General features: G+C 59.9%; 33 protein-coding genes (2 of these 33 running past the window's edge). 14 read left to right on the top strand and 19 right to left on the bottom strand.

Annotated features, from left to right (window positions below):
* The 4 genes from Enr13x_RS05635 to Enr13x_RS05620 form a co-directional block, all read right to left on the bottom strand.
* A protein-coding gene (locus Enr13x_RS05635) for a PKD domain-containing protein (RefSeq protein WP_197455814.1) crosses the window boundary here: on the bottom strand, positions 1-10,376 show its 5' portion. It extends 1,726 nt beyond the left edge of the window; 10,376 of the gene's 12,102 nt are visible here — the first part of the coding sequence; the start codon lies at positions 10,374-10,376; its stop codon lies off the left edge, out of view.
* Between the two features lie 324 nt (positions 10,377-10,700).
* Positions 10,701-14,201, bottom strand: a complete 3,501-nt coding sequence (locus Enr13x_RS05630; protein WP_145385109.1) for a protein kinase domain-containing protein — start codon at positions 14,199-14,201, stop codon at positions 10,701-10,703.
* Complete coding sequence (locus tag Enr13x_RS05625; protein WP_145385108.1) at positions 14,198-14,845, bottom strand: sigma-70 family RNA polymerase sigma factor; 648 nt, start codon at positions 14,843-14,845, stop codon at positions 14,198-14,200. The genes Enr13x_RS05630 and Enr13x_RS05625 overlap by 4 nt, the downstream gene beginning before the upstream one ends.
* A 545-nt stretch (positions 14,846-15,390) precedes the next feature.
* Entirely contained in the window at positions 15,391-15,714 is a 324-nt protein-coding gene (locus tag Enr13x_RS05620; protein ID WP_145385107.1) for a hypothetical protein, read from the bottom strand.
* Positions 15,715-16,217: 503 nt separating this feature from the next.
* On the opposite strand from Enr13x_RS05620, the gene Enr13x_RS05615 reads away from it, so the two are divergent.
* Positions 16,218-17,765 (top strand): YifB family Mg chelatase-like AAA ATPase, encoded by a 1,548-nt coding sequence (locus tag Enr13x_RS05615; RefSeq protein WP_145385106.1) that lies wholly within the window; start codon positions 16,218-16,220, stop codon positions 17,763-17,765.
* Between the two features lie 243 nt (positions 17,766-18,008).
* Positions 18,009-18,476: a nucleotidyltransferase gene (locus tag Enr13x_RS05610; protein WP_145385105.1), complete on the top strand. Its 468-nt coding sequence runs from the start codon at positions 18,009-18,011 to the stop codon at positions 18,474-18,476.
* A 185-nt stretch (positions 18,477-18,661) separates the two neighbouring features.
* On the opposite strand, the gene Enr13x_RS05605 is transcribed toward Enr13x_RS05610, so the two are convergent.
* The 4 genes from Enr13x_RS05605 to Enr13x_RS05590 all read right to left on the bottom strand — a co-directional run bounded on the left by Enr13x_RS05605 (position 18,662) and on the right by Enr13x_RS05590 (position 24,259).
* Positions 18,662-20,596, bottom strand: a complete 1,935-nt coding sequence (locus Enr13x_RS05605; RefSeq protein ID WP_145385104.1) for an SHD1 domain-containing protein — start codon at positions 20,594-20,596, stop codon at positions 18,662-18,664.
* 319 nt (positions 20,597-20,915) lie between these two features.
* A complete protein-coding gene (locus Enr13x_RS05600; RefSeq protein ID WP_197455813.1) occupies positions 20,916-22,244 on the bottom strand; it encodes a hypothetical protein in 1,329 nt (442 codons plus the stop codon).
* Positions 22,219-23,511 carry an MFS transporter gene (locus Enr13x_RS05595; RefSeq protein WP_145385103.1) on the bottom strand — a complete coding sequence of 431 codons (1,293 nt, stop codon included), beginning with the start codon at positions 23,509-23,511 and terminating at the stop codon, positions 22,219-22,221. The genes Enr13x_RS05600 and Enr13x_RS05595 overlap by 26 nt, the downstream gene beginning before the upstream one ends.
* Complete coding sequence (locus Enr13x_RS05590) at positions 23,504-24,259, bottom strand: creatininase family protein (RefSeq protein WP_145385102.1); 756 nt, start codon at positions 24,257-24,259, stop codon at positions 23,504-23,506. Before Enr13x_RS05590 ends, Enr13x_RS05595 begins: the two co-directional genes overlap by 8 nt.
* 213 nt (positions 24,260-24,472) lie before the next feature.
* Between Enr13x_RS05590 and Enr13x_RS05585 the strand changes: the two genes are divergently transcribed.
* Together Enr13x_RS05585 and Enr13x_RS05580 are read left to right on the top strand one after the other, a co-directional pair.
* Positions 24,473-27,217, top strand: coding sequence for a hypothetical protein (locus Enr13x_RS05585; protein WP_145385101.1), 2,745 nt, complete (start codon positions 24,473-24,475; stop codon positions 27,215-27,217).
* A gap of 314 nt (positions 27,218-27,531) precedes the next feature.
* Positions 27,532-29,070 carry a sensor domain-containing diguanylate cyclase gene (locus Enr13x_RS05580; protein ID WP_197455812.1) on the top strand — a complete coding sequence of 513 codons (1,539 nt, stop codon included), beginning with the start codon at positions 27,532-27,534 and terminating at the stop codon, positions 29,068-29,070.
* 77 nt (positions 29,071-29,147) lie between these two features.
* Here Enr13x_RS05580 and Enr13x_RS05575 read toward each other — a convergent pair whose 3' ends face one another.
* Genes Enr13x_RS05575 through Enr13x_RS05560 form a run of 4 tightly spaced genes read right to left on the bottom strand, consistent with a single transcriptional unit; the run spans position 29,148 to position 35,357 of the window.
* Positions 29,148-33,110 carry a hydantoinase B/oxoprolinase family protein gene (locus Enr13x_RS05575; protein ID WP_197455811.1) on the bottom strand — a complete coding sequence of 1,321 codons (3,963 nt, stop codon included), beginning with the start codon at positions 33,108-33,110 and terminating at the stop codon, positions 29,148-29,150.
* A 53-nt stretch (positions 33,111-33,163) separates the two neighbouring features.
* Entirely contained in the window at positions 33,164-34,507 is a 1,344-nt protein-coding gene (trkA, locus tag Enr13x_RS05570; protein WP_145385097.1) for a Trk system potassium transporter TrkA, read from the bottom strand.
* On the bottom strand, positions 34,507-34,698 hold the full coding sequence (locus tag Enr13x_RS05565; protein WP_145385095.1) for a hypothetical protein: 192 nt from the start codon (positions 34,696-34,698) through the stop codon (positions 34,507-34,509). Before Enr13x_RS05565 ends, trkA begins: the two co-directional genes overlap by 1 nt.
* Positions 34,695-35,357 carry a DUF6677 family protein gene (locus tag Enr13x_RS05560; protein ID WP_231744114.1) on the bottom strand — a complete coding sequence of 221 codons (663 nt, stop codon included), beginning with the start codon at positions 35,355-35,357 and terminating at the stop codon, positions 34,695-34,697. Before Enr13x_RS05560 ends, Enr13x_RS05565 begins: the two co-directional genes overlap by 4 nt.
* 422 nt (positions 35,358-35,779) lie before the next feature.
* Here Enr13x_RS05560 and Enr13x_RS05555 point away from each other — a divergent pair, with 422 nt between their 5' ends.
* The gene (locus Enr13x_RS05555; RefSeq protein WP_145385091.1) at positions 35,780-36,349 is read left to right on the top strand and encodes a hypothetical protein; all 570 of its coding nucleotides are present in this window, start codon (positions 35,780-35,782) and stop codon (positions 36,347-36,349) included.
* Between the two features lie 1,241 nt (positions 36,350-37,590).
* Here Enr13x_RS05555 and Enr13x_RS05545 read toward each other — a convergent pair.
* The 3 genes from Enr13x_RS05545 to Enr13x_RS05535 all read right to left on the bottom strand — a co-directional run bounded on the left by Enr13x_RS05545 (position 37,591) and on the right by Enr13x_RS05535 (position 43,502).
* Complete coding sequence (locus Enr13x_RS05545; RefSeq protein WP_145385087.1) at positions 37,591-39,009, bottom strand: DUF1501 domain-containing protein; 1,419 nt, start codon at positions 39,007-39,009, stop codon at positions 37,591-37,593.
* Positions 39,006-42,113: a PSD1 and planctomycete cytochrome C domain-containing protein gene (locus Enr13x_RS05540; RefSeq protein WP_145385085.1), complete on the bottom strand. Its 3,108-nt coding sequence runs from the start codon at positions 42,111-42,113 to the stop codon at positions 39,006-39,008. The genes Enr13x_RS05545 and Enr13x_RS05540 overlap by 4 nt, the downstream gene beginning before the upstream one ends.
* A 213-nt stretch (positions 42,114-42,326) precedes the next feature.
* On the bottom strand, positions 42,327-43,502 hold the full coding sequence (locus Enr13x_RS05535) for a putative bifunctional lysylphosphatidylglycerol flippase/synthetase (RefSeq protein ID WP_231744113.1): 1,176 nt from the start codon (positions 43,500-43,502) through the stop codon (positions 42,327-42,329).
* A 162-nt stretch (positions 43,503-43,664) separates the two neighbouring features.
* On the opposite strand from Enr13x_RS05535, the gene lpdA reads away from it, so the two are divergent.
* Positions 43,665-45,056, top strand: coding sequence for a dihydrolipoyl dehydrogenase (gene lpdA, locus Enr13x_RS05530; protein ID WP_145385084.1), 1,392 nt, complete (start codon positions 43,665-43,667; stop codon positions 45,054-45,056).
* A 359-nt stretch (positions 45,057-45,415) separates the two neighbouring features.
* On the opposite strand, the gene Enr13x_RS05525 is transcribed toward lpdA, so the two are convergent.
* Both Enr13x_RS05525 and Enr13x_RS05520 read right to left on the bottom strand, forming a co-directional pair.
* On the bottom strand, positions 45,416-46,156 hold the full coding sequence (locus Enr13x_RS05525) for a PIG-L family deacetylase (RefSeq protein ID WP_145385082.1): 741 nt from the start codon (positions 46,154-46,156) through the stop codon (positions 45,416-45,418).
* A 2-nt stretch (positions 46,157-46,158) separates the two neighbouring features.
* Positions 46,159-47,334: an ATP-grasp domain-containing protein gene (locus Enr13x_RS05520; RefSeq protein WP_145385081.1), complete on the bottom strand. Its 1,176-nt coding sequence runs from the start codon at positions 47,332-47,334 to the stop codon at positions 46,159-46,161.
* Between the two features lie 137 nt (positions 47,335-47,471).
* On the opposite strand from Enr13x_RS05520, the gene fae reads away from it, so the two are divergent.
* The 4 genes from fae (at position 47,472) to Enr13x_RS05500 (ending at position 50,752) form a co-directional block, all read left to right on the top strand.
* The gene (gene fae / locus Enr13x_RS05515; protein WP_145385080.1) at positions 47,472-47,972 is read left to right on the top strand and encodes a formaldehyde-activating enzyme; all 501 of its coding nucleotides are present in this window, start codon (positions 47,472-47,474) and stop codon (positions 47,970-47,972) included.
* A gap of 298 nt (positions 47,973-48,270) precedes the next feature.
* Entirely contained in the window at positions 48,271-49,158 is an 888-nt protein-coding gene (locus tag Enr13x_RS05510) for an NADP-dependent methylenetetrahydromethanopterin/methylenetetrahydrofolate dehydrogenase (RefSeq protein WP_145385078.1), read from the top strand.
* A 145-nt stretch (positions 49,159-49,303) separates the two neighbouring features.
* Positions 49,304-49,909 (top strand): RdgB/HAM1 family non-canonical purine NTP pyrophosphatase, encoded by a 606-nt coding sequence (rdgB, locus tag Enr13x_RS05505; RefSeq protein ID WP_145385077.1) that lies wholly within the window; start codon positions 49,304-49,306, stop codon positions 49,907-49,909.
* A gap of 393 nt (positions 49,910-50,302) precedes the next feature.
* Positions 50,303-50,752: a hypothetical protein gene (locus tag Enr13x_RS05500; RefSeq protein WP_145385075.1), complete on the top strand. Its 450-nt coding sequence runs from the start codon at positions 50,303-50,305 to the stop codon at positions 50,750-50,752.
* Positions 50,753-50,957: 205 nt separating this feature from the next.
* Here Enr13x_RS05500 and Enr13x_RS05495 read toward each other — a convergent pair whose 3' ends face one another.
* Positions 50,958-53,006 carry a sigma-54-dependent Fis family transcriptional regulator gene (locus Enr13x_RS05495; RefSeq protein ID WP_145385073.1) on the bottom strand — a complete coding sequence of 683 codons (2,049 nt, stop codon included), beginning with the start codon at positions 53,004-53,006 and terminating at the stop codon, positions 50,958-50,960.
* A gap of 195 nt (positions 53,007-53,201) precedes the next feature.
* Here Enr13x_RS05495 and Enr13x_RS05490 point away from each other — a divergent pair, with 195 nt between their 5' ends.
* The 4 genes from Enr13x_RS05490 (at position 53,202) to Enr13x_RS05475 (ending at position 56,331) form a co-directional block, all read left to right on the top strand.
* Positions 53,202-54,017 carry an enoyl-ACP reductase FabI gene (locus Enr13x_RS05490; RefSeq protein WP_145385072.1) on the top strand — a complete coding sequence of 272 codons (816 nt, stop codon included), beginning with the start codon at positions 53,202-53,204 and terminating at the stop codon, positions 54,015-54,017.
* A 39-nt stretch (positions 54,018-54,056) separates the two neighbouring features.
* On the top strand, positions 54,057-54,650 hold the full coding sequence (locus Enr13x_RS05485; protein WP_145385071.1) for a thioredoxin family protein: 594 nt from the start codon (positions 54,057-54,059) through the stop codon (positions 54,648-54,650).
* On the top strand, positions 54,651-55,571 hold the full coding sequence (locus Enr13x_RS05480) for a prenyltransferase/squalene oxidase repeat-containing protein (RefSeq protein WP_145385070.1): 921 nt from the start codon (positions 54,651-54,653) through the stop codon (positions 55,569-55,571).
* Between the two features lie 91 nt (positions 55,572-55,662).
* Complete coding sequence (locus Enr13x_RS05475) at positions 55,663-56,331, top strand: ABC transporter ATP-binding protein (RefSeq protein WP_145392132.1); 669 nt, start codon at positions 55,663-55,665, stop codon at positions 56,329-56,331.
* A gap of 290 nt (positions 56,332-56,621) precedes the next feature.
* On the opposite strand, the gene Enr13x_RS05470 is transcribed toward Enr13x_RS05475, so the two are convergent.
* Positions 56,622-57,671, bottom strand: partial view of a DNA translocase FtsK gene (locus tag Enr13x_RS05470; RefSeq protein WP_145385069.1) — the 3' portion only. The gene runs 1,719 nt beyond the window's last position; 1,050 of the gene's 2,769 nt are visible here — the last part of the coding sequence; its start codon lies off the right edge, out of view; it ends in the stop codon at positions 56,622-56,624.

Raw genomic sequence — 57,671 nt, 5'->3', positions numbered from 1 at the left:
TCCCATTCAAATGTGAAGGTGTCTTCGAGGCTTTGATCCGTTGCGGTACCTGACAATTGGATCTGTGTCGCGGGGATCAAAATTTGATACGGGCCTCCGGCTTCAGCGATCGGGGGAATGTTGACGATGCGCACGGTCGTCGATCCTGCATTCTGGGTGAGCCCGTCTTCGTCGATCAGGTCGACGTTTATGACCGTGTCAACAACGCCGGGGAAGGGAGGGTCGTCGACGTAGGTGTGCGAGACGACACGTGAAAGGTCGGCGACCTGTTGTGCGGTCAATTCCGTCGACGTGCCGTCACCCCAGCGGATGATGTAGGTGGACACCGTATCGGTGATGGCGGGATCAATGACCGACCCCAATGTCAACGAGTATTCGGTGCTCTCCTCGATCGCTGGTGGGCCGTCGATTTCGATCGAAGGCGGCTGATTGATCACAGTGATGGTCAAGGAAGCGGGGTACTCCTGATTCGCGTCGTCGATGGCGAACGCTTCGACTGTCAATTCGCTTCCATCCCCGTCCCGGAACACATGCGGTACGGTCACGACGGTCGATGCTTGGTCGAGGACCACCGTTTCAGCCTCGCTACCGTCATTCCACTCGATCCGCCAGCGGACGATGCTGCTGTTGGTACCCTCGACACCCGGGTCGAGCGTGACAAAGAATGGAGTTCCTTCGATGGCCGTCTTCGTACCGCCGCTGATTCGTGGAGTCGGGGCGGTGTTGGTGACTTCACCGATCAACACATTGGTCGGATGCTCACCGTCTTCATCGATCATCACCGCGGTGATCTGCAAAGGAGCGATTTCCGCGTTGTAGACGAACCGAACATTGCGCAGTGGGTTTTCCGGATCGTTGGGATACGAGACGGGTGTCATCGGTCCGTTTCCATCCCAATCGATAATCCACTCGGTTGTGGTGTCTTCGCCCGGGTCGTGGTTGGTGAGAATCAGTTGCAACGGTTGACCTTCGGCGACCGAGAAAAGGTCTGAACCAGGCGAAACCAGTAACTCAGGCGGCACCGAAATCATCGGTGCGGCGACATTGCTCACTTCGACCGGGATGGATGCGGTGCCCGGATAGGTTCCGTCTTCATCGGTCGCACTGACGGTGACCTGGTAAAAGCCGCCCGGCTCGGTGGCGCTGTCATCGACATATTGGTGGGCCGCCGAACGGATGTCGCCGATGATCGTTTCCACGTTTCCGTCACCCCAGTCGATCGTCCACTCGGTGATGGTGTCGTCTCCGGGATCGTTGATCGCGTCGACACCGAGCGTATAAACTTGGCCCTCGTCGATCGGTGACGTTCCGGCTGTGGTGACGATGGTCGGGTCGACCGGATTGACGGTGACCGTCAACGTTTCGGTCGCGGGAAGACTGCTGCCGTCATCTTCCAAAACGATGGCGCTGAGGGTGTAGGTTCCGTCGTCTTTGTACGTGTGGGTGAACTGCGTTGATGTGATCTCCGCAATCGTTCCGTCGCCGAAATCAACCAGCCACGAAACCGGAGTGGTTGTTCCGCCGGACGCCACCAGCGTGTACTTCCCCGTCGCACCTTCATCTAAGATTGTGTTGCCTTCGATCTTTCTTTCACGTGGCGGAATCTCGTTGACGAGGACGTTGGTCGTCACCGCCGCATAGGGTCCGCCGTCCTCGTCGAAAGCGGTCGCCGTGATGGTCTTGGTGCCGAAGCTGTCATAGACATGCGTAACGACGCCGGCATCGATGAAGTAGATGTCATCGACGGTGCCGTCGCTTTCCCAATCGATTTCCCAACGCTCAATCGTATCGTCGCCGGGATCGGCTGATCCGAGCGTCAGGCTGACCGACTCGAATTGGTCGATCGTGCCGGGGCTGACGCTGGCCGACAGGACAGGATCCGCGTTAGTGACCACAATCGATTCAATCGCAATCGTGCGAAGTCCGGACGTGACCACTTCGACCGCGACCGGGTAGACGCCGTCGTCGTCGATTCCGAGTTCTTGCAATTCGGACCAGTCCAGTGCGAAAGAGCTTCCGATTCGATCGCCAAAGACCCCATCGCCGTCGAGGTCCCATTGATAATCGCTTTCGGCAAACGTCACGCCCTCAGCGGATGCGGTGGTGGACAAATCCACCGAGTTCCCTTCCGCGATGCTTTCGGGGGTCACCGTGATCGACGCGGACAAATCGGCAAGTTCCCCCAGGTCCTCGATCTCTTCCCACTTCACGAGTACTTGACCATCGACACTGATCTGCCCGCTCGGCGTGGTCAGATTCGTCGCGGGACTTGGATCGAAGCTGAGATCACCGACGACGTATGTCAACGTATCTCCGATCGGCGGTGCATCTTCAGACAATGGGCTCGCGCCGTTGATCGAGACGGTCGCATTGTCATTCGTGATTTGCAATCCTGGCAAATTGACGTCGATTGCGTCGTCGCCCTCACCGAGTTCGATGGACGTCGTTGCACCTGAAACCGAACGCAGGCTGACGAAGTCGTTCCCGTCACCGGTGTCGAGCGTCAATGAACTCGGTTGGCTGGCAATCGAGATTTCGTCATTTCCCCCGAAGGTCCGGATCGTCAACGGGATGTTGCCGGTCCCGGAAGATCTGACAATGTCGGTGAAATCGCCAGCTGGGGTCGATTCGTTCGAAGCAACTTCCAGGGAGCCAAAGTTTCCGTCAAACCCGACGCGGTAACTGGATGTGTTGGTGGCGAAACCAGGCAAAACTTGAATTGCCGTCCATCCGTTGGGACTGGTAACGTACAGCAAGTCAGCAATGTAGTCTTGTTCGGACAAGTCAAAGGTCAACGAGGTCATTTCCTCGATTCCCTTGGCATCGTCAAAGCTTCCGATGCCCTGGGTGATCCGCTGCGCGAATGCCAAGCGACCGCTGGAGGGATCACGTGAGTAGGCGATGATGGTTCCGTCAGAGGAACCGGCAAACACGAATCGGTCGCCTCTGCTGGAGACGATGTCGACGATGTCCGACAGCGAGCCGGCCCCGCCCGAGCCACCCGAAGCGGTTTGCAGGAGCGTCAATTTCCCCTCGGCATCGATGCTGTAGACGTTCAGCACACCGTCGCGTGTGCCTGCATACAATCGATTGCCAATCCGCTTGACGCTGGTCGCATTGGGTAGTGGTGCGAATTGAGCGGCGGAGCCGACGGCGCTTTGCAATCGCGTGGCGATTCCGCCGCTAGAACCATCGAGTGCCACGAAGAGAAAATCAGAGTTGGGATCGACGAAGATTTCCGTCGCCTGCGAAAGTGATGCGGATCCCGAATTGGCCGTCAGAAAACCTGTCGTGGTGTCCCGGCTCCACGATTTGACGGTATCGTGCGAACCGGCCCAGAGCGTTGTGCCGTCGGGGCTCAGTTGGAGTGTACGAGCGCCGCTGAAGTCAGCAAACGCTTCGAATGTCGTCTGAAAGTCGAGGTCGCCCGTGTTTCGGTCACGCTGGAAAAGTTGGATTCCGCTATCCACTGCGACATACAAGTGCTTGTCGTCTGCGAGCACGAGGTCCACCGCGGAGTCGAGCTGCTTGTCACGCAAAAGGTTGGATTCCCAATCGTCGGGAGTCAGAATGCTTCGCGGATTGAATTCTCCCGCGGTCTTCTTCGACCTTGTAAATTCGACCAGGTAGCCCCCTTGGGGACCCGTGGCAATGCCGTAGGCGCTGCCCCGTCCGGGACGTGACGTGGTGAATACCAATTTCTTCAGCGAGTTGGCTTCAAAGGTCGGCGGCTCACCATCAGTGATAACCTGAATGGCTTCTAACGCGGATGAAAAGACGGTGATCTCATTGTCGGCCGTCGGCGCGATGAATCGGCGGGTTTGAGGGTCTCGGGCAAGCGAGTCGGTGTCGATGGAGTTCAAAACATTGACGTTTGAAGTCGCGATCGGCAGAGGGGAGTCCGTTAAGTCTCCATTTGCATCCACAAATCGCCCATCTTTGTCTCCGCCTGCGACCAGTTGATAAGTCTTAATTGTCGCATTGTCGTTGATGTAAATCTCCGACCCGTCGGCGTTGAACTCCACATCCTTGGACTCGAATTGGGTGTCGGTGCGGGGCAAACTCACCTTTTGGATCAATTGCAAATCGCCGCCTCCGCCCACTCGCTGAGTGACGTAGATGGTCTCAGGTTCGACGAGATAAACTTTTCGAGGTTGGTTATTTCGAACGGGCTGGATCTCGATTTTAGCGTCTGACCCGCTGCTGCGTGTTTCAAAGCTTTTAAAGGGGCCATCGACGATCGAATCGTCTCCCCCGGCCCTGATCGAATACCGATAGACCTCCAGATGAGGTCCGACGAGGGTGAGGACAAACAGGTCGTCACTGTCGTCCGTATCCATAACAGAATCGATCGGTGTCCCTTGAATCCGACCTCCCACATATCGGCCCTTGGTTAATTTGCCGGGTTCCGAGCCATGGGGGTCCCGGTCGAAACGATACACACGCGTGTCACCACCGGATAGTACGTCGATATCTTCAATGGTGAGGAAGACCCATTCTTCGGCGACTTGAATGTCTACAATCTCGATCCTTCCAGCTGGTGCCGCTTGAGTTCCTGCTGGAAACGAGTCGATTGTCTCGACGAGGCTTAGTACCCCTGTCGACACGTTTCGTTCAAAGATCGCAATCTGGTTGATGCTTGACTTGCTGTCGCTGGGGTCTAATGAATTTCCGGTGACGTACAGAAAACGTCCGCTAGGATCGAATACCGCATCGGCGTTCACATTGAAAGGTACGTTCGTCGAACCTGACGGGAGCAATAGATTGGGGCTGCTAACGACGTCAAAGGTTGTGATTTGACTCCCCTCGACGACATAGGCGTGTCTGTCCGGATTGCCGGTAGCGATTGGAGCTCGCGGGAACAAGACATGGAATGGTCCATCGAGTGTCGGCGTGACCGGATACTCCAGGGTGATGACGGGATCTTCCTGGCTGATGTCCGAGGACGCCGCTTCGAATACGAGAACATCGCTTCCCTGTAAAACTTCGACCAGATCGTCTTCGATCCGAAACGTCTTCGTCGACTCGGAGGTGTCAATCACCTTGAGCGTATCTTGGGACTCGGCTGCGGTGGAGCCCAGGAACTCGACTCGACCGATACCGGATATGTTTTCAATCAACGAACCGTCAAGCCCCGAGATCGTGACATCTCGATCCTTGACGGAAAAGTCCAAGGCGTTCTCATTGTCTCGGTTATCAATCCACAGACTATCGGCGGTGACTCGAAGCAAACCGACCTCGCCAAATTCGGTTCGGATTGCAGCCGCGGCACTGTCGATGTCCATGAACACCTGCTCGGCAGTGATCGTTGACGTGGCCTTCAGTCTGTCAACAATGATGGTGTCATCGTCTCCGTTGCCGCCAATGATTCTTGTTTCTGGTGACGGGGCGTCGACACGCAATCGATCGTCGCCATCGCCTAAAGTTATCGTGATTGTTTCCAGGCTGTTGCCGAACAGCGTCACATCAGCGGCGCCGAAGCCGCTGAGCCGGTTTGCCCGGAGCAAGGCGTCCATTGGGGCGATCCGACCGCTGCGGTCGATCACCAACTCGTCGTCGTCACCCCCCGCATTCAGCTCCACCTCGGCCGCATTGGCAATCAAGTGGAAGATGTCTTCTCCGGCACCTGCGGAGATCGAAACGGGAACGTTGACACCGTCGATGATGATCGAGTCGTCACCCTCGCCCAGGCGGTAGTCAGCGATCGTCTCGATACCGGCAAAGGTGGTACTCTCAGTTGGAAATTCGCTCGATTCGATCAGTGACGCGGCGGAGTAGTTGCCCAAGCCGAGGGTTGTTGTGATACCGTCGATTCCCAGTCCGAAAATCTCAACGCCCAAATCGACCGTTAACTCATCGTCTCCGTCCCCACCGCTGACCAGAGTGTCTCCATAGCCGGAGATCAATTTGTCGTCGTCGTCACCACCGAGCAGGGAATCGGCACCGCCACCGCCGATGAGGGTGTCTTCGCCGGGGCCGCCGACGAGTGTTTCATCGCCGTCGCCGCCGGTGATTTCGTCGTCATCTTCGCCACCGTCGAGTGTCCCTCCGTCGCCGGCTCCAGTGATGGTGTCATCGCCATCGCCGCCGTCCACGTTGGTGCCGACCAGGAAATCATCCCAGACCGATCCGATCACGGTATCGCCTTCGTTACGATCGGGTTGCGGGATGAGATCGCCCTGGTCGGTAACTTGGGGGCGGCCCACGTCGTCAAGTTCATAGCCGTAAATGAACCCTCCGGAGTCGGTGTTTGCACCTGCGTCGATCGTATCGGCCCCGGGGCTTGAGATGACCAGATTGGAACCCGTGCCCGTGACAACGAGGTCTTCGCCGGCGCCGGGGTCAATGAAGTCGCTGCCATCGCCCCCGTAAATCTCATCGCCCTTGTCGCCGCCGAACAGCGTGTCGCCGCCGCCTGCCCCCTCGATCCGGGCCGGCAGCGAATCGACACCCGAGAGGTCAAGGACGTCGGCGTTGGGGCCACCGGTAACGACGATTCGTGAGGCATTGCCGATCGGCAGAGAGGTTTCCGCTCCAAATCCGGTCACAACAATCCAATCCCCGTCTTCTTCGACGCTGATTACCGCCGGGCCATCTTCATCGCTGACATCACCATCGCGACGATCGGAGGCATAGGGCCCGGTGTGAATCCGAATCACATGCTCGCCATTCTCGAATCGCGGACTCGCCAGGATCGGGTTGAGATCGTCCAGGCAATCGAGATCGAATCCGACGCCTTCCAACAGATCTTTGAAAAGCCCCTTTTTGATGTTCAGGTTGATGTCGGCAACGTCGCTGATCCTCAGATCGACGTCGGTTTTGAGGCCGAAGAACTCCACCTCGACCTTGATCCCGGCATCCAGGCTGGCCGACGCGTCGACCAGGCAGAAGACCTTCGATGCATCTCCATCGGTTTGGCTTTGTATTTCATCCAGTCGCAGCGCGCCGTCTTCGTTCGGATCGAGCAAATCCAATTGAACGCCTCCGCTCAGATTGGCCTTCACGCTGCCGGACGCCAGCTCGACATCGATCTTTGCCGTGGCACTGGCATCGATATCGATTTCGACTTCGTTCCCGTCTCGATTTCGAATGTAGATTCCGTCGAGGAGGTCATCCCACACGGGATCATCACCACGGCGAATGGCGTCCACCATTTTGCTTAATCCGACTGTGTCGTAGACCAGTCCCAGTTGCGTGAAGACACTGGCATCGACGTCGCCATTCAGGTCAGCGACCCCGACGTCGATATTAATGTCCTTACCAAAGGTGACGTCGAGGGTCGGGACATTCAAGCTGACCAGATCCGCGGGATCATCGGCGGTGACACCGCTGAGCAGTTTCACAAAGTTGGTGGGTCGAATGAAATCAAACCTTAACCCACCGGACGTCTCCGTGATTGCTTCGTAAGTGTTGATGAATTGGCTCGCCTCGGTGGCGGTGGCCGAGTCGATGGCGGAAGCAACGGAGCAGGGCGCGAGGGTACGAGAGGAGGCGCCCTGCGGCTGGAAATATTCAAAGCATCCCAGTGCAAGCACGGGTTTTTCGCCCAAATCGGCCAGGATGCGTCCAAGGGGCGAATTCGGGTCCAACAAATCGACCACGTTGCCCAACGCTCTTCGGAAATGGCGGATGAGGTCCTCGTTCGCGCCACCGGCCAAGTCAAAAATCGTCTCGGGAAAGGATGCTCCGCGAATGTTATTCAGGTCGCTGAGAATTGGCAACGAAGTGCCCAGTAAGTTACTACCACCGAGTCCACCGACAAACACAGAAATCGGGCCCAAGGCGGTCTCGGCGAATTGCGCGATCGGTTTGATGAACGTTTCGATCAGTCCCCCCGAGTCGATCGTGACGTTTTCAAAACGCAGGTTCTCGAGTTCGTTGGTGAAGCGTTTTTCCCCCGCTTCGTCATCGTTCGGATCGGGATTGGTCGGGTTTTGGAACTTTGCCGAAGCGGTTGCGTCGAGCACAAAGTCGAATTCGATTTTGGGGAGCAAGAACCCTTCGCCGATCAATGGAATACTGGGAATCGAGCCGCCGGCCTGGTCAATCAACCCATTCAGGTCAGCCGTCGTATGCAGTTTCAAGGCTACCGATGCTTCCGCTTCGGGCTGGAAACGGTCCGTGATCTTTTTTTTGGCAGCTTGGATTTCCGCCCTCGTCACACGGTCGAGTGCGCGTTGGTCGGTTGGATTGGCCCTCTGGTTGGGCAACGTCCAGTTCGGGTCGTCGATGTCGACGGTGAATGCGATGGAAATTTTGGACTGGTCGGTTGACGCATAGTCGATATCCAATGTTGGTCCCGGGTTGTTCGCGTCTCCGCGCGAGGTCAAAACGAAAAACCCGTCATCATCGATTTCGACGTCGATCGTACCGTAGGTTCCCTGTTGGCTGATCGCTTGGTTGACGGAGTCCCGGAACAGGGTTTCCAAGCTGTTCTGGTTCAGCTGATCACGCAGGGTGTCGAGGTTTCGATTTTGTTCTTCGCCGATCGAAATCAGGATCCGTTCTTCGGGCATTCCGTCCGGACTGCCGTTGTTGAGTACCAACACGAACTCGGTGTCTTGCCTCAACACGCCGCTCGCCGGTGCAGCCGCTCCGGCTCTCAACTGGTAGCGACCGGGTGTGGTTTCGCTGCTGGCGGTCGTGAATCCTTCCTCATCAAATGACGAAGCGTCAAACCCGAGCGCCGCGCTTCGCCCGTCGTCGAACTGTCCGAACGGGCCGGGGCTGGACAGGCTGCCGAGGTTGCTTTCGGAAAAGCCAAGTTCACCACCGCCGATGATCGTCATGGAGGAGATCTGCGGAAGCTCGGCGCTCAGTACGATCGATGGCGTCGTGGGCTGATCCGGATTCGTAAAGCCATTGATCCGTCCGAAGTCAAGTGAGACCGTAACGGGCGCGAACGCGTTCTGCCCGTCACCGCCTGTGGTTTCCGCGTTGAATTTCCCGGCCAATTGACTGATCAGCTCGGATTGCAGTTCGGCGAGCAAAGTGGCCGGATTACTGAAAGTCTTGCTGATGACTGCCTCGATCGGCTCGGTCCCGCCCGCGTCGATGACCAGCGTAAAGTCCACCTCCGTCTCCACGCCGGTGAATTCAAATCCTTCCTCAGCAGTGATGTCGACGGCGAAGGGGATTCCGTCTTCGACCTGCGCCGCAAGCAAACCGATCGTCGCGTCAGCTTTCAGACCGGCGTCAGTACTGAGCACATCATTACCATCACCATCTTTTGCCGGGGCCGATTTGATGTCGATCGATGCGCGAAACTCTTCGACCGGTGAGCCCGTCACGTCGACGGCGCCTGAGTTGACGTAGAAGTAGTCCAGGTCAAAAGCTTGATCGGTTCCGTAGAGCTGGCTCAGACCGAAGCCGTAACGCAAGTCCCAACGTAGATCGAAACGCAATCCGTCCGACGCGTCGACGCTTAGCCCCAGTGCCTCCAAACCGGGCAACGCAGCCGCGGAACCGAGATCGAGTTCGAAGGGCAGATCCTGGATCGTGCGTTGGCCGAGTTGAAAATCGAACTGCACCCAACTGGTGCCCGAGTCGGGAATGCCATCGCCATTGCCGTCCGGACCATCAAGGTCATCGGCGCCATAACTGAGCAGGATGTCACTGGCCGAAATATCGGTCCCCGCGTCCGGACTGTCGATCAAGATTGGTTCCAGAATGGTGAACATCGCGTTCTGAAAGTCTGCGACCAAATTCACGCTGGTCGATGTAAAAACCGTTTCGACCAAATCGGAAAGCTCGGTTCGAATTTCCTCGATTTCGCTCAGCAACGGCTCGACAGCGTCGCTCAGTTGTCCTCCCACGATCGGTACGCCCGAGATCTCATCAACGGCGGTCTGAATGCCGGTGATGATTTCGCTGAAGGTGTCGTCAAATCCGTCTTTGATTTGGCCGACTAAACCATCCCGCTCTTCATTGTCGATGTTTTGCAAGAACTCCAACAGCTCATTCGGCGGATCGTCGTTGACGATCGTCCCGGTCGCCCGGGTATCTTCCTCGCTGGCAAAGGTCACCTCACCAATCACCGAGGTGAATCGGACCTCCAATCGCTCGTCGCCTTCGATTTCAACATCGTTGTTGACCGTGATCGTCAACGTTTCATTCAGCGAACCGGAGGGAATCGTGATGGTACTGAACGCAGGAACGACGAAATCTTCCCCAGCGGTGGCCAGTCCCCGCTGTCCCGCCGAAAGCTCGTCCTCGCCGGCCGCAAAAATCTCGAAGCCGATGATCAGCTCTTCGCTGGTGTCGCCTCCCCGGATAATCTCAAACTGAAGTTCGGCCGGTGCCCCACCCGGATTGCCCTCGTCGACCATCGCGTTACCGATCGACAGCGAGGCGGCGAGCAGGTTTCGGGCCTCCAAACGTTCGGATTGTGGACGAAACCGTCGGGATTTCCTGGCAGAACGTGCCTTCGGAGGCGAAGGGCGACGGCGAAGTTTGCGTGAACGCATGTTACAGGACCGGCGGTTTTTCGGTGTTGATCTAAAGTCGCTATTAACCCACACGCGAACGGATGCTCCCCATTCACCCCCTGACTAGGTGGCACGCGTCATTTTTTAGAAACAATAGAAAACGGTGAAAAGCAGTTGCTCATGCGCTGGTACTCAAGCGCTGGTACTCAAGCGCTGGTACTCAAGCGCTGAGCTTGTCGTTTTCTTCAGGTCCAGAGACCGGCCGAGGTGGCGTCACTTTGTCAAGCGAGACGCTTCGGTCGCATAGCCCTTGCTCGCATCCCAGATCACGACGCGTTTGCCAGAGCTGGCAATGATTTTCGAACCGTCTTCGCTCCATTGGGCTGCCCGGACGTTTCCCCGTCCGGCACTCATTCTGAGCGTGGGATGCCGGCTGATCGGATCCCAAAGGAGGAAGGTTCCGCGGGCATCAATGGTCAACAAACGACGGTCGCTCGGTCCCCAGTTGACCGTGGTGACGGCCTCTAATTGTGCCGGTAATTCGAAGATCGGTTGAAGTGTCGTCGCGTCGATCACCATGACGAGGTTGCTACTGGTTGAGACGGCGATCTGCTCTCCCGAACGGCTCCAAGCGATCGTGTAGATCAACTCCGTGGTACCCGGCCAATATCGCAGCTGTCCGGTCTTTGAATCCCACACACCGAGTCCGCCTCCGAGACCCGCGATGGCGAGCCGTCCTCCGTCGGCCGACCAACTCAGCGATTGGATCGATGTGAAACGCGTCGCGGTCGGACCCTCGATGGGGTTCAACTCGTGATCGAACAGATCGATTGACCCATCGGATCCTCCCGCCGCAATGCTGTGCCCTTCAGGATGAAACGCCACGTCGTTGATTTTGGATTCGGTCGTCTGCTCGAAAAGCAAGTCACCACTCGGCGTGTCCCACAAACACAATCTGCCAGGTTCATCGGGGCGCCCGATTCCGCCTGCAGCGACCAACCGTGTTCCGCAGGGCGAGTAATCGACGCCATTCCACAGCGTGTTTGCCTTTCGGAATCGGTGGACCACCTTACCGTCGACGGCGTCGACCAAGAAGACGCGTCGATTTCCCGCCGCACAGGCAATCAGTCCACCATCCGGACTGACCGCGAGATCGTTCAACCAATTCGCGTTGAGGGTGAACTCGCGGCGGCAGTGTGAACCCTCTGGTTGCCAACACTTGATCGCGCCATCCATCCCCGCCGAAAAGATCCGGTCTCTGCGGTGGTCCCATACGACCTTAAACACATGTCGGGAGTGACCGTGAACCGTGCGTCGCAACGATCCTGTCTCAGTATCCCAGATTCGAATCGTTCCGTCCCATGATGCCGTCGCCAAACGATTTCCATTTGCATCGGCGGTCAGCGAGGCGATCGCATGCGTGTGCTCGGCTAACTCCATGTTGATTTCTTCGGACTTCAAATCCAAAATCCGCGCCGTGCCGCCGCGACCGCAGGCAATGATTTGATCGGGACTGGTCGGATGGAATCGCACGCTCCTTAAATCGCTGAACGCCGCGGGACTTTGGAACTGTTTGGAATCGGTCGCAAGGTCCCAGACCATTGCGGCTTTCCCAGACGGATAGGCAACGCGACGACTATCCGCCGACCAGCCCATCTCCATCGCGAACTGGTCAGCATATCCCGGCCAGCCGTGTAGCGTTGACGCGACTTGAAAGCGGTCCGTTTCAAGCAGGCAGAAGTCGCCCGATTCTTCGGCGTTGGAAACGGCGGACCATCGACCGCGTCTTGCGATGTAGCGACCGTCGGGACTCCACTGCAGCGCGCGGACAGTCAGCGGCTTCTCCGTTTGATAAACAACCTCCCACGTCTCGGTATCGAAAACCGCCATCCCTTTTTGACCGCCGACCGCCAGACGTGCCGGCCCGGCCGGCTCCCACGTGACGCAGTTGAGTGGACCAACCGGTGAAACAATGCGTTTGACGATCGTTCGGCTGTCGATCTCCCAAATGTTGATCCATCCATCGGTGCCGGCAGACGCCAAGTAGGATTGATCCCCATTCAGAGCCAATCCGTGGAGTGCACCCCGATGACTTTCCAGTGAGTATTCTTGCTGATTGCAAAATGCTTGGGCGTAGTACCATTCCCAGTCGCGTCGGTCGATGTCGGATTCGCTCGCGGGACGCCACTGGTCCAGCAGGTTTTGCGCCCGGGCATATCCGCGATGTTCGTCCATCGAGTCGATCGCGTTGAGCATGCTGGCCGAATAAAGGCTCCGCCGAGTGAGTTCGGATTGCTGTTCGGCTCGACGCCGCGCCCGTTCCGCAGATGCGGTTGCCGCAGTCGATTGCTCGAGCGCCGATTGGAGTTCTCCCAACAGTTGCTCGTTGGCCGTCGCCATCGACTGAGTTTGCTGATTGAGCTTTCGCTGAACGTCTTGTTGTTCGAAAAAATAGTAGGCCGACGAGAATCCGATGATGGTCAAGACAACCAGCATCATGATGGTTGCGGCAATCGAAGCGGCGAAACCGCGGTTCTGTCTCGCCCAACGTCCGCAGCGTTCGGCGAGCGAGGCACGCCGGGCCAAAATGGGTTCGTCGGCCAGAAACCGCCGCAGGTCTTCGTGCATCGCCTCGGCCGTCTGGTACCGATCCTTCGCTGCGCGCTCGATCGCCTTTTCAACGATGGTCGCCAGATCCCGGGGGACTCCGGTCGAGTTTCGATCCAACAGGACGGGGCGTGGTGAGACGACGCGCTGAATCAATTCGCGGCGATCGCTTTCGTCGAACGCCGGCTTCAGCGTCACTAATTCGTACAGCGTGATGCCCAACGAGTAGACATCGCCGCGAGCGTCCGTTTCGCTCGTAAACGCCTCCGGAGGCATATAGCGGATCGTCCCGAGGATGTCGCCTGAGCGAGTGATATTTGCGTCGTCTTCCGACTTGGCGAGCCCGAAGTCGGCAACCCACACATCGTTATGAACGTCCAGCAGCAGATTGCTCGGTTTGATATCGCGATGTGTGATGCCTTGTGCATGGGCATAGGCCAGCGCGTCACTGACTTGCAGTCCGATCTGAGCGACGTTGATCCAATAGGGATGGATCGACGCGCTGGAAACCGACGAATCCACGGTCGAACGCGTGACGCGATCGGATCGATCGCTTCGGTACATCGCCCCCGATTGCGCCGAAGCACTCGGGTGGTCGGGGAGCGATTCGAGTTCCCGCAAGACTTCGTCAAGGCCCTGGCCTCGGATGAACTGCATCACGTAGTAGCTGATCCCGTCGTCTTCTCCGACGCCAAAGACCGGCACGATGTTGGTATGGTGCAACTTGGCAGCCGCTTTGGCTTCGCGTTCAAATCGCAGTTTCTGATGCGCGCTGAAGCCCGCATTGGGCGGCAAGACCTTGATCGCGACCCGACGTCCGAGCGAGATCTGCTCCGCTTCGTAAACGATCCCCATGCCTCCTTGACCGAGTTCGCGAACCAGCTGGTAATCGCCCAGCGTCTTTCCGCTCAAGGACGGCGCGGCCGATCGGGACGAAATCGTCGCATCATCCTGCTCGGGCAGTTTGACCTGTTCGACCAACGCCAGCGTTGGCAACAGTTCGCGCAGTTCGTCGGCCCATTCCGGGTAGCGTTGGACGAATGGTTCGATCGGACAAGCATTGCCGGCGCGACAGTCCGCCAGATAGGAATCGGCAATCTTTCCGATGATCTCGTCTTGCCGATCGGCACTCTGCTGGTCGGCACCCTGCTGGAAGGTGCCGCTCACGACACGAGCGCCTCGACACCACCGGGCAGGTCTTCCAGAATATTGCGGAGGCGGCGGACGGCTCGCAAATAGCGACCATAAGTGGCTGTCGGGCTGATGCCCAACACCTGTGCCGCCTCGCTGTTGGTGAGTTCCTCGAAATGCCGCAACACCAGCAACTCGCGTGCGGCGGGATCCATCTCATTGATCGCGTCGTTGACTCGCTGCCTCTGTTCGGATCGCATCGCCGCGTGGCTGGCTGACGTCAATCGACCGAGTAACCGCTCGGCAAGTGCGATCGATTCCGCCGACGAAAACGGATGAGGTTCGATCGAAATCTCGCGACCGATGTCTCTCGCCTGAACGCCCAGGTGATACCGGTGGGTGTCGGCCAGCTTCTGCATCGTCTCCAATCGCAGCCAGAGAAAGAAGGGGAGTGCGGGGTTCGCACAGTAGGCCGGGAATTTCCTCTGAATCGTCAGGTAGGTTTCTTGCAGGACATCATTCGGGTCGACTCGCCGTTTCAGTCTCGGATCGAGGCGGACTCGGACCAACGCCATCAATCGGTCGCGATGCTCGTCGAACAAGTCCGCCAACACCTTTTGATCACCCCGGGCAGCGGCCGCGAGCCGTGTCTGGTCCACCCCGTTTTCAAGTTCGGTCATGACAATCTCAATGGAATTGGAAACCTCGTAGGAAAACATGGCGGCTGCGGAGAATCCCATGGTAACCAATCTCACTTGCCATGCCAGCAAAATGTCCCCACGCTCCACTTGCCGATCCGGCCCCGCAAGGGACCGAAATCGATGCAGTCACGCAATCGAATAGCGGGCGAATAACTGGGGGACAAATAACTGGGGGACATGGCATGAATGGCTTGAAAGCATTTGAAAGTGCCGTGTCCCCGTCATTCTATTTTCTTGTCACCCATTTTCCTGTCTCCCATCTCCGAGCACCATTTTGCTGCCCGCTATTTTTCTGCCACTCGTTCGACAAGGGCACGGCTCGGGGACACACCACGGCTCGGGGACACGGCACCCTGAGGGGATTTGATTGCAAGCCGAGCAATCGTGCCATGTCCCCGGGAATCCTGTCCCCGGGAATTTTTTGTGCCATGTCCCCGGGAACTCTTTTGCGGAAGCAGAAAACATAACGGCCGCCGTGCAACGTGTGCACGGCAACCGATTTCCTGAATCTGACCGATGACGCGTCATGGACGCCCGGTCGGATTGATTCCCGATAGGTAGACAAAGTGCATCCTGATGGGGATGTAATAGGAGGGAACCCCCAACGGATTGAGGACGTCCGTTCGAAATTTCTGGGGATAGACTTTCATCAGCAGCTCGTACCACGCGTACGCGGACGCAGCATCCGACTTGTTGGTCGACGAGTAGAGCGTCGGGTAGTAAGTGTGCCCATTGAAGACACTTTCCATTTGCACGCGGACAACCCAATCTCCCGCGTCGGCTTCCGTGTCCAGCCCGCTGAAAAGACTGATCGCCAAGGCGGCCAAGCAGATTCGTAGACCTTTCATTGTCGTTTCCTGTTCTCAATGGAGGAGTGTGTCGTTGATACACACCCAAGCGTTTCGGGCGACGTTTTGTTACACCTATGGTGGATGAAAGGTGAATGAAAGGTGCCAACCACTCATTCAGCAGCCAGCTGCTGGTTTGCTAGCACCCCGTTTGCTGATCGCAATCGCTGGACGGCGCAATCGGTGGATGGCACCAATTGGAAGAGGCGATAGGACAGATGGGACCTATAAGTCACATGAGTCCTATTGGTCCCATTGCACGGTTGTTGCCCCATCAATCGAAGCAACGGCAAAACAATGGGGGCAAAACAATTTTAGGCGGTGATCGTTTTGCCCCCATCGTCTTGCCCATCATTCTGCCCCGAATGATTCTGCCCACCCTCTGGCGACGTCCGCTGATCGACTGCCGGGCTCCGTGGGGCGTTTCCACGCCACCCGTTGCGTGAACCCGTGTTGATCGTCGATACTTCGGCGATCATGACGAGCTAATCGGGGGGGACGTAATGCTGGCACGACTGAAGACGTTTACTTTGTTGGGCATTGAGGCGATGCCGGTCGATGTGGAGGTGGACATCTCTCCGGCGGCGATGCCGAAAACGATCTTGGTCGGATTGCCGGACACGGCGGTGAAGGAATCCACGCACCGCGTCGAACGGGCGATCGTCAACAGTGGCTTTACCCGGCCCCACGACCGTGTCGTGATCAATCTGGCCCCCGGTGACTTGCCCAAGCAAGCCGCCTCGTTCGACTTGCCGGTCGCGCTCGGCGTGCTGGCCGGCAGCGGGCAGTTGATCCCGGACCGGCTGGAGCATTACGCGATCATCGGCGAATTGGCTCTCGAAGGGCACACGCGTCCGGTCAAGGGCGGACTGTCGATCGCGATCGAAACGGCCAAGAACGAGGGGCTGCGCGGGATCGTGTTGCCGGCCGAAAACGCCGGTGAAGCGGCGGTCGTGGAAGGGCTGGAAGTCATCCCGGTGGAGAGCCTGTCGCAAGCCGTCGCCTTTTTCGCCGGGGAGATCGACATCGCACCGGCGCCGAGCCGTCTGGAACAGTTGTTTGAAGAGTACAGTGCCTACGACGTCGACTTCGGAGACGTCCGCGGCCAGGAAGCAGCCAAACGCGCCGTAACGCTCGCCGCCGCAGGCCGGCATAATTTGATCATGATCGGTCCGCCAGGATCGGGAAAGACGATGCTGGCCAAACGGGTGCCGACGGTGTTGCCGCAACTGAGCGCCCCCGAGTCGATCGAGACGACTCGGATCTACAGTGCACTCGGTCAACTGCCCGCTGGACAACCGTTGCTCGCCCGGCGGCCGTTCCGTTCACCCCATCACACGATCAGCGATGCGGGATTGGTCGGCGGCGGCAGTCCCCCGTCGCCCGGCGAAATCAGCAAAGCGCACAACGGGATCCTGTTCCTGGACGAATTGCCCGAGTTCAACCGCAAGACACTCGAAGTGATGCGTCAACCGCTCGAAGACGGCATCGTCACCATCTCACGCGCCCTCCGCAGCACCACGTTTCCGTCGGATTTCATGTTGATCGCGGCGGCCAACCCCTGTCCCTGTGGCTACCGCAGCGACCCGCGCCGCAATTGCAACTGCACGCCGCCACAAGTCGAAAAATACATGTCAAAAATTTCGGGGCCGCTCATGGACCGTATTGACATTCATATCGAAGTCCCCTCGGTGCCCTTTGAAGAACTCTCCTCATCGTCGGTGACCGGAACGTCCAGCGAAGCGATGCGCGCGGATGTCGAACGTGCTCGTTGTGTTCAAGCGAAACGATTTGCCGATGGTCCCTCGGACGTCCGCTACAACGCACAAATGACCAGCCGCCAAGTCCGGGAGCACTGCAAACTGGATACGTCCTGTCAACAGATGCTGCGTCATAGCGTCGAAGAGAACGGGCTCTCCGCACGCGCCCACGACAAAATCTTACGCGTCTGCCGAACGATCGCCGACATTGCCGGTGACAAAGACATCAACGAGAACCATCTCGCCGAAGCGATCAACTACCGCAACCTGGATCGGGACTTGTGGATTTGAAACGCTTTGGGGGGAAAGGTTGGCAGAATGATTCGGGGCAGAATAATGAAGCCAGTTCATGCAGTCCCCTAGGCAATGTGTTTTGTCTTGTTCGCTACCCCATGTACTCGCCTCTCATGATCGATCGCACGCTTCGAATTTTCGATGGACATCAGGAATCGGAGCAGGCTGCGAGGGCAGACGACAACCAGTTGACCGTCCAGCAACGCTTCGATGCATTCATGAAACTGATGGATCCGTACTATGCAGCTGCCGGAAGACTTCAAAGAGTTTATCGAGTTGATGAATTCCCACGGCGTACGGTACGTGATGATTGGGGGCTATGCATACAACATGTACCGGAACCCGAGGGCGACCGGTGACATCGATTTTTTCGTCGCATGCGAGGACGAAAACGAACGCCGTCTCCGCGCCGTTCTGGAGCAATTCGGTTTTGGGAAAACGCTCGGCGAGGCAAACATCCTGCAACTGGGAAAGGTCATCATGCTCGGCCGATCGCCATTTCGAATCGATCTGTTGACACAGATTTCCGGTGTTTCGTTCGAAGAAGTCGAGGCGACTGCTATCCCAACACAAGTTGCGGACGTGACAATTCCGGTGATCTCCGCGGAACTCCTTCTGAAAAACAAAATCGCCACGGGCCGCGTCAAAGACCGCGCGGACGCCGAAGAGCTAAAGGCTTGGCTGAATCGCGACGAAAGCGATCCATGAATGGAATCGGGAGAGGCGGAAAGGTTGGCAGAATGATTCGGGGCAGAATGATGTCGTGTGGACGGACCACAATCAGCCTGCCCGGGTGCCCCCATCATTCTGCCATTCCCATCATTCTGCCATTCCCATCATTCTGCCATTCCCATCATTCTGCCACACCATCATTCTGCCGCTCGATTCTGGTCTTATTCCGAGTCAACCAACCCTCGCAGTGTGAACTTGGAAACCAGCAGCGCGTTTTGATGGTTGCCCCCGGATGACTTTGTAGGCGCTTGCAGCAATTTGGGCAACGCGACGGCTGCGAAGAACGACGTGTTGGGACGCTTCCCCAGTTCGTCCAACTTCTCTTGAATCGACTGCCCGCGTTTGGTTTGCAGCATCATCGGAATGTTGCCGGCGGACCGCGACCAAGCCTTGGTGCCTCCGCTTTCGATCGTGATCGTCGAGTTGTACACATTCGCGACGTAGGCGCCTCGGGCGATGTACGAGACCGCTTCTTGCTTGGGTCCCGTGATCGCAGCCTTGATCTTGATCGCGGCGGAGCTGCCGAGTTTGTATCCGGCTTTCGAAATGGCGTTCTTCAAATTTTGTTCAACTTCTGCGCGATAGTTTCCCGGGACGCCGCTGACATCCAGTGCAACGCTGACGCCGGGATGGATCAGAAACACGCTGGGGTCATCCACGGCTTGCTTCAGGATTTCGGTCGCCCTGGGGTGGGGGATCGAAGTCGGCACGATCAGCCCCCCTTTGTCGGACAACAACCCGACAAACTCCGTTCCGCCGACCGAGGTGATCACCGCCGCATCCTTGTAGTCACAAACGGTGATCCGTGACGGGATGTGGAATAGCAAATGGTTGTTCAGCAACGCGTAATCGGGGGCGGGGTAACTGAGGCCGTTGGGTGAGAGCGGCGCTCCACCCTCCCTGGAATATTCATCGATGGTTTCCCCTGTCTTCAAGTCCATGATCCGCAAGTTGTTGACGTACGAAATCAGCATGCGGTCACCGCTTTCGCTCAGTCGCATTTTGGTCCACCCCAGACGCGGTTTCCCCTCGAGCTGCAGGCTGCCCTTGGACTGCCCGGTCTGCGGATCGACCAACATCAGCGTTTGTTCGTCCAGCACAAACATCTGTTTTCGATCGGTCGTCCAAGTCACCTCGAAATTTCGTGACAACTTTGCGTGCCAGATCGGATTCAGCGTTGCCAATTCGAAGCAGGCGAGGTGTCCGTTGTCGCTGAGAAGTATCAGGAGATCGTTTGCGATCGGCACGGCTTTGATCGGACGCGCATTGGTCGTTTTCCCAAACGCTTTCTTGTCGTCTTTGAAAGGCACCCAGATGCCGGAACGCGTGACCTTGGTGCCCGTCAACGTCCAAAGTTGGAGCTGGTCACCGGTTTCAAAACCGTCCCGCTCTTTCCCGGTCCCCTGCATCAATACCGTTTTGCCGTCGTTGAAGATCGTCAGCGGACACATGTTGCACTCGACCGGGTCGGAGTTGATCGCCTTGCCCGACGGCAAATCTACCAACGAGATACGGCTGAGCGGTTTCGGAGTGCTGAAGGTCCACGTGTAACCCGCGACACACCGCGCAGCCAGCGGGTTGATTTTTAAACGCCGCATGCCTTCAAAGAAGTTTGCTTTGCCCGGCAGCGAGGCGGCCTTGGGTTCAAAGGGTAGCGCGTTGTTGGCCGGCGGCGTGTAGTTCCACTGCGTCTCACCGAACCCTTTGTCCATCGTCGGCACGCTGCCCCAATTGACTGCGGGCGGATTGGTCCATGCCGACGACGACGGGCTGTCGGTGTTCGCCGGAGCGGCAGGAACACTCACCCGTGGACTCGGTTCGGCGTCGACCATTTCAAACGGGTTTTCGCCGGCATCCAAAAAATCCTGGTCGGCCTGACTGAGTCGGGCAACAGGAATCTTCAGCGTCTTCCCCGCGTCGGTCTTCAAAAACACCACGTCGTCTTGAACCTGGATCAAGATTGCCGTGACGCGAAATTTGCCGGTCGAATCCGTCCAAGTCCGTGGTTCATCGCCGCCGGCCGGTGACACAAGCAATGCAAAAGAGACGAGGAGCGCGGCGGTACAAACGCGGTGTCTGAGGTGGCGTGTTCGCATCGAGCGGACTCCTGGCAAAGGACAACGGGGGGACGTCGTTCCTAGGATACACCAAAATAAAAATAGCGGTGTTCTGCCGAACGTGGATCGACAGACCTCGTGCGGGAGCCTTGACGTTGTTGGCTTTGCGGCGCCCGTTGGGGAGGGATTGGGTCAAAAGATTGGGTGGTCAAACAATGAAAGCCTTGCTTGGTGCAGGAGGTCCGCCCGTTTTATGACCGAGCCATTTTTTGACCGAGCCGCTTCGCCGCGGAGCGGCGAAACGCAAGCTGGAAGCTTACGCCACGGTTTGACGTACGTAAGCTGGAAGCTTACGGGACTAGTTGTGCCAGAAGGTGGAGGCTTGGGGGGCGGTGTAGGCAATGTCCAGGTGCGGGGTGTGAAGCGGTTTTTCGCCAGCATGCAGACTATCGACGCCGCCGATCACCATCCCGGAGGTGAGTAGGGTGCGTTCGATCGGATACGGCGCCTTGCCTTGGATCATCATCGTTTCGATATGACGCGCCAATGGATTGAAGAAGTCGGCGGTGGTCGATCCGTGACCGGGCATGGGCAAGTACATTTGGCAGGAAACGAGCGTGTCGTCGGCGAGCATGCCGGCATAGTTGAAGTCGCGAATCCCGGTCAGCAACATCGTCGTCCTCAGCCCGTCGAGGTGCTCGATCAGATAGCCCGTCGTCTGCGGCATCGTTCGACGCAGCCAATCGATCGAGGGGACGTCGGTCGGAGACCCGCCTTCGACCGGTAGATTGTGACTGCGGTTCAGCGCGGCGACGACCAGTTTTCGGGTCCGGTGACAATCATCCGATTCCAATCGATTCCAAAGGTTGTCGCCCCGCAATGCGTGGATTTCTTTGACCCCCGTTTCGCCTCCGCCGCGTCGCTCGGACATGCACTGGGCGGTTTCCAGGGCATGGATGTCGTAGCTGTCGATGCCGCCATACGCCACGCAAACACTTTCTTTCAGCGCTGCGCCGTAGGGCATATCGATCGCGGGGAATCGCCGTGTCACGGGCAGCGAGGAACCGGCGAGAAACGGAAACCCCAGACGTCGCGAATCGTCCACCATTTCGACACATTCGTCCCAGTCCGTCGAGAGGTGTTTGTCATTGAAGACCGGCACGCTCCGTCCGCTTTGCTGAAAGACGTTGACGATGCGTTTAAACCAATCGTAGCGTGGATAGAGATGCTGGCCTTTTTCATTGCGTGGGTAATCGCCGTGTTCGCCGATCACGACCACACCGTCGACGGCCAGTGTTTCGCCGCCCAGCGTCAGGGCTTCTTCGATCGTCGGGAACAGTCGCAAACCGTGGCGTTTGACCCGCCCGCGGGCGAGATCGTCGTCGGGAAACTGGTCGATGAATACCGAAGCGACCTGGACGCGCGGTCGTTGCCAGCCGCCGTTCCAACTGTACCCGAGCGTGTGGCGATCGAGAAAGTGTTGGGCGTGCGAGTGTCGTCGAACGACGGTGCCCAAGAATGCGATTTTGGGACGCCCGCCGGTGGCCGTCGGCGAATCAGCCGCGACCGTCGGGTCTGGTCCGGCCAATCCATGTGCGAAACCGAAGGCGCCAAAACCGAACAGCGTTTTTGTACCGGACCGAGCCAGGAAATCACGGCGGTCAAGCTTCGAGGGGTGTCGATTCATCAGGAACGTCTCTCCAAAAAATCCAAAGGATGATCGCTGCGATAGCGGGCAAGCAGGAGGCCGCCGCCAGCCCCATGTCGTAGGACCCGGTCACATCGACGAGTCGGCCGAACAATTTCTGGGTCGGCGGAACCAGGAACCAAGCCGTCACCCCGGCGATCCCGGTGATCTTGCCTTGGTGTTTCCCCGAAATGTCTTGCGTGAAGGCGTGATAGAGCGGAAACATGCCGAGGGCTCCGGCGCCGCCGAACAGCAGCACCGCCAACAGGACCCAGCCTTTGGGCAGCAGCGGCAGCGACAGCATCGTCAGGCAAAGCACGGCACAGGCGGTGAAAACGATTTGCCGTGAGCGTGTCGCCGTGAAACCTTTCGCGCACAACCACAACACGACCGCACCGACGCCGAGGCAGCCAACATCGGTCGCCGCGAACCAGGCGGAATTGAACAGCAAGGTGTGGGTTTCGCTATAGCCTCGTCCCTCTTGCAGGAACAGGTGCAGCCAGGCGCGAAACAACTGCCACGTCGTATTGATCAGGCAGACGATGATCAGCACCACGACCATCCGTCGCTGCAGCAACACGCGCCAGGGAGTCGCTTGTTTGCGTTGCACGGCGTCGGCCGCCAGATCGGTCGAGCGAACAATCGAAAACCAGACGGATACCCACAGGATGCCGATTCCGCCAACGATCGCAAACGCCGGACGCCAGCTGCCGACGTCATCGGTCAACAACGCCAGCATGATCAGCGGCGCAAGCACCGCTCCGATCGACGTCCCACTTTGCAGCAAGCCGTTGCCCATCGTTCGACCGCCGGCCCGCGTCAAACTGCGGACGACGCGCACCCCACACGGCCAGTGCCCCGCTTCGAACACACCGAGCAACAGACGCAACCACAACAGATCTTGATACCCGGTTGCCAACGCCGTGGCCGCGGTCACCGTGGACCATGAAATCACCACGACGGGATACAACCAGCGCACCGGGACCAAATCGGCCAGCACCCCAAAGATGATCGAGCCGATCACAAACCCGTATCCGAAGACGGCTTCGATGTCACCGTATTGCTCGTTGACCAGACCAAACTCGCCCTTGATCCGAGCCGACGCACTGGCCAACGTCTGGCGATCGAGATAATTGAGCGCCGAGGCGAGCAGCAACAGGCCGCAGATCAGTGCGATGCGGATTCGGCTGACCGAGGAAGCCGCCTCGTCCGCGGAGGCTGAGTTACCTGCGGGGGCTGCGTCGAGCGTTTGTTTGGATTCATCCATCCCAAGATTGGCCGTCCCATCCAGCGACGCGTTCGATAAAGCCGACCACGGCGTCGGCGAAGAGTTGTAGTAGCTGTTCTCCCTTTTCCGCGGTCGCGGCGTCCGGGGTGCCGACATGCCCGGGCGGCGAGCGGTCGGGCATCGTCCAGGCCCGTGATGCGGGCAGGAAGGGATTGCCGAACGGGATCTCCGCGACTTGCCCGTGATCGTGAACCAGCTCCGGTGCCAGCCGCAGGATCATCGACGTTTCCCATTCACACGCGTGCCCCATCTCGCTCTGTCGCAACTCGGTCAGCCGGGACGACGGATCGGCCAGGTGCCAATAGGTAGCCGCCAAAAGCAACAAATCTTGGCGGTCTCGATAGCGTTGACGCAGTTCAAAAGTCGCTTGTCGCGCCGGCACGTCGTTTCCACCGTGCCCGTTGAGGATCACGATGCGGCGAAATCCGTGGCGGATGAAGTTGTCCACCAGCCCGCTCAGCAAATCCAGGTAGACGCGTGGATCCGCCGACAGCGTGCCGGGAAAATCCATGTGGTGGTGCGAGTTGCCCAGCCACATCAACGGGGCAATCAACGTCTCCCCGGCGTACGCTCGATGCGCACGCGCCAGGATTTCTCCCAGCAGCATGCTGTCGGTAAACAGGGGCATGTGCCGACCATGCTGTTCCAACGCCGCGACGGGAATGATCACCGGCGTGTCGCGATCGAGCGCATCGACAGCCGGCCAAGTCAGGTTAGCAAGTTCCATGGTGGGCGATCAAAGGAGGGAAGGAGGGCGTGGTCGCACGGTGGGCAGGGCGAAATTGCGACGCAGGCTGAAGATTCTACCCGGCATCGTGCCCTCGCGTGTTCTCGATGGCCGAAAAGTCTGATTGCCGATAGAATTGGTTCCCAGACAGTAGGATTGATGCCGAGACAGGGATTCGCCCCGAGACAACAAACGGACCGAGCCGGTGATCCAGTGAATGTCCCATCCAACGAAAACGACGGCTTTGAGGGACTGCCTTGGGTCAAGGCACTGCGTGACGGATTAACCCAAAGCGATCAACGGATTCGTTTGTCCGGGCTGACCGACGGTTGGCCCATCGTCAATCATCGCGGGCGTGTGATTCGCGATGCGATGAAATGTTTCTACGAGCGGGTGATCGCCGAAGCGCCGCCGCGTGGCGCGATCGTGATTTACGCCTTGGGAGGAACCGGACGCGGAGAAATCTGTCCGGGGTCGGATGTCGACATCGGCATCATCGTCGAGAACATCGAAGAGAACCAACACTTTCTGCGGCATCTTTCCAGTCGGCTGAGGCTGTTTGCGCCGCGCGTCCCGGGGCTGCGAAACGTCGTCAAGGCGAACGCCTTTCCCGATCTGAAGGACCGCGAACATTTTGATTTGAAGTCACTCGTCGCGCTGCTGGACAGCGATCTGCTGGTCGGCGATTCGGAATTGGACCATCGGATCCGACGCGTCTGCCGCGGGCGTGCGGCCGAGTTGGGACTTGATTTTATTTTTGCGGTCAACCAAGACCTGAGGCGGTTCGACCAGTTGCATCCGCAGCCGCCCGGTGACATCGGAGGGTTTCACGTCAAGAACGGAAAGGGCGGGCTGCGCGGGTTCCAGTTGGCGATGTGGTTGTACTCGTTCGAACGCTGGATCCCGTCGGTTCAGGTGTACCAGCAAGTGCGGAGCACCAGACGCTTTGATCGCGAGGGTGCGCCGTCGGCGAACGTGTTGGAAGCCGTCGGCGTGATCTTTTCGACGCGCTGTTGGATCGAACAGCGGCGTGCCGTCCAGGCAGCCGACCGGTCGAGGGACTCGGGCGAAAAACTGGCCTCGTCGCTGTTGCTCGACGCCGCCGATATGGAGGCGTTCTTGTATCGCTTCGGCGCCGGAGGGTTGACCAAACTGCGGAACGCGCGGGACGTCATCGATTCGTATCGTCACGAGACCATGGATCGGCTGCTCGAACGCGGCGTCGTGGTGCCGGACACCGATGGATTGGTGGTCTGGGGGGCGGACGGGTTGCGGATCGGAACAGATGCCTTGTTCAAGGACGCGACGGAGATGTTTTACAGTTTGTACTGCGCCCAGCAGCGATTCTTATTGCCCATCGATCGCGCCGTCAAACGGGCCGCACGGAAGAACATCTCCGAATCGTTGCGCGGCGATCCGGCGCTGATCAAGTTGATGGTGTCGCCGGGGCCGGTGTATCCGGCGATCAAAGATTGGTTCGACTTCGGGGTCTTGGAAAAGATGTTGCCCGGATTCGAAGAGCTTTCCAATCAGCTTTATCAGCCGGGGCATCGGGCGGCGACGCTGACGCGAGCGGCTCGGGCGGTCCAACGTCTGGAGGGGTTGGAGTACCTCGATACGTTGAAGCGGTCCGCGGTGACCTCGATCGACGAGGCCTATTTTTTGCGTCAGTACCAAGACATCGGTGATTCCGGACGGGGTGCGTTACGGTTGGCGTTGCTGACCGACGAGATTCCCCAGACGTTGTACACGTCAACCGCTCCGTCCGGCCCCACCGCCTATGACCCGCAGACCTATCGTGAATCGGTTCGGCGTTACGTGAACGAGCATCTCAGTAACCTGCCGGGACTTTCCGGACCGACACTCCGCACGATCGAGTTTCTGCTGTTGAAAAAACGTGAGTTGCTCAAGTGGGCCGAAGCGGGAAGCCATCCGCAGGTCTTGGAAAGTTGGCGACGGGAAATCGATCGCTTGCACTCGCGCGATGCCGCCGACACGATCCGAGCGCTCGCGCTGTTTGCCTATGCCGCGTTTGATTTTCGTAATCCACAGGGGGTGCCTCGGATTCGCTTGGAACCGGAGCAATGGCAAAAGATTCAAAACCTGACGCAAAACTTATTGCATGGCGAATTGGGCGTCGGCGGCCGATCGTTTGAAGATCATTACTTTGACCCGACCGGCCAGCGGATCGGTGCGTTGTTGCCCCATCGATTGCTGGCCAGCCCACACGTCGACAACTCGCTTCGGCAAACCTATGAAGGCACCGAGACGCTCGATCCGCAACGCGCCCACCGCATCATCTTTGCCTTGACAGCGGTCGTGCAAACCGGGCGTCCGAAGGTGGAACTCAAACGCGACGGCGACTACTACCGATTGACGCTCTATTCCTGGGACTTTCCGGGACTGTTCTGGCGGGTCGCCGGCGCGCTCCATGAAATGGGATGCGGCATCCGCTCGACCGATCTCTACGAAATCCCCGACCCCGCCGGTCAAGCCACCGACGGCGAAACATTGCCGCCCGACGAGCGACATCTGATCGTCGACGTGCTCACCTTTGATGCCACGGCCGCATCGAATGAGCACTGGGAGGATGAACTCAAACGGCGGATTTGCAGTCGGCTTGAAAACCCGGACGAACGGTTGAGCGACAATACGGCAGAGATTCTCAAGCCGGTCCTGGAAACGCTGTATCCGCAGTTGACCGATCTCGGGGACGGACGAATCAAGTTTTCTTGCAATTCGCCGCCATCGGATCAAGGCACCCGCTACGCGATCAGCCGACTGCTCTCCGATCGTGCAGGTGCCAGCATCGAATCGATCGTCCGAGACGGGACCCGCGATTGGCCGGTACCGCGAATGAATTTCTATGTGCGCGTGGACCGCAGCATTGAATCGGTCGCCGAAACCCTGCGCGACGATTTAGGGGATGTGGCAATGGATGCCGAGGTCATGGTTTAGCGTTCCCACACCGCCCGGCCCATCGCCTCGCGCCCCCCGACGGCAGACGCGCCTCGCCGCAATCAAAACCCGAACGCCTCGCCCCCCCAATCCGAGGTCGGGTCGTGCACAATTGGCACCCTGCCCAGCCACTCGGATTGTCGGATTTCCCTCATTCGGCGTTTCGACACGAGCCCCCTATCCCGATTGCGTCCCACAGTTTCCCACGGAACCAAACGTGGTGCGTTCAACCACAAGGGAAGGCGGGAAAGCAAAATTGCACAACACGAGAAGCCGAAACCTAGATGGATCGCGAACCGAGTAACAGAATCACGATGAATTCAGAGATCGCGAAAATCGTCGATGGCGAAAACATGCCATCGCCCCCTACCATCGCCGCCAAACTCTTAGACTTGGTCAACCAGCCGGACGCGCGGATTGCAGACATCACCAAAGTGATCAGCGCCGATCCCAAGTTGTCGGCCAAGTTGATCGACTATTGCAATTCTCCGATCGTTGCGTCGGCGCGGACCGTCGGCAGCTTGCAGCAGGCGATCCCGCTGTTGGGGATGCGAACGCTTCGCCTGCTGTCGTTGTCTTTCTCGCTCATGGACACCCAGGGTCAATCCGGTTTTCCCTACGAAGAGTTTTGGCGTCGTTCGTTGGGGACGGCCATCGCAGCCAAACTGATCGCCAAACAAGCCGAACAGAATGCCGACGAGTCCTTCTTGCTGGGATTGGTGTTCAACATCGGTGCGATGGGGATCGGTAGCGCCTATTCCGATGAATTGGCACTGCGATTCGAGCCGGATGAGCTTCTGGACAAACTCAGCACGGAAGTCGAACGCGACATCTGCGGCGCCGACCGCTACGAAGTGGGCGGCTGCCTGCTGGAAAAGTGGAACTTTCCCGCCCCCATGATCGAGGTCCTGAAAACCTACGACGCCGAATCTCCCGACCTGCCCTCCAAACTCTTCTCTGTCAGCCAACAAGTTGGAAAGCTATTGCTGTCGGCCGAACCCGAGGACCGTGAAATCGTTGGTGTCCGAAAAGCCGCCGGCGAGATGCTGGGCGTCCAAGACGAGCAGTTCGACACCCTCTTCGACGCGATGATCGCCGAATGGAAGGGCTATGAAACGCTCTTCAATTTCGAATCCATCGCGTTTGATTCGATCAAGGATCTGGAGGCGCGGGCCAAAGAATCGATGGTCCAGATCTCGCTGGGCATGGAGCGCACGATTCGCGAAATGTCGGAACAGCAACACGAGCTTCGGCAAATGGCGCTGCTGGACAGTTTGACACAATTGAAGAATCGATCCGCCTTTGACGCCGAAGTCTTTCAGCTGTCCAATCAGTTTCGCCGACAGTCCCAGTCGTTCGGTTTGATCATCGCGGACATCGATCACTTCAAAATCTTTAACGACACGTACGGACACGCGGCCGGCGACGACGTGTTGCGTGAAGTCGCTGCCTGTTTGAAACGAAACTGCAGACAGTACGACACGGTGTATCGATTCGGCGGAGAAGAATTCGTCGTGCTGGTCGGCAATTGCGACTACGAGTCCACCCTGAAGGTTGCCGAACGGTTGAGAAACGCCATCGAGACGCTGCAGGTCGATTTTGGTGGCAACAAGTTGTGTGTGACGACCAGTCTGGGCGTCTGCTGGGTCGACCGCGGACGCCACGACAACTTCAACTCTCTGTTCGAAAAAGCGGACGCGAGTTTGTACGAAGCGAAACGCAAGGGACGCAACAACTGCGTCGCCATCACCGCCTCCTCGACACACCACTCGGTGATCGACGCGGCCGGGAGCCATCCGACCGCGCAGGCTCCGATCGGGGCGACCGCCACGGTTGTCAGTCCGGGCCAGTAGGTTGGGGGACTTGCTGACGCTTCGCCGGGCGTTGAGGACAACGCCGGGGTCGCAAGCTGGAAGCTTACGCCACTGGTTTAGGTCGCGGGTGTTCCCCAGCCGCCTCCGCCGGGCGTTTCGATGCGGAGCCGATCGCCCGCTTCGACTTCGATGGTGGTCGCGGCGGGCAAATCAATCGGCGACGTTCCGGATCGGATCAACCGGTTGCGCCCCGACAACCCGGCCCCTCCTCCTGACGCACCGTAGGGCGCGGTCGTCCGCCGGCTGGTGATCAGCGAAACCGTCAGGGGACGCAAAAATTCAAACTCGCGAACCAATCCATCTCCGCCGCGATGTTTGCCGACGCCACCGCTGCCACGGCGGATCGAAAATTCCACCAGCCGAATCGGTAAACGTGATTCCAGCACTTCCGGATCGGTGATCCGCGTGTTGGTCATGTGCGTGTGAACTCCGTCAGCCCCCGGACCGAAGACCGTCGCCCCGCTGCCACCTCCGATCGTTTCGTAGTATCCGAACGATGCGTCACCGATCAGCACGTTGTTCATCGTGCCTTGGCTGGCGGCGACGGAACGGAAAACGGGACCGGAGGCCATCGTCGATCCGATCGCGCCGAGCAACACGTCGACGACTCGTTGGCTGGTTTCGACGTTTCCCGCGACCACCGCGGCGCAGCGGGCCGGGTCATCATCCCGCGGCGGCGACAACAACCCGGTCGGCAATCTCAATTCGATCGGACGCAAGACCCCGTCACACAGCGGCAGATTCGAATCGCAGAAACAACGCATCACGTACAACACCGCCGAACAGACGATCGACGGCGTCGCGTTGTAACCGTTGGGGTGCACACCGCTGGTGCCATCGAAATCGACCACCAAACGGTCACCGTCGCGCTGCAACCGGACCGCGATCACGGTGCCGTCATCGAGCGAATCGTTGAATCGCATTTCCGATTCCGGCAAGCTGCGAATCCAACGGACCACAGAATCCGACGCGACGTCCAACAAGCGCCCCATCATGTTTTCGACGTGCCGCAGCGATAGCTCGCTGCTCATCTGTTGGAGCGCCCGGGCGCCTTCCTGTCCCGCGGCGATTTGAGCGTGCAGATCGGCCAGATTTTCTGCGACGTTGCGCGAGGGATAGGGACCGCTGGAAAGCAACTCGCCCAGTTCGTCTTCGTGCGACACCCCGTCACGAACGAGCGCGAATCCGCGTATCAAAACGCCTTCTTCGGCAAGCGAGTTGGCCATCGGTGGCATCGAACCGGGAGTCTTGCCGCCGATCTCGGCATGGTGGGCTCGGCTGGCGACAAAAAACGACGGCTGGGGATCGGACGCGGTGGTTGGGCCGTTGTCGCCGTCGTTGCAAAAGACCGGCGTCACGACGGTGACGTCGGGCAGATGCGACCCTCCCGCATACGGGTCGTTGGAAACATAACAATCTCCCGCGGACATGTGGGGAAACAACCCGGCCAAGGCACGGACGGTGTGCCCCATCGCACCTAAATGAACGGGAACATGCGGCGCGTTGGCGATCAGCGTTCCGTCGCCCCGGAACACCGCGCAGCTGAAATCAAGTCGTTCCTTGACGTTCACGCTGACCGCCGTGCGACGCAGCACTTCTCCCATCGCATCGGCAATACTCTGCAACCGCCGGGCGACGATTTCCATCTGCACCGCTTCGCCGGCACCGTGACGGGAATCGCTGTGGGTCGCCTCGTCGGCCGCTGCCGTCGCGTGGGGCACCAGCGTGATCGCTCCGTCGTCACAAACGACGCCCTCCCAGTTCGGCTCGACGATCAGCGTCGACTGGTCGCTGACCACGATGCTGCCCGGACCGATCGTCTGCCCACTGGAAAGCTGGTCGCGATCGAGCAGTTTGAATTGGCACCAGCGGCCTCGATGAAACACGGCCGTTGTTTCCGGATCGTCGCGGCGAGACGATCCACCGGCATCCTGTCTGCGGGACGGGTTTGAATCGCCGGCCAACCATTGCTCGGCATGCGGCGACAGACCGCCGGTCGCTTCGCAGCGCAGACTGACCAGTTCGATCGGGTGGCCGTCGCGCCGGTATCCGAATCGGTTTTGATGTTCGTGGTGAAACCGATCGGACAGGGACTGAAGGACCCGCTCGGGTGAATCGTCGACCGTCAGCGGAATCGAGGCATCGGTGCCGACGTAGCGACAGTCGCATTCCAGACGCGTCTGCACCGATTTCGGTTGGTCGTGTCGCAGCGACGCGATCGTCTGGCCGATCAGCTCGTCGGCCGACGCCCGAAACTCGGCCGCGGCGACCTGATCGAGTCGGCGATAGATCCCCACGGTTTCGATACGCCCGCTGGTCGCGACGCCCATGCCGACGGCGCTCAACACGCTCGCGCGGGGATGATCCACAATCCGGCGGATGCCCAGCGCATCGGCGACGCGACAAATCAGTTGCGCCGCGGCACCGCCGAATCCGACCAGGGCGTGGTCGCGGACGTCGACACCGCGCGCCGTGGTGATCGCCCGAACCGCTTCGGCCATGTGGGTGACGGCGATGTCCAAGAACCCTTCGGCGAGCGATTCGATGCTCTTTGGAGCCGCGGGCATGCGTGACGCGACGTGCTCGATCCGTTCTCGCGAAGCGGCAGGCAACAGGGGAAATGGAAATCGATCGACACGCAACCGCCCCAGCAAGACGTTGGCGTCGGTCACCGTCAGCGGTCCGCCGCTGCCGTAACATGCCGGTCCCGGTGCCGCACCGGCGCTGGACGGACCGACCACCAGTCGCCCGCCTTGGAAGTCACAGATCGATCCTCCGCCGGCGGCCACCGTGTGAATGTCCATCATCGGCGTCATCACCCGCAGGTCGGCGATGCGTGTTTCATAGCGGCGTCCGACCTGGCCATCGAAGCGGCTGACGTCGGTGCTGGTTCCGCCCATGTCCAATCCGATCGCCAACGGGCATTGATGGCTCAGGGCGACGTGGCGGAGTCCGACGACGCCGCCGGCCGGTCCCGATAGCACACTGTCTCGGCCCCGAAACTCTTCGTCGCCGACCAGATTCCCGCCGCTGGTCATCAATTGCAACCGGCACGTCGCACCGCCGAATTGACGGCGGACGCGCGCGACATAGGCCGACAGGATCGGATTGAGATAGGCATCCAGTGTGGTGGTTTCGGCACGCGCGACCAACTTGATCAACGGCGCCACTTCGCTGGACCGACTGATTTCTGCAAACCCGACACCCCGCGCGATTTGTTCCACCGCGATCTCGTGCGCAGGGTTCCGATGAGCGTGCATCAAACAGATCGACAGGGTTTCCATCCCCGCATCGAACAACGCCTGCAATCCCGCTGCGATTTCGTCTTCATCGATCGCGATCCGCTCCCGGCCGTCGGCGTCCATCCGGGCCCGGATCTCGAGCGTGCTTTCGGCCAGCGGGGGAGCTTTGACGAAGGCGAGATCGAACAGCTCGGGGCGATCTTGTTCGCCGATCCGCAACACGTCACCGAACCCTTCGGTGACGACCAATCCGGCCGCCGCGCCGCTGCGTGTCAGCAGCGCGTTGGTGCCTCGTGTCGTGCCGATGCGGGCCGTCATCGGAGGCATCGAACCATCGATGGGAACACCGGTCAGCAAATGGGCGGCCAGCACCGGGGCTTCACGCCGACAATCGATCTCGACGATCGCACCGGGTGCAAGCTGCCCGGCGATTTCCCCATCCACGTCGGACAACGTGACCGTCGAGGTGGCCGAGTCGTAGCCGCGGATGTCACCGACAAAATGATGAATCCCCTCGGCAAGCCATTCGAGTTTCGCCGACCGGAAGAAGTCGTCGGGCAACCGGCCGGCGGCCAGACCACCGAGTAATTCGTCGGGGATCTGGATCCGCACCGTCGTCTCATCCGGCACGTCGGTGACACGACAGCGGATCAACCCGGTCGACAGCACCTTGATGCAACCCGTGTGGACCGATCCGGCCGAATCGGTCCAAACCGCCAGACAATCCGTAAACGTTCCTCCGACATCGGCGCAAACAGAAAGGGTGTGCAGCGACATAAACAACAACGTGCATTGCGAGTTGGAAAGGTGGAAGCCTATCCCACAGTGGATCAGCGATTGAACAGGGCCAGACAGTCGCTGATGTGTTGCTGGTCCATCAGCGCGACGACGATGTCACCGGGTTTCAGTTGATCGCTGGCGGTGGGCATGCGGATAAAACTGTCACGTTGGATGGCAGTGATCAGGCAGCGGCCGGCCAAGGGCAGATCGGCGAGCGTGGCTTCGGTCACGCGCGCCCCTTCGACGACCTCTAACTCATACACCGCAATTTTTCCGTTGGGCAATCGGCTTTGGCTGATCACGGCACCTTGGTTGAGAAACCCGAGGATCTGGCGGGCCCCGACATCGCGTTCACTGACGACGTGATCGATCCCTAGTTTTCCAACCACGTTGGCGTAATCGGGGCGTCCGACCACGGCCATCACGCGCCGCGATCCCAACTCACGAGCTTCGACACAGGCCATGATGTTGCTTTCGTCGCTGCCGGTGCAGGCGACGAAATAGTCGGCCGAGCCCCCGCCCTCGTCCTCGAGCACGCTGCGTCGATTGGCATTGGCGTGCACGACGGTGCACTTGGGAAGCAGTTTGGCCAACTGTTCACAACGGTCCTCGTCGTACTCCAGCAACGTGATGCGATAATCACTGGTCGGCAGCGCGCGGGCGATGTGAAAACCGATTTCCCCTCCACCGGCGATCAGCACACTGCGGCGTTTGCTGCGTTTGGTCGACGACGCGAACAGCGGCCGACTTCGATTCACATCCGACGGCATGCCGATCAAACTGACCCGGTCACCGACGTGCAGTTCGTCTTCGCCGCTGGCCAACCACAAGTCGCCGTCGCGTTCGATCGAACCGATCCGCACCGATCCCGGCATTTTTAAATCACGCAACCGCTGATCGGTCGCCTGTGATTTCGCTTCCACTTCCGTCTCGTAGACTTCCAAATGCCCACGGGCAAAGTGTTCCAAGGGGATCGCGTCCGGGTTCCGGATGGCGCGTGCCAGTTCAAACGCGCTGAGCTGTTCCAAGCTCAACAGCGCGTCGATGCCGAAATGATTCTGGTAGTCAAACGTGCTGGAATCGCGGAACGCCGGTGCGTAGACCCGGGCCAGACTGCGTCGGGCGCCGAGGGCTTTGGCCATGCTGGCGGCCACCACGTTGGCTTCGTCGTCTCCGGTCACCGCCAAACAGATGTCCGCGCTGCAGACATCGGCCTGGAACAACACCGTGCTTTGGGCCGCACTGCCTTGGATCGCACGGACATCCAATTCGCTGTTGATCTGACGAACCCGTTCCGGATCGATGTCGATCACGGTCACGTCATGCCGACGCCGACACAACATGTCGGCGATCCAATGTCCGACGGTTCCCGCACCCAACGTCAATACACGCACTAAACCATCCAGTTGATCAGTAAGAGGATGACAAAAATGATCGCCATGAAACCGGTGATCCAACGAGCGGTATAGAACGCGTGTCTAAGGATCGTCTGGGTGTCCTCGTGACGCGTCGCGCCGAACACCAAGGAGATCGAAATGATCAACGGGACATAATACATCAGGTAGGTCGGGGAAATCGAAATCATCTCTTGGCCTCACTTCTCGGTTCGCCGGTTGCCTTGGAGTCGCCGCCCTCTGACTGCCCCGTAGTTTCTTGTTCGGAATCCGCGTCTTGTTCGGAATCCGCCTCGCCGTCTTTCTTCTTGCGACCGCTGATCGGCACCGCCAACGGCCCGGCGTAGGCGTCGTAGATCACCAGGATGTTCAACAGGCCCGCGATCATCGTGTACCAGGTGCCCATTTCATAGCCCGCCCCGTACGTCGCGTACCACGCGGAAACCTCATCGGTGCGATCTTCGATGACCGGTCGATGGGGCGGCGCCATGAACCCGCCCCACTTCGGTTCGTAGGACCGCGACGTGGTGCCCTTGTCGGTCATCTTTCGCATGTGATTGCCCTGGATCAGGGCCGGCAACGCCGCCGCACCCACACCGGCTTGCAAAATGTAGTGCCAGCGACGGTCGCCGGGTTGCCAGGACGCATAGACCACATGGCCACCGCCGAGTGCAAATCCCAACATCCAGGTGGTCAGGATGCAGACCAGGTACAGACTGCCCTTGGTGTGTCGGCCTTGATAGAAATGCCCCGCACCGGGTACCAGCCAGGCTAAGAATGCTGCAAGAGACCTGTTCTTCAGATCAATGCGTTCGGTATCGACTTGGATAACGTTTGCGCTAGAGGCCATGTTTGATCGCGTTGACGTGGGATGGATCGCCAAACGAATGCGTCTGACGGCCGTGTGGGGTGTGGAGCGACTCGGGGGGGAGGCTTCGGCCGGGCGAACCGGTTCTGATGATGCCCGATGCTGCATTTTGCGGGAAAGTCTTGCCCAGCGATAGCCGAGTCGATCGCGATGCAGGGACAGCTTTTGATCGGATTCTCCCGTCCGATTCGATGTTGACGCCGAGGACGCCGCGTTGGTACCCAGGGCTGAACGTGGTGTTCCGCCCCAAGGTCACAACGTCGACGGACAAAATCCCTGATTCTTTGGATTGAAAAATCGCGATTATGGAAGCCTCCCACCCGACCGCATGGAAAACAAACGCTTGCCCGCCCCCTGCCACCTTCCGAGCGTGCCATAGCCGACGGCGCCGTGACCGAGCCCGCGTGCAGAGCGTCTTCGCAAACCCGCTGCGGATCTTGGCCTTGTTGGCCGTGGCGTCTTTGGCGGCCGGCTGCGGAAGCCAGTCGACCGATGTCGCCGACACCCAACCCGCCGCAGCCGAAACCCAACGCGGCGCCGATCCGGACCAAGCGCAGCCGACCGAGGTCGTCAGCCAGTTTCTCGATCGCGTCCGTCGCGGCGGGCAAGAGGCCAGTTCCAACGAATTGCTGACCAAACTCGCCCAACAAGAACTGACGCGAATCGGCCGCCCATTTGAATTCCCGGGTTCACCCGATACCCGATTCGAAGTCCGCCAAGCCTTTCCGGTCCCGGACCAAGACGATGCCGTTTGGGTCCACACCTTCCTGACCGAACCGAGTGATTCCGGGGAAAACTTCCAATATGAAGTCGTCTGGACGCTCCGCAAAGAAACCGAGGGCTGGCGGGTCAGCGGATTCGTGATCGATCAGGGCGACGGCATGGAACCGTTGGAATTCGATTTCGAAAACGGTGACGAAATGGCCGCCCGCTTGGCAGCGCTGGAACAGACAGAGGGGCCCGTCAATCGCTAAGCGGACCACCGAAAGCGCAAAATCCGAACCCAAACCGCTCGATTTTGGAAAAATAGGCAATCTTTTCTTGCCAATATTTGCACGCTTTCGCTCCAGAGGTCGCGTGACAAATTGCCCTACATGCCACTCCGAAGGGTGGGTCATCTGGGCAATCTAGGTCGCCGATAAGCTCGTGATACGCCGGTTTTCTCGGCTTTCTTACGATTGGGAAGCCGTCGGGGCTAAAACCCGAGCAATCTCGCCGGGCAACCTCCGCTCCAGATTTTCTGCCCCGTTTCGGGTGTTGGTGCGATTGACACGGGTCTAGCCAAAGCTACTTTATCCACGAAATCACGTGGTCCGCAAACATTCCGTAAAGCACCTATCTTGCGTGTTCGGAAGTTTCGGTGATGGTCACCGACGCTGGAACCAACGGGGGAGCCTGGATACGGCTTCTGATTTGACAAAGTGTGCGTAGAGGATCGCACCAAAAAATCCGAAACACTTGGGAGAAAACAATGAATCGGAATGTGGTCAGCGGGATCGCCGCGTTTGCACTTTTGGTGGGTGCGGCTCTCGCCATGAATGAATCGTCGGCTTACGCTGGCAACTGTGGTGGTGGACTGTTCTCGAAGCTGCACGCCAAGAATGCGTGTGGTGGAGGACTGTTGGCCAAGCTCAAGTCCCGTAGTGCAGATTGCTGTGCTCCGGAACCTGTCTGCTGCGAGCCGGCACCCGTCTGCTGCGAACCGGCTCCGGTTTGCTGCGAGCCTGATCCCTGCTGTGCTCCCGAGCCGGCTTGCTGCGGCTCGAGCCGTCCGAAGTTGTTCGGACGTTTGATCGCAAAGCTGAAGGCCCGTAAGAGCTGCTGTGCTCCCGAGCCCGCTTGCTGCGAACCCGCTCCTTGCTGCGAGCCCGCTCCGGCACCTTGCTGTGCCCCCGCACCGGCTCCTTGCTGTGCCCCCGCACCGGCTCCTTGCTGTGCACCGGCACCGGCTCCTTGCTGTGGAGCACCGGCACCCTGCAACGCCTGTGGCGGAGCGGTTGTCACTGCAGCACCGTGTGCCGCATGCGATGGCGGCGTCGTCGTCGAAGCAGCTCCGGCTGCCGAAGCTGCACCTGCTGCTGCTGAAGCAAGCGCCAGCGATGCACCGCCTGCTCCGACTCCGGACGCAGACACCAACATCTAAGCTCGAACCTTTACGAGCCTAAATCTCAGGCCCGATGCTGCTTCACCGCGGCATCGGGCTTTTTTTGTGCGTTCACCCGACCAGTTTGTTGATGACCTTGCCATGCACGTCGGTCAGTCGAAACGGGCGACCGGCAAAGGTGAACGTCAATCGCTCGTGGTCGATGCCCAACTGGTGCAGGATGGTCGCCTGGATGTCATGGACGTGAACGGCATCTTCGACGGGATGGAACCCCAGGTCATCGGTTTTGCCGATCGTTTGGCCGGCCCGTACGCCACCGCCGGCCATCCACATCGTGAACGCCTGGGGGTGATGATCGCGACCGAGTGACCGCCCCAACGCGGCGCTGGCTTCCACCATCGGCGTGCGGCCGAATTCGCCGCCCCAAACCACCAGCGTCTCCTCGAGCATTCCGCGCTGTTTCAGATCTTTGACCAACGCGGCGCAGCCCTGGTCGGTCGCCTTGCACTGGTTCTTCAGCCCCCCTTCGACATTGCTGTGATGGTCCCAACCGGAATGGTACAGCTGGATGAATCGGACACCGCGTTCGGCCAAGCGGCGGGCGAGTAAACAGTTTTTGGCGAACGAACCGGCGTCCTCTCGTTGGGTGCCGTACATCGAAAGCGTCTCGTCCGACTCGCCGGAAAAATCCATCAACTCCGGCGCCCGGGCCTGCATCCGGTACGCCATTTCATAGGACTCGATCCGCGAACGGATGCCATCGACGGCCAAAGAATCCATCCGCCGACGGTTCAAATCGGTCACCAAGTCCAAGGTCGCACGCTGGGTCTGGCGACTGACCCCGGCGGGATTGGCCACGTGCAGAATCGGATCCCCGCTGCTGCGAAAGGGCACGCCCTGGTGCTGGCCGGGCAGAAACCCGTTGCTCCACATCGCCGCCCCGCCGGACAGATTGCCGCCGCTTTTCAAAACCACAAAACCGGGCAGGTCGTCGGCGTCACTGCCCAGCCCGTACGTCAGCCAGGACCCCATCGCCGGACGCCCGGGAATCGGGCTGCCCGTGTTGACGAAGATCTGCGCCGGGGCGTGATTGAATTGATCGGTGTGCACGCTGCGAATGAACGCGACGTCGTCGGCGATCTCGGCCAAGTGCGGCAGCGGCTCGGCGATCAGGGCCCCCGACTGGCCGTAGCGATTGAATTTGAACCGGGGCGACAAAACGGCCGCCCCCGGCTGGATAAACGCGTAGCGCTGTCCCGCGATCACCGACGGCGGGATCGGTTTGCCTTCCAATTCGACCAGTTTGGGTTTGTGATCAAACAAGTCCAACTGGCTGGGCGCTCCGGCCATGAACAAATAAATCACCCGCTTGATCTTCGCCGGATGATGCAGCCCGCCCGGCGCGGACGCGGGTGTCGGCGAATCCGCCGCGGCCACGTCGCGTGACAGCAGCGACGCCAGAGAGATCTTTCCCAGCCCGATTCCACAGGCGCCGAACAGTTGCCGGCGTGTCAATTCTTTTAGATTCATGGTGTTGTGATGGCTTCGTCGGTATTCATCAGCGCGCGGGCGACCAGCATCCAAGGCTGCTCGTGCTCGGACTGGCTAAGGAAAAACGCCAAGATCGCGTCCAACTCGCCTTCGCGGGGCTGGCGGACCACGACGCGGCGGAACAGGCGCCGGGCGATCTCACGCGGTTCGGCTTCGCCGCCGGCATCCCGAACGGCCTGCTCGGCATCTCGAAGGGCCTGCTCGGCGAACCCCGCGGCGATTTCCAAGTACATCTGGTCGTTGAGCAGTGTCAACGCCTGCAGCGGCGTGGTGCTGCGATCGCGGCGGGCAATGCACAATTCGCCCGACGGGGCATCGAACGTCGTAAACGCCGCGAAGGGCGCGGTGCGTTTGCTGTAGGTGTACAGCGAACGTCGATAGCGATCGGCCCCCGTCGATGTCGGCCACGCCGTGTTTCCATAGGCCATTTGCACGACCGACTCGGGTTGCGGCGGATAAACGCTCGGTCCGCCGATTTGTCTCGACAGCAGTCCCGAACCGGAAAGGAACGCGTCTCGAATCCGTTCGGCGTCGTAACGGCGATAGGGAAACACCGACAGCAACCGGTTGTCGGGATCCGCCGGCGGGGGCGTGCCGATCGACTGGCGGTAGGTCGCCGAGAGCACAATTTCGCGGTGCAAGCGTTTGATCGACCAACGGATCCCGTCGGCCGACCGGTCGCGCAGTCGGGCATCCAGGTAGTCGAGCAACTCGGGGTGCGAGGGCGATTCGCTTTGGGTCCCGAAATCGCCGGCGGTCCGCACGATACCGGTGCCGAAAAATTCACGCCACGCCCGGTTCGCCGTCACGCGCCCGACCAGCGGGTTTGCATCGCTGACCAACCACTGCGCCAATTCCAGCCGGTCGCTCGGACCGGCTCCGGGATCGCTCGCCAAGAACTCCGGCACCGCGGCGTCGACCGTTTCCTTGGGCTGCAAATACTCGCCGCGATGGCGTCGCCGCGTCACTCGTCGATCGGTCGCCGGCCGCTCCTGCATCACCAAGGTGCGAACATCATCGGGGATTTGTTTTCGCAAACGGTCGATCGGTTTTCGATGCTCGGCCATCTCGTCGGCGCCGCGGAGGAATTCCAGGGCCAAGTCGTGTTTCAATTGCGGCGACATTTGGCCCGACGTCTTGGACGCCAGCCATTCGCGTTGCAGGTCGCTGGAAATCTGCATCGCTTGAGGCTGCTGGTCGGTCGTCACGTCGATGCGAAAGCGTCCCAGAGCGGCGACATAATGACGCTCGAACAGCATCTCCAACGACCAGGGCCGGTCCAACCGCGTCGGCGGATCCAGCGGGATGACCAAACGATGGGTTTGACCGGCGTCGCCGGGGATCGACCAGCCGGTCGATCCGTCACCGTCGAACAGATTGCCCGGATAGGTTTTGCCGTTGCCCGGTTTGGCGCCCGGGACGGACGTCGTGCCGACGGCGAGCGCAACGGGGTGGTTGCCGCTGGACAGCTCCAGTTCACTGAGGAAAAAATCACCGCGTCGACCTTCGTAGAACGCCAGCCCCGGCCCCTTGGCCGGCAGCGTCGGATGCGACAACGCTTCGATGCGGATCGCCGTGATCGGTTGGTCCGAATCGATGGCCGGCATCGTCAGGGTGTAGACGTCGCGTTTGGTCGCGTCGCCCGAGGCCAGCACCGATCGGTCATCCAGAACCGCCAACGTCGGCATCGTCGATTCCATTCGATCCGGTGCGACCGTCCGCCAATTTGAAAGTTGCTCCAGACGCTCGGCTTGCCACTTGGCCAACGCAGCCTGAAGCGTCGCGTCGCCGTCATCGGCCAGCAGCACGCGACCGATGATGTCTTGCTCGGTCGCAGCGATCTGCCGCCGGATCGATTCACGTTGCTCGATCACCGCCGCCGGATCGGCGTTCAGTTCCGGTTCATCGGCGTTGTCCATCAGCGCCATCAACGCGTAATAATCGGTGTGCGTCAGCGGATCATATTTGTGCGTGTGACACTGCGCGCAACCCGTCGTCAGCCCCATCCAAACGGTCCCGGTCGTGGCGACACGATCCACCATGGCATAAAACCGATACTCCAGCGGATCGATCCCGCCCTCTTCGTTGAGCATGGTGTTGCGATGAAATCCCGTCGCGATGCGCTGCGACCGGGTCGGATCGGCAAGCATGTCGCCGGCCAACTGTTCGATCGAAAACTCGTCGAACGGCTTGTCGGCGTTGAGCGCATCGATCACCCAATTTCGGTACGGCCAGATCGTGCGTGGGCGATCTTTTTCGTAACCATTGGTGTCACTGTACCGAGCCAGATCCAACCAAGATCGGGCAAACCGCTCGCCGTACTCCGGTGAGGCCAGCAGACGATCGACCAGTGCCTCATAGGCATCGGGGCGGTCGCTGGCGACAAACCGATCGACCTCCTCCGGCGTCGGCGTGGTCCCCAGCAAGTCCAAGTAAACGCGGCGCACCAGCGCGACGGGATCGGCCTCTGCACTCGGCGCCAACCCGTTCTGTTCCATTCGATGAAGCACGAAGCGATCGATCGGGCCGCGACACCAGCCGGGATTCTCAACCGCCGGCAGCGACGGTTCGGTCGCGCTCTGGAACGACCAATGAACCTCGTATCGGCCGCCCGAATGGATCCACCGGCGGAGCGTCGCGATGTCGGCTTCGCCCAGCGGCGGATGCCCGTCCGCCGGCGGCATCCGCAGGTCATCGTCGTCACTGGTCACACGCCGGATCAGTTCGCTTTCCTCGGCCGCACCGGGCTCAATCGCCCGGTAACCGCCCAAATCTTGCCGCGAACCGGCTTGGGTGTCCAACCGCAAATCCGCCTCCCGCGCCCCTTCATCCGGCCCGTGACAAGTGAAACAGTGCTTGGCCAGAATCGGCCGCACGTCACGATTGAAGTCAATACGATCGAAATCAACGCGATGCAAGTCGGCGCGACCGACATCCGACGATTGAATCGGTTGCGTGTCGGCTGCGACCAGCGGACGGGCAGCGACCAACGCACCGGCAGCAAAGACCAGCACACACCAGGTCAGCCGATGCCACGGGGACAACCAGCCGGGGAGAGACGAACGCGTGATCGAGAGAATCATGATCGGCGGGGGGAGGTGGGATGAAAATCGTCTCCACCAGTATAGCCGATCAGCCGGTATCCCCGATCCGTCAATCCCACCGATCCGCGCTCACGGGCTGTCGATTTAGTCGGGATCTGCTGGGGGAATGGTGAGCCGCCGGCCGTAAGGCCTCGGGCAACGTCGGATTGCCCGGCCGCTTACGCGTCACGGCTCACAAAAACGACGGCCCGCTCAGCTGCCGGTCGGCCTGTTGTCGTCCTGGAATTCAGGCAGCAGGATTTCCTGATCGCCGCTGCCCCCTGAATCCGCCCCGTGTCCGGAGTCGACGGAGTGTGCCGAGCCCACCATGGCGGCGGGGTCGGCGGCGCGCTGCGGATCGATCACGATTCCCGTTGCTTCGCGGGCGGCGACCGCACCGCTGAAGATTTCATAACCGACCAAGGCAATCATGCCGGCCAACAACGGCAACCAGTAGTAGAGCACCCGGAAGATCAGCACCGATGCCAACACGGTGTCGCCGACGGTCCCCTTGAGCAACGTCAACAAGATGACTTCCAACACGCCCAATCCCCCGGGGACCTGCGTCATCATCGCAACGCCGATCGCCACCAGGTAGGCGGCCAACACCTGAGCGAACGGGACCACCGAATCGCCGGGCAGGACCAGGTACAGCGCCGTCGCGGAGATCAGCAAATCCACCGCCGCCACGGACGCCTGGACGAACATCAATCCCGGACGCGGCGGACGCAGATGCAGCTCCCCGATCGGCCACGGTTTTCGCCACAGAAAGCAGACCAACGAATACAGGATCGCCAGCGAGATCAGCACGACGCCCAAGGTCTGCGTCGCAAACGGCAGCGTCACATCCGGGGGCAGCTGAATCGGCACCCAGATCAGCACCATCCCACCCAAAAACCACCATCCGCTCCAGAACGTCAGCCCGACCACGGAGATCAACGCGACGATCTGGCCCGGCGGGAGTCCCCACTGAGAATAAAACCGAAACCGAATCGGCGCCGCCGCCAACAGCGTGCCCAGATTATTGCCGAGCGAGAAACCGGCGATCGAGACCAGCGCGATCCGCCGCAGCGGCAACGAGCGTGCGACATAGCGCAGCGCCAAGATGTCATAGGCGATCAGCAACCCGTAATTGAGCGCGATCAGAAACGCCGCGATCACGATCTGGCTGGCCGGCACACCGGTCAGCCCACGGACGAATTCGTCCCACGTGATTTGATGGGCTTCGCGAATCAGCAACCGCACCGCCAATGCGAATAACGCAATCGCGAGCACCGGACCGGCATATTTTCGGATGCGTTTTTTGGGCAAGGGAAGGAACGCCAGCAGGGGGAACGTCGCGTCGGGCCATCGCCCCGTCGCGTTGGCGGCGGGCTTGGGGGAAATCAACCACGCCCGAATTGTCCCCGTCGGCCGCTTGAGGACAACCCCGTGATTTACCAAGAATCCTCGGCCGCCTATGGTAGTGCACTGCAAGTGGCAGTGCACTGCAAGTTTTGGTCAGCCCCTTTTGGCAAATCTCCGCAAGCCCCCCTTTTACAACGCAAACTCATGAAGACGGTCCGACACGAATTAGTTGTCCTCGGTGGTGGCCCGGCCGGTTACGTCGCCGCCATTCGCGCCGCACAGCTGGGATTTGACACCGCGTGCATCGATGAAAATGCTCAATTCGGCGGGACCTGCGTGCGCGTCGGTTGCATCCCCAGTAAAGCGTTGCTGGAATCGAGCCATTTGTACGAAGAGGCCAAGCACCGCTTCCAAGACCACGGACTGAAAATCGGCTCGCTCGATCTCGATCTCGCCGCGATGATGAATCGCAAAACGAAGATCGTCGACACACTGACCGGCGGGATCGACATGCTGTTCAAAAAACAGAAAGTGACGCCCTACCACGGACGCGGCAAACTGCGCGATCTCAATTCGATCGTGGTCCAGGGCGACGAACCGGTCGTGATCGAAGCCGACCGGATCCTGCTGTGCCCCGGTAGCGTCCCGGCCACACTGCGAGGCGTCGAAGAAGACGGCGACCGCATCGGCAACAGCACCACCGCACTCAGCTTTCCCGAAGTCCCCGAACACCTGGTCGTCATCGGCGGCGGTTACATCGGCATGGAACTCGGCAGCGTCTGGAATCGACTCGGCAGCCAAGTCACCGTGCTGGAAGCCTTTGATCGGATCTTCCCCGGCATCGATGCGGAACTGGCAAACATCGCGCTGCGGACCTTCAAGAAACAAGGCTTCAAGTTCCAACTGAAGACCTTCGTTCAATCGGCAAGTGTCAAGGGCGACAAGTGCGTCGTCGAAGTCAAAGACGGCGACCCGATCACCTGCGATCGCGTGTTGCTGGCCACCGGCAGACGCCCGGCGACCGATTCGATCGGCCTGGAATCGATCGGACTGGAAACCGACCGCCACGGTTTCATCCCCGTCAACGAGAACTTCGAAACCTCCGTCGAAAACGTGTTCGCCACCGGCGACTGCATCGGCGGCGCGATGCTGGCCCACAAAGCGATGGAAGAAGCGGTCGTGTGCGTCGAACGGATGGCCGGCATGCAGACCCATCTAAACTACGATGTCATCCCCGCGATCGTGTACACGCATCCCGAGATCGCCAGCGTCGGAAAGATGGAAGACGAACTCAAGGAAGCCGGCGTCGCCTACAACAAGGGCGTCTGCCCCTTCGGCGCCAACGGCCGCGCCCGAACCCTGGGCGAACCCGACGGCCGCGTCAAAATCCTGGCCGATGCCAAAACCGACCGCGTCCTGGGCGTCCACATCATCGGCGCCCGAGCCGGCGACATGATCGCCGAAGCCGCCGCGGCGATGGAGTACGGCGCCAGCAGCGAAGACATCGCGCGAACCTGCCACGCCCACCCGACCTTGGCCGAAGCGATGCACGAAGCGGCACTGGCCGTCGACAAACGCGCCATCCACACGGCCTGACCGACCGCCTTCAGGTGTTCTCCACTCGCCGCTCGAGATATCGATTGTATAAGTGGCGGAATTGATCGTAGCGGAAGTCGTCAAGACTTTCGCAAGCCGCCGGCCCTCTCTGGCGTTTGCTTGCTGCGCAAACGCCGTCTCTCCCAGAGGGAGAGAAACTAAATCGGTTGCCAAATCCTGCAATAAAAGAATCGCCGTCTCCCGCAGCGTCCTACGCCGTGAACGATTTCTTTCCTGTGTTTTACAAGGTGTTAGCGGCAGGGCGCGAGCCCTCCGGTTCCGCATCATTGCCCAAACACCGGAGGGCTCGCGCCCTGCCGCTAAAAAATCGTTCACGGCGTAACGCAGCGCCCGGGCCGCTACAGCCCCACGGCGCTGATCAGATCCTTGGCGGCAAACGGCCGCGCCGCGGCGAAGGCTTCCGCCGCCGCGATACCGGCGATCGAACCGGTCATCACCGCCGCGGCCCGAATCCGCTCGTCCATCGCGTGCTTGTGCGCGAACTGACTGTGATAACACTGCATCGAAGCGATCTTCTGTTCCAGCGTCTCGCCGATGTCGACCAGGATGTGAAACGGATTACCCGCCAACGTCATCGGCTCAATCGCCAGCCGAAAGTAAAGCTGGCGCTGGATCTTGTGGACCGGCAACCCGTCAAAGTAATCGTCCCATTTGGTCAGCCGACTGTAGAAGACGGCGGCATCGGTGATCAGCATCGTTTGAAAATGATCCGGCGATGCCATCGGCGTCTTGTCGCCAAAACCGATCACGATGCGCGGCCGATAGCGACGAAAGACTTTGGCCAATTCGATCCGATGCTCGAAGCAATCAAACAACCGACGATTGGGCAGGTCCAATTGAATCCGAGCGACCGCACCCAACACTTCCGCTGCCGCATCGGCCTCCCGCATCCGCGCTTCCGGACCGTCGCTGTACGGCGTCGGCTCTCCATCGGTCAAATCGACGATCCCGACACGATGCCCGGCTGCGGCCAACTTGGCCAACGTTCCACCACAGGCGACCTCGACGTCGTCGGGATGCGATCCGACGGCGATCACATCCAAGGGTTCGGGGCTCGTGCCGGTCTGCGGTTCGTTCATGATCAAACCATAACGCGAAATGCTTGTCGAAGCGACATGCGTTGCAGTGGCGCGATCAGCGTCGCCAACGGCTCGTGACGCCTGACATCGGTCGGCCGCTGGGGAACGTCTTTCCACACCCAGTGGGCGGCACCGCCGCCCTGCCGATCAAAGTCGGCCGCGACCACCCTACGATCGGACCGCGCAAACAACACGCGTTTGACAAACGCGTGGTTCCACGGCCGAGCGTCGGCGCGACCCGGCGGCACCTGTTCCAGACGACGAATCCAATCCGCCGATCCGTCGAACATCGAACACGGTTCGTCCCATGCCGCGCCCCACGCCCGCTCGACCAGTTCCATCGAAGCGCTCCAACGCGGATTGACTTCCAACAGCGTGACGGCATCGTGATGCAGCACCACGTCGATGTTGAAGGGCCCCAGCAGCGGCGAGACACAACAGAGCGCGTTGCCGAGTCGACGGAGCGATTCAACGAGCGCGGCGTTCAACGGGATCGGACCGACCGCCCCGGCGAACACGAACGGATGCGGCCCGATTCGTTTTTTCAACAGCCGGCACACCCCCAACAGGATCGCCCGATCTCCCAGGCCGAAAAAACTTGCCCCGCAAATTCGGCCGCGGACGGGCCGCTGCAAAATCGTGTTCTCGGGAATGTCCCCCACCCCCGCGCTGTAGGACACGCCCAGACCGCCGGAACTGCCACGACGCTTGACCAGCCAGCCGCGGATCGCGGCGCCGCTGCAGCGTGTTTCCGGGAACCGCACGGCCGCGCGGGCGGCCAAGTCGCTCAAAAATTCGGGGCGGTCACAGGTCAAAAACTGCTCGGGCGAGGCCCCAAAAAACGGCAGCCGGGTCGGACCGATCCAGCCGTAACCGCCCTGAAGCCCGCCGACAATTGCAATCGGCGCCGGTTCGGGGACGGTGCAATCGAGCGGTCGCGGTTGCCCGGAATCCAGAAAATCGTCCAGTCGATACCAGCGCAGAGCCGCCGCCAGCGTTTCGCGGTCGCCGTAGTGGTCCACGGCGATTGGCGAAAAACCGGCCATTCGGGCCGATTCCGCCGCCGCCCGGACCGAAGCGCCCACCAGCACCATCGGACCGCGCCGCGATCGACCGCGACCGGACGGCCGGGGCGGCTGGGAATTTTGAATTTGACCGGGTGTTTGCATCGGCGTCATGGTTTGTTAGCTTTTCCCCGACTCCAGACCCACCCCAGGCGCTCCGCGATCCGATTGCCGGAGCGTCATGCGGGGCAACGGACATGTGTTTCCCCACCGGTCTTCGAACCAAACTTTCTTTTGAACAGGTCACTGAAATGAAGTTTTACATTGGTGAGGCCCTGGTGGGCGATGGCAACGAAGTCGCACACATCGATTTGATGATCGGCAGCAAAGACGGTCCGGTCGGCACCGCATTCGCCAACGCCCTGTCCACGCAAAGCGAAGGTCACACGAACCTGTTGGCCGTGCTGGCTCCCAACGTGGCCGTCAAACCGTCGACCGTGATGATCACCAAGGTCACGTTGAAAGGCTTCAAGCAGGTCGTGCAAATGTTTGGCCCTGCCCAAGCCGCCGTCGCCAAAGCCGTCGCCGACTCGGTCGCCGAAGGCGTCATCCCCGCCGATCAAGCCGAAGACTTGGTCTGTGTCTGCGGTGTGTTCATTCACCCCGAAGCCGACGACGACGAAAAGATCTACAACTACAACTACGAAGCGGTCAAGCAATCGCTGGCCAACGCGATGGGCGGCAAACCTTCGGCCCAAGAAATGATCGCGCAAAAAGATTCCGCCGCGCACCCCTTCAAGGGCAACTTCTAAAGCACGACGCGGAACTGAAGAGACTCCTTCGCAACCCTCCTGGCAGGAGGGTCGAGCGAAGCGAGGGGAGGTCGAACGGTGAATCGCGAGTTTTACTTCACCTGCCAGAGTCGTGTCCCAAGCAGCAAAGAGAACCCTCTGCTCGCTGCGTTCGACTCTCCCAGGGAGAGAGTGGCGATATTCATTTCCTTTCAACGACTGAAGAACCGCACGACCTCTGCCGAGAAAGTGACGTCTTCCTGAACGGTCGCGCAACGCGACCTCGCATCGCCGACCCTCCCCAACCCCCGGGCAACGCATGCCGAAACGCATTCTGTTTCAGTTCGATTGTGACCCCCAAGCCAGCTCGTTCGACGCGGTCGTCGCCGTTGATTCCGGCGTCGATCACTTGGTCCCTTACGCGGGCGTCCAAGCGACCTCGATCGAACCACTCGTCCACGGTGCGATGTTCACCCGTGGCGGCGACGATCTCAAGCACACCGCCATCTTTCTCGGTGGCAGCGATGTCGCGCTCGCCGAAACGCTGCTCCAATGCGTGACGGATGCCTTTTTCGGACCCGTTCGCGTCTCGGTGATGATGGACGCCAACGGTTGCAACACGACCGCCGCGGCCGCCGTCGTCGCCGCCGCACGACACCTGGAATTGGCCGGAGCACATGCCGTGGTCCTCGGCGGGACCGGGCCGGTGGGCCAACGTGTCGCACGGTTACTGGCCAGCGACGGCGCATCGGTCACGCTGACCAGCCGATCATTGGCGCGCGCCCAAGACGCTTGCGACCAAGTCGCCCGCGACGCCGATGAAAAGATCGCCGATCGATTGTCGGCCGCCGAATCGCGATCACCCGATCAAGTCAGCAGCATCCTCGCCCCCGCCAGGATCGTGATCGCCTGCGGCGCCGCCGGCATCCAACTGGCCGAAAAATCCGATCTGATCGCGGCGAAAAATCTGGCGGTGGCCATCGACCTCAATGCCGTGCCCCCGGCAGGCCTGGGTGGCATCGCGGTGATGGACAAAGCCAAACCGATCAGCGAAGACTCCGCCGCGGTCGGCTATGGGGCGATCGGCGTCGGCGGACTGAAGATGAAGACGCACCGCGCGGCGATTCAATCGTTGTTCGAATCGAACGACAAAGTGCTCAACGCCGACGAAATCTACGCGCTCGCCAAAGCCGTCGAAAAGTCGTAACGCTACCGTGGCGTAAGCTTCCAGCTTGCGTTTCACGGGATTACACAAATGAAGCTTGCGCTTCATGTGATTACGCGAATGAAGCTTGCGCTTCATGGGATCGCAAGCTGGAAGCTTACGCCACTTTTGTCATGAAGTTATTGTGATGTTTGATCTTGTCCTCGGTACCAACAACGCCAATAAGCTGATCGAGTTGCGGCTGATGCTGCCGGCCGAACACTACAGCTTGCACTCGCTCGCTGAGATTCCTGATTCGATCGACGTCGAAGAAACCGGCGAAACGTTCTCCGAAAACGCCGCCCTCAAAGCGACCGAACAAGCCAAACACCTGGGCCGCTGGGTGCTGGCCGAAGACAGCGGGTTGGCCGTCGATGCACTTCGCGGTGCCCCCGGCGTTTACTCGGCCAGGTACGCCGGCCGCCACGGTGACGACGAAGCCAACAACGCAAAACTGTTGAGCGAATTGGCAGATGTCCCGATGGAAAAGCGGACCGCACGCTACCACTGTGAAGTCTGCTTGTCCGATCCCGAGGGCAACGTGCGAATCACCGCCGGCGGCGTCTGTGGCGGAGTGATCCGAACCGAACCGTCGGGAAGCGGCGGCTTCGGGTATGACCCGCTGTTCGAAATCCGCGAGTACCACAAGACGTTCGCCGAACTGGACCTGACCGTCAAACGGGCGCTCAGCCATCGCTCCCGCGCGCTGCGTCAGTTCCTGCCCGGGCTCCGCCGCCTGATCAGCCAACCCTAGCGCCAACGCCCCCGCCCCGCTGCCGTATCAACCGCCCCCGCACGCGGTGCTCTTCGTCTCGATGGACTGCTAGCAATCCGCCGCATTCGCGTGGCGCCTGAACGACCAATTCGGAACCAATCCGGAACGAATCCGGCCACGTCGCCGGTCGTTGATCACGCCTCACCAGATTTTTCGATCGCGCGTTCGGTGCTGGTCAAACGGCCCGATCCTCCCGGAAATCGCTGCGTCATCGGCTGTATTTCTCTGGGGCTTTCGCCCCGTTTCCCAAATCCGACCAAACCACCTGATCGGTAACAACGCGTCTTTGGCATCGCTTGTGCAACATCGACCGGTGTCAGACGCATCGAAATCGTTTCGATGTTTCATCAAAGAAACCACTAGGAGATCATCATGAAGAAACTGGCCCTCTATGCAGCATCCGCAGGTTTGGTCCTCGCCTCTTTCAGTGCCACGGGCAACGCACAAGGCCCCGGCATCATTGACGGAGGTGGCGTCATCGACGGCGGCGGCGTACTCGATGCGCGTCCGAAAAGCGGAGTGATTGACGGCGGCGGAATCATCGATGGTGGCGGCATCATGGATGCAACCCCAGGCGCCGGAATCATCGACGGGGGCGGCATCATTGACGGAGGCGGTGTGTTCGATCGTTACGACCAGGGGACGTACCGATACAACAACGGTGTTTACTCAAACCGAAACACGATTAATACGCCGGGCTACAACTCAGGATACCGATCCTACAATGCACGACCCCAGTACGGCTATTCGCAAGGAACGACGTACTGCACCCCGCGATACACCGCGCGACGACGCGGACTGTTCGGTCGTTTCCGCCGTTAACCCGCTCGCGCCCCGACGCGAACCACACTGATTGGGCCGTCGATTCTTTTCCTGCAGGATTTGGCAACCGATTTCGATTCTCGCCCTCTGGGGGAGACGGCGTTTGCGCCGGGCTGGGTTGCGTCTAAAGGTGATGCTCCCATCGATCCGCCAGCATCCCATCGTCACTGTCGCCCGTACGCGGGCGACAGTTTTTTTGATTTGATCACTCCGCGACCGCTTCGCCGTCCTCTTCACCGGTTCGCATGCCCAATTGCTTCATCTTTCGATACAGGTTCGATCGATGCAGATCAAGTTTCGATGCCGCCTCGGTCATGTTGCCGCCGCAGCGGTCGATCGCCTGACGGATATGATCGATCTGAAACAGACGCGTCGACTCGGCCAGTGACGTGGGCAGATCAATGCGATAGGTCGGTTGATTCCGGTCGTGCACTTTCGACGTCGACATCGGCGGCTGACGGAGTTCCAAATCGGGAGCGTGAATCATGTCTCCGGTCGAAAGATAACACACCCGTTCGATCGTGTTGCGAAGCTCGCGGACGTTGCCGGGCCAATGATGCGACAAGAGCGCGGTTTGCGCGGAATCCGACAACGAGGGAACTTTGCGACCGATCTGGTAACAAAAATGATTCAGAAAATGGTCGGCCAACAACAACACGTCACGTCCACGATTGGCCAAATCCGGCAGCGTCAACGACACCACGTTCAGCCGGAAAAACAAGTCTTCTCGAAAACGCTTTTCGGCAATCAATTGATCCAGCGGTTGATTGGTTGCCGCGATCACGCGGACGTCGACGGGAATCGGCACGCTGCCGCCGACCCGAACGACTTCCCGTTGTTCCAACACCCGCAACAGCTTGGCCTGACCGCCGGGACTCATGTCACCGACTTCATCCAAGAACAGCGTGCCGCCACTGGCGAGTTCAAATTTACCGACACGCGTTGCGTTGGCATCGGTGAACGAACCCCGCTCGTGCCCGAACAATTCGCTCTCCAACAAGGACTCCACCAACGCCGCACAGTTGACGGCGATGAAAGGACCATTCTTGCGATCACTTTCGTAATGGATGTGCCGCGCGACGACTTCTTTTCCGGTTCCGTTGCTGCCCAGAATCATGACCGTCAAATCGGTCTTGGCCACCTTGGTGCCGCTCTCGCGAACCGCGACGACGGCGGGGTGCGCGCCGACCAGCGGCGTGCTTCGCGCGGCGTCGCGAACGAGACGGTCGCGTGATTCGGTCAACGACTTTTGCGCCCGCTGGGCTTGTATCGCCACCGCCGCATGGGTCGCCAAATCGGACAACAACAACACGTCGGAATTGTCGAAGTGGTTTTCCAGATGGTTGATCGCTTCGAACACGCCGATCGTTTCACCGCGCGGGCCGCTGAGCGGCACAGCAACCAACGACCGCGTGCGAAATTCCAGTGACCGATCGATGTCGCGGTTGACGCGCGCCTCGTCGTCGCTGCTGGCGTTCCAAATTTGAGGCTCTTTGGTCGCCAACACCTCACCCACGATGCCGGCGTTGTCCGGCACGATCAACGGTCGATCGTCGATGCCCAAGGCGGGTCGCCCGATCAGTTTCTTGCGTCGCTTGTCCCACAAAAAAATGCTGGCGCGTTCGCAACCGATCAAATCCGTCGCCGTGTCGGCGATCTGCCGCAGCAACGTGTTCTCGTCACTGGACTCCTGCAACTGGGTCTGCTGCCACTGGGCGGCGGCCTCCAGCACGCTGGTCAACTGTGCGATTCGATGGCGGTGACGTGCATCGAGCTCGGTCTGCGTGATCGCCGTGACCAATAGCTGCGACAGCCGGTCCACCCGATCGGGATCGATCGATTCGTTTTCCGACTCAAAAACCAGGCAGCCGACCATCGGGGAAGAAACAATCGCACCGCCATCGTTGACATCGATCTGGCAGGGCACCGCCCACCAGCGGCCATCGGTGCGGCCCCCCCCGTGGTCGATGGCATCGCTGATCAGATCGATCGGCAGATCGGCCGGAACCGGCCGATTCGACGTGTCGCCGGACGAATCGGCCCAGGCGCCGACATGCCAACGGCCCTTTTGCTGGGTCACCAGACCGGCGGCATCCAGCCCCAGCAATGCAATGAATCGCGGGAAAAGCTGCCGGACCAATGCGGGATGACTGATCTGAGCACGCAAAGCCCGGCCGATTTCGGTCGCGAACGCGATCTCGTCGAGCGGATGGATCGGTTCGTGAGTACGAGTGGAAGAGGAGTGATTTGTCATAAAGTCCAAGTTTCGCCGTTGATGTTGGACGGTCGATGGGCAGACCAGGAAGCATTTCATCGGGACAAGTGCCGCCGGACCGCCGTTGGCAAATAGACGAAGTCGCCTACTTCACGCTATCCTGTCCACCCCGCGGCAAAATGCGTGCGATGGTGACGCGTGACTTTTCCCTTTTCATTAGGAATACGAATCGAGATGCAATTTCAGGGTAAGAAGGGGCTTATTTTAGGGGTCGCCAACGAAAATTCGATTGCTTGGGCGATCGCTCAAGAAATCATGAACGCCGGCGGCATGTGCGGATTCACACACCTGCCGGACCGCCCGGACGACGAACGTCAACGAAATCGACGACGCGTCTCCCAGCTGACCGACAAGTACGAAAATGCAGCGTTTCTTCTACCCATGGATGCGCAGAAGGACGACGACATCCGCAGCGTATTCGAACAGACGACAGAAGAATTTGGGAAAATCGACTTTGTCCTCCATTCGATCGCATTTGCCGACCGCCAGGACCTCGGCCGCGACACCATCGAAACCAGCCGTGCCGGGTTTGCCCTGGCTATGGATGTCAGCGTGTACACCTTGCTGGCCTGTGCCAACGCCGCCAAACCGATCATGAATCCGGGCGGCGCGATCGCAGCGATGACCTACTTTGGCGGCGAGAAATGCGTCCCCGGCTACAACGTGATGGGGATCTGCAAAGCCGCCCTGGAGGCCGCGGTCCGCTACGCCGCCTACGACCTGGGCCCGTCGGACATCCGCGTCAACGCACTCTCGGCCGGCCCCGTGCGGACCCTGGCCGGTCGCGCCGCCGGCGTCGAAGAGATGCTCAAGCTGTACGACAAAATGGCGCCGCTGGGGCGAAACATCACCCACCAGGAAGTCGGCCGCACCGGCGCGTTCCTGCTGAGTGATCTGAGCCAAGGCATCACCGGAGAAATCCTGCACGTCGACGGCGGCTACAACGCGATGGGCAGCCCCGGACGCCTGCTCGATGACCTCAAGTCGTAAATCCCAACATCCTCTCCCCATTCGACCCCAAGAGATTCCATGGTCCGTACCGCAAGCACCATGTTGCCCCTGGGCACCCAGGCACCCGATTTTTCGCTTCCCGAATGTGACGGCGGCACCGTCAGCCTGTCGGATTTGGCGGGCAAGAAAGCACTGTTGGTGATCTTCATGTGCAATCACTGTCCCTACGTCAAACACGTCGCCGACCAGCTGAAATCGCTCAGCGACGATTACATGGCCCGGGACGTCGCCGTCGTCGCGATCAGCAGCAACGACGCCGACAAGTACCCGGACGACTCGCCCGCAGCGATGTCCAAAGAGAAAGCCGATCGGGGCTATGCGTTTGCGTATTTGCATGATGCCGACCAAAGCGTCGCCCAAGCTTACGCCGCCGCCTGCACACCGGATTTCTATCTGTTCGACGCCGATCAAAAACTGGTCTACCGGGGCCAGTTGGATGCCTCACGTCCCGGCAATGAGATTCCGGTCACGGGCGAAGACCTGCGGGCCGCACTCGACGCCGTGCTCGCCGGCGATGCCCCAAGCTCCCAGCAGCGCGCGTCGCTGGGTTGCAACATCAAGTGGAAGCCCGGCAACGAGCCCGACTACTTCAACGCCGCCGGTGTCAGCTGAGTGCTGTCTTATCTACAGGACCTGACGCTTCGGTTGGCCGCCGGAGCCACGCGGTTGGATGAACCCGTCCGGCAAACGCATGCGGCTTGGCTGACCGCCCAGCAGCGCGGCGACGGAGGGTTCGCCGGACGCGAAGGCGGCAGCGATCCGTACTACACCGCGTTTGCTTTGCGCGGACTCTGGATCCTGGACGCCCTGACGCCCGAGATCGGTCGCTCGGCGGCCGATTTTTTGCGCAGCCGACTGAATCATCGCGAGAGCATCGTCGATTTGATCTCGCTGATTTTCGCTGCCGCGATCTGTGAAATGGCCGTCGGTGCCGAGGTCATCGGCGATGACGACAGCGGCTGGATCGATAACGTCGCGGGTCTGTTGGAATCGCTGCGAACCGACGACGGAGGATTCGCCAAGAGCCCCGAAGGTCGCGCCGGAAGCACCTACCAAACGTTCCTCTCGACACTCTGTCTGGAGCTGATGGGGCGACAACCGCGGCACCCCGAACGTGTCTTGGATTTTTTGGATTCGCAGGCGCACCCCGACGGCGGATACCTGGAAATCCGCGCCGCCAAACGCGCCGGCGTGAACCCCACCGCGGCGGCGATCGGTACGCTGAAAACACTCGGAGCGATCGATCGGGTCGACCGTGGAACCACCCTCGACTTTCTGGCGGAGATGCAATCCGATGAAGGCGGCTTGACGGCCAACACGCGGATCCCGTTCGCCGACCTGCTCAGCAGTTGCACGGGCATGATCACCTTGGTCGACCTGGAAGCCGCCGATGCGGTCGACGTCGCGGCGGTGCGACGATACGCCGAATCGATGCAGGCCGACGGCGGAGGCTTCACCGGGTTTGCACTCGATCACATCGCCGATGTCGAATACACGTTCTACGGTCTGGCCACCCTGGCGCTGACGGTCTGATCGTCGCTGCTCATGAAACGAAAGGGCGACAACTGCTAAACTGCTACCCGATCGACCTCCGTTCCAGTCCTCCCATTTCATCACCATGACGATCCTTTCTGTCGAAAACGTTTCCAAGTCGTTTCCAACCGCCGGTGAGCCCCTCGACGTCCTTCGCGACGTCTCGTTGGAACTGGCCGGCGGTCAATCGATGGCGATCGTCGGCCCCAGCGGTAGCGGCAAGAGCACGCTGCTGCAGATTCTCGGAACGCTCGATCGCCCCGATGACGGCTCGGTAAAACTGGACGGCGAAGACCCCTTCGTGCTCGACGACACGCAACTGGCGCACTGGCGAAACCAACGCGTCGGATTCATCTTTCAAGACCACCATCTGCTGCCACAACTGTCGGTGATCGAAAACGTCTTGGTGCCTTCGCTTGCCGTCGGCCGAGCCTCCGCCGATCATATCGCGCGGGCGACGGAGTTGCTGCAAGCGGTGGGACTGAGTCAACGGACCGGTCATCTGCCCAGCGAACTATCCGGCGGCGAACGCGAACGTGTCGCCATCGCGCGGGCCTTGTTGATGCGTCCCGCACTGGTGCTGGCCGATGAACCGACCGGAAACCTGGATCGACGCACCGCCGAATCGGTCACCGCCGTCCTGCAAACCCTGCAAAAAGAAAACGACGCGATCCTGATCTGCGTGACCCACAGCGGCGCGCTGGCCGCAGCAATGGACCAGCGTCAAGAACTGGTCGACGGCCGCCTGGTCGCGGGCTAAAGCCCGGCCAGCCAAATCACCCATCTTACCAAAAAGGTGTCGGACACCTTTTTCGCCCCGCTCGATGGGACCCATACGTCCCCTGCGTCCTATTGGTTCCATTGGACGATCATTGCCCCCTGCGTGTAACGCTGGTGTGAACCGAAGACGCCTCGGATGCATCGACCGCCGCACTGAACGGATTCGGCTCGCGGGCGGTGGCGACAGCCATGAACGGGTCCTCCCAATCATTCTGCCCCGTATCATTATCGCCTGCTGTCTTCTTCCCGCGGTCGACTTCCGACCACGACTCACTCCTCCCAATCTTCTTCGTCCTCTTCTTCATACTCCTCGTATTCTTCGTCGCCCTCTTCTCCCTCTTCGTCTTCGGCGGCGATCGCGGACGGTGGGCGTGGCTCCCCTGACTCGTCGTCGGGTTCCGGTGGATCCAGCCCCTGCATTTCGTGCCATTGCTCCAGCGACAGCAGGACGTCGCGCGCTTTGCTGCCGTTGTACTGGCCGACGATGCCGTCTTCGGCCATGAAATCGATCAGCTTGGCGGCGCGACCGTAGCCGATCCCCAGGTGCCGTTGCAGCAACGAACACGACCCGCGGCCTTCGCGAATGATCACCTCCACCGCGCTGTCATAGATGTCCGGTCGGTCTTCATTGAGCGACGGGCCGTCGCCCTCTTCGTCGCTGGCGACCTTCAAATTCATCAGTTCGCCGACGAAGTTCTGCTCGCCCATGCTGCAGTGCGCGCAGATCAAATCGATCTCTTCATCGCTCAAGTACGTCCCTTGGCCACGGATCAACGTGCTCGTCCCCGGCCACAAGAACAGCATGTCGCCGTTGCCGAGCAACTTGTCGGCTCCGTTTTCGTCCAACACCACCCGGCTATCGGTCTTGCTGGCGACTTGGAAACTCAAGCGGGCCGGCAGGTTACTTTTGATCAAACCGGTGATCACGTCGACGGTCGGTTTTTGCGTCGCCAGGATCAGGTGGATTCCGACGGCGCGACTTTTCTGCGCCAGCCGTATGATATGCTGCTCCACGTCCTTGCCCGCGGTCATCATCAAGTCGGCCATTTCGTCGGCGACGATCACGATGAAGGGCAGTTTGTCCGGCACGCTGCCGTTGTCGTCTTCAGGATCAATCTCCAAGCGGCGCAACACTTCATCACGCCCCAAGTCGTTGAAGCTGTTGATGTGTCGGACCCCGGCGTTGGCCAACAACGAGTAACGTTCTTCCATCTTTTCGACCGCCCAAGCCAGGATCGCTTCGGCCTTGCGCATGTCCGTGATCACCGGGTGCATCAAGTGTGGCAGCTTGCCATAACCGCTCAGCTCCACCATCTTGGG

Origin of the sequence: Stieleria neptunia (assembly GCF_007754155.1) — a bacterium.
Classification (GTDB): domain Bacteria; phylum Planctomycetota; class Planctomycetia; order Pirellulales; family Pirellulaceae; genus Stieleria; species Stieleria neptunia.
This window is presented reverse-complemented; position numbering and strand designations above follow the sequence as displayed.

Coding starts and splice junctions, on each gene's coding strand:
- Enr13x_RS05510 (WP_145385078.1), top strand. CDS start 48,271: ATGCCGAAACGCATTCTGTTTCAGTTCGATTGTGACCCCCAAGCCAGC.
- Enr13x_RS05620 (WP_145385107.1), bottom strand. CDS start 15,714: ATGAAAGGTCTACGAATCTGCTTGGCCGCCTTGGCGATCAGTCTTTTC.
- rdgB (WP_145385077.1), top strand. CDS start 49,304: ATGTTTGATCTTGTCCTCGGTACCAACAACGCCAATAAGCTGATCGAG.
- Enr13x_RS05625 (WP_145385108.1), bottom strand. CDS start 14,845: ATGACCGAACTTGAAAACGGGGTGGACCAGACACGGCTCGCGGCCGCT.
- Enr13x_RS05485 (WP_145385071.1), top strand. CDS start 54,057: ATGGTCCGTACCGCAAGCACCATGTTGCCCCTGGGCACCCAGGCACCC.
- Enr13x_RS05600 (WP_197455813.1), bottom strand. CDS start 22,244: ATGAATCGACACCCCTCGAAGCTTGACCGCCGTGATTTCCTGGCTCGG.
- Enr13x_RS05575 (WP_197455811.1), bottom strand. CDS start 33,110: ATGTCGCTGCACACCCTTTCTGTTTGCGCCGATGTCGGAGGAACGTTT.
- Enr13x_RS05580 (WP_197455812.1), top strand. CDS start 27,532: ATGAATTCAGAGATCGCGAAAATCGTCGATGGCGAAAACATGCCATCG.
- Enr13x_RS05605 (WP_145385104.1), bottom strand. CDS start 20,596: ATGCGAACACGCCACCTCAGACACCGCGTTTGTACCGCCGCGCTCCTC.
- fae (WP_145385080.1), top strand. CDS start 47,472: ATGAAGTTTTACATTGGTGAGGCCCTGGTGGGCGATGGCAACGAAGTC.
- Enr13x_RS05525 (WP_145385082.1), bottom strand. CDS start 46,156: ATGAACGAACCGCAGACCGGCACGAGCCCCGAACCCTTGGATGTGATC.
- Enr13x_RS05495 (WP_145385073.1), bottom strand. CDS start 53,006: ATGACAAATCACTCCTCTTCCACTCGTACTCACGAACCGATCCATCCG.
- Enr13x_RS05500 (WP_145385075.1), top strand. CDS start 50,303: ATGAAGAAACTGGCCCTCTATGCAGCATCCGCAGGTTTGGTCCTCGCC.
- Enr13x_RS05545 (WP_145385087.1), bottom strand. CDS start 39,009: ATGAATCTAAAAGAATTGACACGCCGGCAACTGTTCGGCGCCTGTGGA.
- Enr13x_RS05560 (WP_231744114.1), bottom strand. CDS start 35,357: ATGGCCTCTAGCGCAAACGTTATCCAAGTCGATACCGAACGCATTGAT.
- lpdA (WP_145385084.1), top strand. CDS start 43,665: ATGAAGACGGTCCGACACGAATTAGTTGTCCTCGGTGGTGGCCCGGCC.
- Enr13x_RS05610 (WP_145385105.1), top strand. CDS start 18,009: ATGCAGCTGCCGGAAGACTTCAAAGAGTTTATCGAGTTGATGAATTCC.
- Enr13x_RS05615 (WP_145385106.1), top strand. CDS start 16,218: ATGCTGGCACGACTGAAGACGTTTACTTTGTTGGGCATTGAGGCGATG.
- Enr13x_RS05490 (WP_145385072.1), top strand. CDS start 53,202: ATGCAATTTCAGGGTAAGAAGGGGCTTATTTTAGGGGTCGCCAACGAA.
- Enr13x_RS05565 (WP_145385095.1), bottom strand. CDS start 34,698: ATGATTTCGATTTCCCCGACCTACCTGATGTATTATGTCCCGTTGATC.
- Enr13x_RS05590 (WP_145385102.1), bottom strand. CDS start 24,259: ATGGAACTTGCTAACCTGACTTGGCCGGCTGTCGATGCGCTCGATCGC.
- Enr13x_RS05520 (WP_145385081.1), bottom strand. CDS start 47,334: ATGACGCCGATGCAAACACCCGGTCAAATTCAAAATTCCCAGCCGCCC.
- Enr13x_RS05595 (WP_145385103.1), bottom strand. CDS start 23,511: ATGGATGAATCCAAACAAACGCTCGACGCAGCCCCCGCAGGTAACTCA.
- Enr13x_RS05540 (WP_145385085.1), bottom strand. CDS start 42,113: ATGATTCTCTCGATCACGCGTTCGTCTCTCCCCGGCTGGTTGTCCCCG.